50 protein-coding genes (1 of these 50 running past the window's edge) are annotated in these 57,671 nt (G+C 51.5%); 19 read left to right on the plus strand and 31 right to left on the minus strand.

Translation table 11 applies throughout. The annotated features are described in order from the left end of the window. Positions 1 to 125: 125 nt before the first annotated feature. On the minus strand, positions 126 to 863 hold the full coding sequence (locus tag AAC022_RS12810) for a class I SAM-dependent methyltransferase (RefSeq protein ID WP_339731477.1): 738 nt from the start codon (positions 861 to 863) through the stop codon (positions 126 to 128). Between the two features lie 275 nt (positions 864 to 1,138). On the opposite strand from AAC022_RS12810, the gene AAC022_RS12815 reads away from it, so the two are divergent. Next, positions 1,139 to 2,749, plus strand: a complete 1,611-nt coding sequence (locus AAC022_RS12815) for a mechanosensitive ion channel domain-containing protein (protein ID WP_339731479.1) — start codon at positions 1,139 to 1,141, stop codon at positions 2,747 to 2,749. Between the two features lie 195 nt (positions 2,750 to 2,944). Here AAC022_RS12815 and AAC022_RS12820 read toward each other — a convergent pair whose 3' ends face one another. The 4 genes from AAC022_RS12820 to AAC022_RS12835 all read right to left on the minus strand — a co-directional run bounded on the left by AAC022_RS12820 (position 2,945) and on the right by AAC022_RS12835 (position 5,606). Continuing rightward, a complete protein-coding gene (locus AAC022_RS12820) occupies positions 2,945 to 3,964 on the minus strand; it encodes a carbon-nitrogen hydrolase family protein (RefSeq protein WP_339731481.1) in 1,020 nt (339 codons plus the stop codon). A 41-nt stretch (positions 3,965 to 4,005) separates the two neighbouring features. Further along, positions 4,006 to 4,182 carry a hypothetical protein gene (locus AAC022_RS12825; protein WP_291176128.1) on the minus strand — a complete coding sequence of 59 codons (177 nt, stop codon included), beginning with the start codon at positions 4,180 to 4,182 and terminating at the stop codon, positions 4,006 to 4,008. A 72-nt stretch (positions 4,183 to 4,254) separates the two neighbouring features. After that, the gene (locus AAC022_RS12830; protein ID WP_339731483.1) at positions 4,255 to 5,019 is read right to left on the minus strand and encodes a DUF3050 domain-containing protein; all 765 of its coding nucleotides are present in this window, start codon (positions 5,017 to 5,019) and stop codon (positions 4,255 to 4,257) included. 203 nt (positions 5,020 to 5,222) lie between these two features. After that, positions 5,223 to 5,606 carry a VOC family protein gene (locus AAC022_RS12835; protein WP_339731485.1) on the minus strand — a complete coding sequence of 128 codons (384 nt, stop codon included), beginning with the start codon at positions 5,604 to 5,606 and terminating at the stop codon, positions 5,223 to 5,225. Between the two features lie 262 nt (positions 5,607 to 5,868). Here AAC022_RS12835 and gntH point away from each other — a divergent pair, with 262 nt between their 5' ends. Further along, a complete protein-coding gene (gene gntH / locus AAC022_RS12840) occupies positions 5,869 to 7,332 on the plus strand; it encodes a guanitoxin biosynthesis MBL fold metallo-hydrolase GntH (protein WP_339731487.1) in 1,464 nt (487 codons plus the stop codon). 69 nt (positions 7,333 to 7,401) lie between these two features. Further along, a complete protein-coding gene (locus tag AAC022_RS12845) occupies positions 7,402 to 8,445 on the plus strand; it encodes a GTP-binding protein (RefSeq protein ID WP_339731489.1) in 1,044 nt (347 codons plus the stop codon). Between the two features lie 238 nt (positions 8,446 to 8,683). Here the strand turns inward: AAC022_RS12845 and AAC022_RS12850 are convergent, their stop codons facing one another. The 3 genes from AAC022_RS12850 to AAC022_RS12860 all read right to left on the minus strand — a co-directional run bounded on the left by AAC022_RS12850 (position 8,684) and on the right by AAC022_RS12860 (position 13,585). Continuing rightward, positions 8,684 to 10,042, minus strand: coding sequence for a tail fiber protein (locus tag AAC022_RS12850; RefSeq protein ID WP_339731491.1), 1,359 nt, complete (start codon positions 10,040 to 10,042; stop codon positions 8,684 to 8,686). 200 nt (positions 10,043 to 10,242) lie between these two features. Further along, positions 10,243 to 11,628, minus strand: a complete 1,386-nt coding sequence (locus tag AAC022_RS12855) for a tail fiber protein (RefSeq protein WP_339731493.1) — start codon at positions 11,626 to 11,628, stop codon at positions 10,243 to 10,245. Positions 11,629 to 11,959: 331 nt separating this feature from the next. Beyond that, positions 11,960 to 13,585: a hypothetical protein gene (locus tag AAC022_RS12860; RefSeq protein ID WP_339731495.1), complete on the minus strand. Its 1,626-nt coding sequence runs from the start codon at positions 13,583 to 13,585 to the stop codon at positions 11,960 to 11,962. Between the two features lie 451 nt (positions 13,586 to 14,036). Here AAC022_RS12860 and AAC022_RS12865 point away from each other — a divergent pair, with 451 nt between their 5' ends. Next, complete coding sequence (locus AAC022_RS12865; RefSeq protein ID WP_339731497.1) at positions 14,037 to 14,165, plus strand: hypothetical protein; 129 nt, start codon at positions 14,037 to 14,039, stop codon at positions 14,163 to 14,165. On the opposite strand, the gene AAC022_RS12870 is transcribed toward AAC022_RS12865, so the two are convergent. Beyond that, the gene (locus AAC022_RS12870; RefSeq protein ID WP_339731498.1) at positions 14,162 to 15,403 is read right to left on the minus strand and encodes a hypothetical protein; all 1,242 of its coding nucleotides are present in this window, start codon (positions 15,401 to 15,403) and stop codon (positions 14,162 to 14,164) included. The genes AAC022_RS12865 and AAC022_RS12870 overlap by 4 nt on opposite strands. A gap of 222 nt (positions 15,404 to 15,625) precedes the next feature. Further along, positions 15,626 to 17,014, minus strand: a complete 1,389-nt coding sequence (locus AAC022_RS12875; RefSeq protein ID WP_339731499.1) for a carbohydrate porin — start codon at positions 17,012 to 17,014, stop codon at positions 15,626 to 15,628. 725 nt (positions 17,015 to 17,739) lie between these two features. On the opposite strand from AAC022_RS12875, the gene AAC022_RS12880 reads away from it, so the two are divergent. From AAC022_RS12880 to AAC022_RS12900, 5 genes are all read left to right on the plus strand, one after another. Then, positions 17,740 to 18,483: a type 1 glutamine amidotransferase gene (locus AAC022_RS12880; RefSeq protein ID WP_339731500.1), complete on the plus strand. Its 744-nt coding sequence runs from the start codon at positions 17,740 to 17,742 to the stop codon at positions 18,481 to 18,483. Between the two features lie 31 nt (positions 18,484 to 18,514). After that, complete coding sequence (locus AAC022_RS12885; RefSeq protein ID WP_339731501.1) at positions 18,515 to 19,864, plus strand: glycosyltransferase family 4 protein; 1,350 nt, start codon at positions 18,515 to 18,517, stop codon at positions 19,862 to 19,864. A gap of 132 nt (positions 19,865 to 19,996) precedes the next feature. Then, a complete protein-coding gene (locus AAC022_RS12890; protein ID WP_339731502.1) occupies positions 19,997 to 21,205 on the plus strand; it encodes a 2,3-bisphosphoglycerate-independent phosphoglycerate mutase in 1,209 nt (402 codons plus the stop codon). Between the two features lie 271 nt (positions 21,206 to 21,476). Continuing rightward, positions 21,477 to 22,133, plus strand: coding sequence for a MotA/TolQ/ExbB proton channel family protein (locus AAC022_RS12895; RefSeq protein WP_339731504.1), 657 nt, complete (start codon positions 21,477 to 21,479; stop codon positions 22,131 to 22,133). After that, complete coding sequence (locus AAC022_RS12900; protein ID WP_339731505.1) at positions 22,130 to 23,005, plus strand: hypothetical protein; 876 nt, start codon at positions 22,130 to 22,132, stop codon at positions 23,003 to 23,005. The genes AAC022_RS12895 and AAC022_RS12900 overlap by 4 nt, the downstream gene beginning before the upstream one ends. Positions 23,006 to 23,035: 30 nt before the next feature. Here AAC022_RS12900 and AAC022_RS12905 read toward each other — a convergent pair whose 3' ends face one another. Then, the gene (locus tag AAC022_RS12905; protein ID WP_339731506.1) at positions 23,036 to 24,220 is read right to left on the minus strand and encodes a glycine C-acetyltransferase; all 1,185 of its coding nucleotides are present in this window, start codon (positions 24,218 to 24,220) and stop codon (positions 23,036 to 23,038) included. 52 nt (positions 24,221 to 24,272) lie between these two features. Further along, on the minus strand, positions 24,273 to 25,304 hold the full coding sequence (tdh, locus tag AAC022_RS12910; RefSeq protein ID WP_339731507.1) for an L-threonine 3-dehydrogenase: 1,032 nt from the start codon (positions 25,302 to 25,304) through the stop codon (positions 24,273 to 24,275). A gap of 131 nt (positions 25,305 to 25,435) precedes the next feature. Between tdh and AAC022_RS12915 the strand changes: the two genes are divergently transcribed. Further along, the gene (locus AAC022_RS12915; protein ID WP_339731508.1) at positions 25,436 to 26,053 is read left to right on the plus strand and encodes an XRE family transcriptional regulator; all 618 of its coding nucleotides are present in this window, start codon (positions 25,436 to 25,438) and stop codon (positions 26,051 to 26,053) included. Positions 26,054 to 26,071: 18 nt separating this feature from the next. Here AAC022_RS12915 and AAC022_RS12920 read toward each other — a convergent pair whose 3' ends face one another. The 4 genes from AAC022_RS12920 to AAC022_RS12935 all read right to left on the minus strand — a co-directional run bounded on the left by AAC022_RS12920 (position 26,072) and on the right by AAC022_RS12935 (position 30,775). Beyond that, positions 26,072 to 27,112 (minus strand): bile acid:sodium symporter, encoded by a 1,041-nt coding sequence (locus tag AAC022_RS12920; protein WP_339731510.1) that lies wholly within the window; start codon positions 27,110 to 27,112, stop codon positions 26,072 to 26,074. Between the two features lie 37 nt (positions 27,113 to 27,149). After that, positions 27,150 to 28,835, minus strand: coding sequence for a hypothetical protein (locus tag AAC022_RS12925; RefSeq protein WP_339731512.1), 1,686 nt, complete (start codon positions 28,833 to 28,835; stop codon positions 27,150 to 27,152). A 132-nt stretch (positions 28,836 to 28,967) separates the two neighbouring features. Then, the gene (gene kdsA, locus AAC022_RS12930) at positions 28,968 to 29,834 is read right to left on the minus strand and encodes a 3-deoxy-8-phosphooctulonate synthase (RefSeq protein ID WP_339731514.1); all 867 of its coding nucleotides are present in this window, start codon (positions 29,832 to 29,834) and stop codon (positions 28,968 to 28,970) included. 71 nt (positions 29,835 to 29,905) lie between these two features. Continuing rightward, positions 29,906 to 30,775: a diacylglycerol kinase family protein gene (locus tag AAC022_RS12935; protein ID WP_339731516.1), complete on the minus strand. Its 870-nt coding sequence runs from the start codon at positions 30,773 to 30,775 to the stop codon at positions 29,906 to 29,908. Between the two features lie 403 nt (positions 30,776 to 31,178). Here AAC022_RS12935 and AAC022_RS12940 point away from each other — a divergent pair, with 403 nt between their 5' ends. Next, positions 31,179 to 32,903: a response regulator gene (locus tag AAC022_RS12940; RefSeq protein WP_339731518.1), complete on the plus strand. Its 1,725-nt coding sequence runs from the start codon at positions 31,179 to 31,181 to the stop codon at positions 32,901 to 32,903. A 235-nt stretch (positions 32,904 to 33,138) separates the two neighbouring features. Then, positions 33,139 to 34,446 (plus strand): Gfo/Idh/MocA family oxidoreductase, encoded by a 1,308-nt coding sequence (locus tag AAC022_RS12945; protein ID WP_339731520.1) that lies wholly within the window; start codon positions 33,139 to 33,141, stop codon positions 34,444 to 34,446. Positions 34,447 to 34,773: 327 nt separating this feature from the next. Here AAC022_RS12945 and AAC022_RS12950 read toward each other — a convergent pair whose 3' ends face one another. Together AAC022_RS12950 and AAC022_RS12955 are read right to left on the minus strand one after the other, a co-directional pair. Then, on the minus strand, positions 34,774 to 35,154 hold the full coding sequence (locus AAC022_RS12950) for a hypothetical protein (RefSeq protein ID WP_339731521.1): 381 nt from the start codon (positions 35,152 to 35,154) through the stop codon (positions 34,774 to 34,776). A gap of 290 nt (positions 35,155 to 35,444) precedes the next feature. Further along, positions 35,445 to 36,410: a mannonate dehydratase gene (locus AAC022_RS12955; protein WP_339731522.1), complete on the minus strand. Its 966-nt coding sequence runs from the start codon at positions 36,408 to 36,410 to the stop codon at positions 35,445 to 35,447. Between the two features lie 232 nt (positions 36,411 to 36,642). On the opposite strand from AAC022_RS12955, the gene AAC022_RS12960 reads away from it, so the two are divergent. Further along, positions 36,643 to 38,340 (plus strand): formate--tetrahydrofolate ligase, encoded by a 1,698-nt coding sequence (locus AAC022_RS12960; RefSeq protein WP_339731523.1) that lies wholly within the window; start codon positions 36,643 to 36,645, stop codon positions 38,338 to 38,340. Positions 38,341 to 38,353: 13 nt separating this feature from the next. Here the strand turns inward: AAC022_RS12960 and AAC022_RS12965 are convergent, their stop codons facing one another. Next, entirely contained in the window at positions 38,354 to 39,577 is a 1,224-nt protein-coding gene (locus AAC022_RS12965) for a mandelate racemase/muconate lactonizing enzyme family protein (protein WP_339731524.1), read from the minus strand. Positions 39,578 to 39,608: 31 nt separating this feature from the next. Further along, positions 39,609 to 41,081 carry a M81 family metallopeptidase gene (locus tag AAC022_RS12970; protein WP_339731526.1) on the minus strand — a complete coding sequence of 491 codons (1,473 nt, stop codon included), beginning with the start codon at positions 41,079 to 41,081 and terminating at the stop codon, positions 39,609 to 39,611. A gap of 145 nt (positions 41,082 to 41,226) precedes the next feature. Here AAC022_RS12970 and AAC022_RS12975 point away from each other — a divergent pair, with 145 nt between their 5' ends. Both AAC022_RS12975 and AAC022_RS12980 read left to right on the plus strand, forming a co-directional pair. Further along, complete coding sequence (locus AAC022_RS12975; RefSeq protein ID WP_339731527.1) at positions 41,227 to 41,973, plus strand: IclR family transcriptional regulator; 747 nt, start codon at positions 41,227 to 41,229, stop codon at positions 41,971 to 41,973. Between the two features lie 17 nt (positions 41,974 to 41,990). After that, positions 41,991 to 42,659 (plus strand): RraA family protein, encoded by a 669-nt coding sequence (locus tag AAC022_RS12980; RefSeq protein ID WP_339731528.1) that lies wholly within the window; start codon positions 41,991 to 41,993, stop codon positions 42,657 to 42,659. Positions 42,660 to 42,672: 13 nt separating this feature from the next. Here AAC022_RS12980 and AAC022_RS12985 read toward each other — a convergent pair whose 3' ends face one another. Further along, positions 42,673 to 44,148 (minus strand): sulfatase-like hydrolase/transferase, encoded by a 1,476-nt coding sequence (locus AAC022_RS12985; protein WP_339731529.1) that lies wholly within the window; start codon positions 44,146 to 44,148, stop codon positions 42,673 to 42,675. Positions 44,149 to 44,486: 338 nt separating this feature from the next. Between AAC022_RS12985 and AAC022_RS12990 the strand changes: the two genes are divergently transcribed. The 3 genes from AAC022_RS12990 to AAC022_RS13000 all read left to right on the plus strand — a co-directional run bounded on the left by AAC022_RS12990 (position 44,487) and on the right by AAC022_RS13000 (position 47,414). Further along, positions 44,487 to 45,734, plus strand: coding sequence for a hypothetical protein (locus tag AAC022_RS12990; protein WP_339731530.1), 1,248 nt, complete (start codon positions 44,487 to 44,489; stop codon positions 45,732 to 45,734). Between the two features lie 72 nt (positions 45,735 to 45,806). Then, positions 45,807 to 47,159 (plus strand): NAD(P)/FAD-dependent oxidoreductase, encoded by a 1,353-nt coding sequence (locus AAC022_RS12995; RefSeq protein WP_339731531.1) that lies wholly within the window; start codon positions 45,807 to 45,809, stop codon positions 47,157 to 47,159. Positions 47,160 to 47,207: 48 nt separating this feature from the next. Then, a complete protein-coding gene (locus tag AAC022_RS13000; protein WP_339731533.1) occupies positions 47,208 to 47,414 on the plus strand; it encodes a hypothetical protein in 207 nt (68 codons plus the stop codon). A gap of 178 nt (positions 47,415 to 47,592) precedes the next feature. Here AAC022_RS13000 and AAC022_RS13005 read toward each other — a convergent pair whose 3' ends face one another. The 10 genes from AAC022_RS13005 to AAC022_RS13050 form a co-directional block, all read right to left on the minus strand. Continuing rightward, complete coding sequence (locus tag AAC022_RS13005; RefSeq protein WP_339731534.1) at positions 47,593 to 48,423, minus strand: oxidoreductase; 831 nt, start codon at positions 48,421 to 48,423, stop codon at positions 47,593 to 47,595. A 188-nt stretch (positions 48,424 to 48,611) separates the two neighbouring features. Beyond that, positions 48,612 to 49,058, minus strand: a complete 447-nt coding sequence (locus AAC022_RS13010; RefSeq protein WP_339731535.1) for a hypothetical protein — start codon at positions 49,056 to 49,058, stop codon at positions 48,612 to 48,614. A 92-nt stretch (positions 49,059 to 49,150) separates the two neighbouring features. Then, entirely contained in the window at positions 49,151 to 50,026 is an 876-nt protein-coding gene (locus AAC022_RS13015) for a HEAT repeat domain-containing protein (RefSeq protein ID WP_339731536.1), read from the minus strand. A 159-nt stretch (positions 50,027 to 50,185) separates the two neighbouring features. Beyond that, positions 50,186 to 50,941 carry a LamG domain-containing protein gene (locus AAC022_RS13020; RefSeq protein WP_339731538.1) on the minus strand — a complete coding sequence of 252 codons (756 nt, stop codon included), beginning with the start codon at positions 50,939 to 50,941 and terminating at the stop codon, positions 50,186 to 50,188. Between the two features lie 226 nt (positions 50,942 to 51,167). Next, positions 51,168 to 51,824: a class I SAM-dependent methyltransferase gene (locus AAC022_RS13025; protein ID WP_339731540.1), complete on the minus strand. Its 657-nt coding sequence runs from the start codon at positions 51,822 to 51,824 to the stop codon at positions 51,168 to 51,170. A 173-nt stretch (positions 51,825 to 51,997) separates the two neighbouring features. Next, a complete protein-coding gene (locus AAC022_RS13030; RefSeq protein ID WP_339731542.1) occupies positions 51,998 to 53,902 on the minus strand; it encodes a pyruvate kinase in 1,905 nt (634 codons plus the stop codon). A 174-nt stretch (positions 53,903 to 54,076) separates the two neighbouring features. After that, positions 54,077 to 54,949, minus strand: a complete 873-nt coding sequence (locus AAC022_RS13035; protein ID WP_339731544.1) for an Ig-like domain-containing protein — start codon at positions 54,947 to 54,949, stop codon at positions 54,077 to 54,079. A gap of 203 nt (positions 54,950 to 55,152) precedes the next feature. Then, entirely contained in the window at positions 55,153 to 55,665 is a 513-nt protein-coding gene (locus tag AAC022_RS13040) for a hypothetical protein (protein WP_339731545.1), read from the minus strand. A gap of 212 nt (positions 55,666 to 55,877) precedes the next feature. Next, entirely contained in the window at positions 55,878 to 56,561 is a 684-nt protein-coding gene (locus AAC022_RS13045; RefSeq protein ID WP_339731546.1) for a hypothetical protein, read from the minus strand. A 54-nt stretch (positions 56,562 to 56,615) separates the two neighbouring features. Further along, positions 56,616 to 57,257: a hypothetical protein gene (locus AAC022_RS13050; protein WP_339731548.1), complete on the minus strand. Its 642-nt coding sequence runs from the start codon at positions 57,255 to 57,257 to the stop codon at positions 56,616 to 56,618. A 261-nt stretch (positions 57,258 to 57,518) separates the two neighbouring features. Between AAC022_RS13050 and AAC022_RS13055 the strand changes: the two genes are divergently transcribed. Then, positions 57,519 to 57,671: the 5' portion of a hypothetical protein gene (locus AAC022_RS13055; protein ID WP_339731550.1), read on the plus strand. The gene runs 78 nt beyond the window's last position; only the first 153 of its 231 coding nucleotides appear in the window; the start codon lies at positions 57,519 to 57,521; its stop codon lies beyond the right edge, outside the window.

Consider the following 57,671-nt stretch of genomic DNA (forward strand, 5'->3'; position numbering starts at 1 on the left):
TGTTATTCTTGGATGTTTATTTACACTATTAAAAAGGTTTTGAGATGCCCTCTAGGGTAAAGTCAGATCCAAGCGTGTCCCCAAACATCTTTGCAGGAATGAAGTTCGCCCCGCGCGAACCTGCGTTACTTCACACACTCAATAAACGCCACCGGCGAGTTTTCCATGAGTGGGGACCAGAAGTCGACGGTGTTATCCTTGAGCCCGTCTGGTGAAAGTTTTGGCGCGTGCCAGTGGACTTCCCGGAAACCAGCCTCGCGGAAGGCGGCTTCGTGCGTTTCCACGCTCAGATAATAGTTTTCAATATCGAACGGGCCGTCTTCCAAATGGAAGGTCCAGGTGATCGGTGTGCCTTCCTGCCAGTCACCAACGGCGGTTGTCTCAAAACCATACTGGCGGAAGGACGGGGCGCTGGGAAAGTGATACGCGGGACTGCTGTTGACGGTCACGAACCGTCCGCCCGGTTTGAGGGTCCGCGCAATGCCATCGCACATCGCCTGCAGTTCGTCACGTGTGCGCGCATAGTTGAGTAGATAGGCGGCGATCGCCAGATCGTACTGATCAGTAGTAGGCAGTTCCCGTGCATCCCCCACAATATATTCGACCCCCTGCTGATGTATGGCTTCCTGTTTATTCGCGAGATCAATCATCCCTTGTGAGAGATCGACGCCGGTCACACAGGCCGCGCCCCGTTCGCGAATCATGCGTGTATAAAAGCCTTCGCCACACGCGACATCGAGTACTGCCATGTCGCGCGGGTCACCGGCCAGTTTCATCAGAGTGAAACATTCAACGAAGGTCCGCCATGGTTGCTGCTTGGAACGCTGGTACTGCTCGGCGATTGGATCGTAGTCGGTGGTCATCTTCGGAATATGCTTTCAATGGGGATTTAGAAAACTGTTGCCGTAAAAATGTTACGACTGCTGGAATATAACGTAAGCTTAAGCTGAAAACTGACAGGTTTATGCAGTTTTTATCAAGAAATTAGCCCAAAAAATTGCTCAGAACACAAGTTAGTGGCCCTCTGATGCCATCTGGTACGTCTGGGAAATCGTGTAACACGAGTCCTGGCTAACGTGCGTACGGCGCCATAGGCGGGCCTCCAACGAAAAATATATCAAATTCCCCGGAGTGTATTGTGAGATTTACCAAGCTGTATTTATTACTCATGACTTTCTGTTTTGTGCCCGGCCTGTCGGCATTGGCTCAAGATACGAAAAAGACAGAAGAGACAAAACAGGAACAACCATCCCAGCCTGCAAAAGACTTAAAACCGATCACCACGTTTAATACATCGATTCCCCTGGATCAGTTGAAGATCATGGTCAGGCCGCTCACAAAGGAAGAATTGCAGGGCGAAGCCAAGGCGTGGTTTGAGCTATTACGGAATAAAGCCCGTCAGATCGCAGCTGCCCGATTGGGGGTCAAGAAAACCAACGAAGCAATCTCTACCTCCGATGAGCAGGAAGCGGTCGATTCACTGCGCAAAGCAGAAATGGTGCAACAGACCGTGGATAAAATCGCGAAGAAGACGGAAGCACAACTGACAAAACAGGCACAGGAGAATCTGGGTGTCGACTTTACAGATAATGCAACAAAATCGGACGAGTCTCTTATTGCGCAAAAGCCAGTGTCTTTGGAATCAAAGTCAAATGAGAAAACGAAAACGGCAGACGTAGTGACAGATGAAACCACGGCGCAGTCTGCGGAAGTCATGAAGCAGCAGTTTTTGGATAACCTCATGAAGTTGCAGGATGAGCGCACGGCTTTGAGTGATCGATTGGGAGTCGTGCTGACTTCGTTGGCGCTGAAAGGGGGAGACGTAGAGACTTATCAGAAGTACATTACGGCTGTCTCGGGAATCGAACTCGATACGTCTGATGCCAGCACCAGTTGGGCAGGCATCAAAGGCTGGGTTGTCTCCAAAGAAGGAGGCCAGCGCTGGCTCTGGAATGTATTCCGGTTTGTATTCATTCTGCTAATGACCTGGTTGACGGCTAAAATTGGTTCGGCTGTGGTGAGCTGGCTATTGGAACGAAAAGTCAGACTGACACAGCTGGCTGAAAATTTAATCAGTGGTACCATCAAAAATGTGATCTTTCTGATTGGGTTTGCAGTTGCATTGGCGGCTTTGGAAGTTGATATGACCCCGGTTCTGGCGGCCATCGGAGCCACCGGCCTGGTGGTTGGTCTGGCATTACAGGGAACGCTGAGTAATTTAGCCAGTGGCCTGATGATTCTGATCAACCGTCCCTTTGATGTGGGCGATGTCGTGACGGCGGGCGGTGTCACCGGAACAGTCAGGCAGATGAATCTCGTCTCAACCACGTTTCGTACGTTTGATAACCAGACGATTCATGTTCCCAATAATTCGATCTGGAATAATGTGATCACGAACATCACGGCGAATAAAGTCAGGCGTGTTGATCTGGAATTCGGCATCGGCTATGCAGATGATTTTGAACAAGCCGAAAATATTATCAAAGAGATTCTGGAAGACCACGAGCTGGTTCTGAAAGATCCCGCAGCTGTGGTAGTCGTGCATGCGTTGACCGATTCCTCTGTGAATATCGTCTGCCGTCCGTGGGCGAAGACGACCGACTGGTGGGAAGTCAAAACAACGGTCACACGGGAAGTCAAACGCCGCTTCGATCTCGCTGGCATTTCGATCCCCTTCCCGCAACAGGATATTCATGTCTATTCTGTTGATGGAACAAATGGAACCAGTTCAGCGCTAACAGGTAGGTAAGCTGGCTCTTAACTGAATGAAGATCTCTATCGTGCCTCTGAATGGCTTCGAACGTTCAGAGGCACTTTTCTTTGGATCCGCCTGGTGCCCATTATTAGCCGCAGGGCGTTAGCCCCGGTTCCGTCCAGCCACTTTTGTGAATCTATATTTTGAGTGTTATTTTCGCAAAGAGGAATGCGAATTAAGCAACACGACCTAGGACTGAAACGTCGGTTGATGCGGCTCCGTGGTATCATCGTCGCGGTATTTAAAACGGATGGGGCGCTGGGCTGTTCGGTCTACGGTCAACTGGAAAATATCAAACCGATTATAACCGCCGGCAAGATCGTGTAGCTGTTTCGGTTCAACGCAGGAAGAGAGATCGATGTCAGCGTAGAGGATGCCTTCTTCCTCCTGCATGATCTCGCTGATGGGGGCACCGTGGGGGCCGATGGCGACGGAAATGCCACGAGGACTCGCGTCCAGAATCCGTCCTGCTTCTGGATCTCGTTTCGCTAAGAGGTCTCGCGCCGCCTGATCCAGATAGCCGGCCGCCACGAGATTAAACAGCTTGCCTTCAAAGGAGTGCGCCCCTGCACGAATCAAGATCGCATTTTTGAGATCGTAATTTTCATGGACCGCAGGATCATGCGACGGCCAGACCGGCGGATAAGTCGAGAGATGCACCTGCTCCCCTTGCGCAAGCAACGTGAACCGGGCCAGCGGATTGGTGTTTTCGCCGCAGATCAGCATGCCCACGCGTCCCAGCCGCGTCGGGCAGACTTCCAGCCCCGCGCCGTCGCCGGGCGCCCAGACCAGTTTTTCGTAGAACGTGGGCACGATCTTGCGGTGATGACAGAGAATGTTCCCCGTATCGTCAATCAAAACATTAGAATTCCAGATGCAGCCATCGCTGACGTTGGTCCCTTCATTGAAGCCCATCGAAACGAACATTTCGCATTCGCGGGCGGTCTCAGTGATTTTCGCCAGTTCGGGGCCGTCGATCTGAATCGAATTCTCGGCCAGTTCGCAGAACAGATCGTGGTTGTGAATCGGCGCCTGCAAGGCACACCAGACGGGGAACGCGGGAATATACGTTTCCGGAAACACAATCAACTGCGATCCGTTCCGCGCGGCTTCGCGAATCAGCGAACAGGCTTTATCGACCGTCGCGTCTTTATCCAGGAAAACCGGAGCCACATGGGCCAAGGCCGCTTTGAAATTTGGGTGAGTCATTGTTGAATACCGAATGAAAGAAAAGTGAATAAGACTCTTGTTTACGCTGACTTGTTTTCCAGGTCTGAGACCCGCTGTTCCAATTTCAGTTCCGCCAGTTTTTCTTCTAATCGGTTGATTTTCTTCAAAGCATTACCTCCGTAAATGAACCCACACACTGCAAATATGAAGGTCACAAAGGCAGCGGAATTTCCGAATTCAAATAAACCCAAGTCCATAATGATACTTCCTGTTGTTCAAAGTTGAATATAACGAACCAGGTCTCTTTGTTGTCTATGCGAAATCTGTTTTCAAACCTTCGCCTGAATACTCTCCAACACGCCATCCCACAATTGCAGCCGCGCCTGGACGGCGGCTTGGGCTGCTGCAATCGCTTCCTGGATTTTCGTTTCATCGCCCGCACACAGACCGTTGAGCAGTCGTAGTGAAAGCGGGGCGTGGAAATCGCCGTCGAGATCGATGTGTCGATTCAGATAGAAATGAAACACGGGGGCCTCGGCTTCGGAAACGCCGGTTCGTTTGAGGATCGCGCGAAACATGTCGGGAATAATATGCTCGCGGCCCAGTGCGAAGGCGGCGGCGATTTTGTGCGGTGCCCCTTCTTCAATGCAGGCAAACGTGTTTGTGGTGAACTCTCTTGAAGCCGGCGGCACAACAGGAAGTGCCAGTGCGGCATGGATTCCCTGCTGTTTGACGGCTTCGATGAATTCCAATAATGGTTCGGTGTGCGCGCCGACTTCAGTCATCGCCGTCTGATACAGTTCGAAATGGCTGGAATATTCGCCGTCGGCGGTTTCGTCGCATTCTTCTTCCAAGACGATTTCATTGATAAACCGTCGAACACTGGCATCGCCGTGAGGCACCCACGGCGCGCCGGTCGGTGCAACAACCCCTTGCAGATACTTCACCAGCGACATGAAATCCCAGACCGAGTAGACATGGTGCTGCATAAAACGTTGCAAGTCTTCAGTCGTGGCAATCGCCTCATAGATCGGATGATCTTCTAACTGGTTTTTGAACGATTCAATAATTTCAGATGTGATCTGTTGAGACATTAGTTTCCATTCCCTGGAATAATACTGAGCGGTACGGCGCCAGCCGCCGTTTTTAAAACGAGTGAGTTTCACAAACGGTGGCTGGCGCCATGCCGCTCAATTTAATGTGTGATTGAGCGCACATAGGATATGATTTAACTCAGGCGATTATAGTCTGCCCCGGCGTTTCTGGTAGAGGTTTCGGAAAAAATCTATGAAACCGTTCACACATCACCATAGTGCCCGGCAAGGACGACCACAAAACCGTCGGGATCACGAATCCAGATCTCGCGATGCTTGGCATTCGGGTTAACTAGGGGGCCGTCCAGAATTTCAGCGGACATCGTCTGTGCGCGAGAAACGGCGTCATCGAAATCATCGACCCGAAACCAGAGCAGAACTCCGTTCCCTTTGGGTTGTTCGAGATGGCCCAGGTGAGGATGCTCATGTACGTCCCAATGATGAAGCTGCAGGATCAATTCATCATCGTTGCCGATTAGTTGTTCATATTCATTACCACCATGGCCGCTACGGCAGTGAAGCAAACTTTGATACCAGGCACTGCTGGCTTCCACGTCTTTGACGGCGATCATCGGCTGTGGTTGCATATTTTGCGTTCCCCTTAAAACATAGTCCGCATACTGCGATATCACATTGTCTGTTCGTATAAATGATATAATCGTATCAATTCGAAAACTCAGAGATTGCATTAGACTGGAATTGATTTGGACGATACTATAACAGTACGTTCCTGAGATCAAATTATTTTCATTCTGGTGCCATGATCCCAATCTACCGTTTGTCTGCACCTCTACCGAATTCAAGCTTCGATTTACAACTAAAACACACTCTGATGTTGAGGAGACTCTCTTGACGAAAGAAGATCAACAACCAAACGAATCATCCAGCAATACATCCAGCAATAATAGTCAAGGTCGGCGCAATTTCCTCAAAGGGAGTGCGGCTGCCGTCGGCGCTGGTCTGGCTGCTTCTGTTCCCGGTGTCGCTTCTGCAGCAGACAGCGATTGTGTAGAGAAAAATCCTTATGGCGCCCGTCCCGGCGGTGGAATCAGTCTGCCCGACTATTACAAGCCCTGGCCCGCGATCAAAAATCGCAACGTCTTTATGCCGGGCACCGAGATTCTGCCGAAAAATGAAATGCGAATTTCGTTTCTGGGAAGTACTCCCTGGCCACCAACGCGGTTGCAGTCGGGAACATCGATTCTCGTTGAACTCGGCAATGGTGAATCTCAGCCGCGGCGGTTCTTCTTCGACCTGGGAAATGGCAGTATTTCAAATGCCATCGCCATGCAGGTTCCGGCGCCGCTGATCAATGATATCTTCATCAGCCATCTGCATTCAGACCACTTCGCGGACCTGCCTTATATGTATCCCTTCCGGGCTTTCTCGGGTGGTTTTACGCCGTTGCGTGTCTACGGTCCTTCGGGCAGAACGCCTGAGCTGGGCATTAATCATATGGTCAAACATATGAAAGAGATGAATCGCTGGCACGAAGAAAATTTCAACGCCTGTCCGATCGGCGATGGCATGGATATTGAAGTGACCGAGTTCGACTGGAAAGAAGAAAACGGCATCTGTTACAACAAAGATGGCGTGACCGTGCGCCACTGGCCACGCTCACACGTGAAAGATGGTGCGTCCGCCTATCGTCTCGACTGGGAAGACGCGGGCCTGTCGTTCGTCTGGACCGGCGATGGTCGTCCTGACGAACTGTCCGCCAAGTACGGCAAGGGTGTCGACGTGTTTGTCTCGGAAGGAACCATCGATGCACCGAGCCTGTCATCAATGAAACTGGGCGCACCGGCGGAACTCTGGGAATACACGATCGATATCTTTCACACGATGTATTACGCCGCCGGTTATCTGTTTAAACAGACGCAGCCCCGCATGGCGGCGATCTGCCATTACGAATATGCGGGACCCGCGCTCGAAGCCGAGTCGGTGGCGGAAGTCCGATCTAACTGGGACGGCCTGTTCATGTTCGGCGGCCCGGATGTGCAAGTCATCAACGTGACGAAAGACGCCATCTGGTCCCGCGAAGCCCTCATGCCTGATGGCGCGGCGCCTGCTTCGATGGACCCACGCTGGTTCCTCAAACCGGGAGAAAAGCTGCCGAAAGAAATCAAACTCCCCACTCCCACGATGCCGCGAGAAATGCAGCAGGAACAGTTCCTGCGTGATCTGGAAATTGATCCGAAGAAATATTATCCACCCGATGCCTATCGCAAGCCGGTTCAGAAATGGCCCGGCGTGACATTGAATCCACGTGAAATGCTCGAATCGCGTGGCATTAAAGTTGACGACGATAAGTAACACCAAAAGATCAGCTTTCAGGCACGTCATTGAAATCGATGACGTGCCTTTCTTTGCGAGAGAAACACTATGACTGAAGAAGACGACCGTCCCATCCTCGCCCCCGCGCCGCGCATTGAACCGATTGTGATCCCCGGCCGCGATCCCGTTCCGGTCACACTGTTAACCGGTTTTCTGGGAGCCGGGAAAACGACTCTCCTGAATCGGATTCTCAACGGCGATCACGGCCTGCGCGTCGGCGTACTGGTGAATGACTTCGGGGCGATCAACATCGATGCGGAACTCGTCGAAGGCGTTGAAGAGAATACGATCAATCTCACCAACGGCTGTGTCTGTTGTGAAATTCGTGACGATCTCGTGAACTCACTGGAGCAACTGCTGACGCGCGAAGATGTGATTGACTACGTGATTCTGGAAGCGAGCGGCGTGGCGGACCCGGAAGGCATCGTGATGACCTTCCTGAATGCACGCTATGAAAAACTGCTGCGGCTGGACAGCATCACTTGTATCGTCGATGCCGAAGCGATCTTTACGCACGCCGATAATGATGATCTGTCGGCACTCAAACTGCGACAGATTGGTTTTGCCGATATGGTGGTCTTGAACAAGGTCGATCTCGTCGGCCCCGATCATATCGAGGTGATCGGCGAATGGATCGGCCAGCATTTGAACCGGATTCGCATCGTCAACGCCGTCCGTTGTGAAGTCCCTCTGGAAGTCTTACTGGCGGTCGGACGATTTGATCCTGCGCATATAGAATCACAAAAGCAGAGCATCAGTGCCAGCAGTGAACCGCAGAAGCACGAAGCGGCCCACCAGATGTTCGAAACCTGGAGTTATGAAACCGATGAGCCTTTCTCGCGTGAAGCGCTGAGCGAGATGGTGCGACGTAAGTTGCCGGCTGCCGTCTATCGCTGCAAAGGCATTGTCTATTGTGCCGATGCGCCCGAGAAACGGCATGCGTTACAGGCCGTCGGCCGCCGTACCGAACTGACAGAACTCGATGACTGGGGCACGCGTCAGCCACGCACCCGGATTGTCGCCATCGGTTCCGCCCTCGACTCCGATCAGTTGACCGCACTATTTGATGCCTGTCTTCAGCAGGAAAAGTAGCGGCAAACTAAATTAAACCAGTACGCCCTTCGAAAGAAGTTCGCCCCGCCGAAGGTGCTGTTTATGCGTCTTAACAGCGCGGGGGATGCGAATTCAGTGATTGGTCCCTGTTCCAGACAGGGAGCGGCTGCCGTTCCCTTAAACCAGAGAAAGGGACCAATCATACGTGATTCGGTAAACACGCGTCGTAAATCAAACCCGGCGCTACCTGTGCCGCTACAGTCAACCGAGACACCGGCTATGGGCGGGGGGGAAAGATTCCCTTTGTGGCAATGATAAAATTGACCGTGAGGGATGGCGGCATGTTGGGTTGATCGCTGAACATTTTTTGAACAAAAACAACCTCTTCCGGTGTATCAATGGATGACTTCCGTTCGACGGCGACCGTTGTCGCAGTGGAAGCCACGTGGTGCGCCCCCCCTTTCTCTCCCAGTCTACGCTGTGTTAGACCGGGCCCACGTCCAGCATGCATCGGAAAACGAGTGCGCAAATCGGGTAAACCAAAGGTCCTGCGACCGTTTCCGCCATAGATTGTTCCCAGTAGCGAGAACAACGCCGTGTTTTCGCTAATCGGCAATATTTGGCCGCCACATTGCATCCAGCCAGCAGGGATATCAGAGCCGGCGAGCATGCGTATTTCGCCGTAATAAGGTTTCGCTGGTACTTCCTCCAGGGACTTGGCGGGAGCCCCCTTTAATGCAATGAAGAACGTGATCGCCTGAGAGGGGGGCATGTTTGAGTCCGCATGCATCGTTTCCGGAACGCTGACACTCGCTTCAGGTTGATCATCGGCTGCCCGCCTCCTGACGACGACGGTTGACGCGGTGGGAGTCACTTCTTCTGTCCCCTGCTTTTCTCCCCGGTTACTATGGTGACGGGGAATCCGACCACGCAAATCAGGCAAACCAAAGGTCGTGGCATCATAGTCTCTGGCATAAGTTGATGACAGGACGTTTGCCAACGCGGGGTAATCATCACTCGCCAATAACTGGCCGTTACATTGAGCCCAGCCCCCAGGTGCAAAATTCCCGGCAAACATCCGAATTTCACCCAGATAAGGTTTGATTCCTGATTGGGATGAATTATTAAGGATATCGTAGGCTGGAAAGGTTCCGACTAAAGCAATGATGAAATGCACTGCCTGATACGGTGGCATGTTTGTCTGGGCACGCAACGTTTCTATCACCGAGACGCCCGGGAGTGAGGCATCGCCTGCCCGCTTCTTGACAGCGACGGTTGCCGCCGTGAATGTCACCTTTTCCTGCCCCAGCTTCTGTCCCAGCTTGCGGTTCGTCAGACCAGGTCCCTGCCCGACATGCATGGGAAAACGGCCACGCAAATCGGGTAAACCAAAGGTCGTGAGACCGTCTCCGCCAAAATTGATACCCAGTAGCGCGAACAATGCATCGTGTTGGCTGATCGGCAATATTTGGCCGTCACAGAAAGCCCAGCCACGAGGTGCATAATTCCCGGCAAACATCCGAATTTCACCCAGGTAGGCATCGGTATCGTTGGCCGCCGCATCGTTTTGCAGCCCCAGAAAACAACCAGCCCCCAGTACAATTAGTGTCAGCTTTTGATAGATAAATCCCATCATTTTTCCTTTGGTGTTAAATAACAGAGTGAAATCCTCTGCAGGCTGGCCTGTGTCCCGATTGACTGTAGCGTCTCCAAAGCCATTTGAAACGAGTAAAAGTAATGCGATCTAGACTGTATCCAGTTTGACTATAGCGTCTCCAGGGGAATTTGGACCGAGTATAATAGACTGAGAGACGCTATGGTTAAAAGTAATGCGATCTAGTTGTCGTTGTAGCTTGGATAGAGTCCCTCTGTGGCAATGATGAAAGTGACCGCGAGGGATGGTGGCAGGTTTGGCTGATAAACGAACGTTTCTAAAACAGTAACGCCTGGGAGTGAGTCGTCGTCAGGCCGCTTCGTAACGACGACGGTTGTCGCTGTGGATGTGGCATTTTCCACTCCCCCTTTCTCTCCTAGAACACGCTGTGTTAGACCGGGGCTCGCTCCAGCATGCATGGGAAAACGGCTACGCAAATCGGGCAAATTAAAAAAGGAGTTGGAACCGTTTTCACTATAGGTTGCTCCCAGTAACTTATGCAATGCACTGTGTTCGCGAGCCGACAATAATTGGCCGTCACATTTCATCCAGCCAGCAGGGATATCAGAACCGGCGAGCATGCGAATTTCGCCTAAATAGGGTTGCGCTAGAGATTGCTTTAGTTCTTTGGCAAGCGTCCCCTTTAATGCAACGATAAAGTGGATCGCCTGGGAGGGTGGCAGGTTTGACTCTGCATGCATCGCTACCGGAATGCTAACGCTCTCTTCAGGTTTGTTATCGGCGGTCTGCTTCTTGACGACGACGGTTGACGCGGTGGGAGTCACTTTTTCCGTCCCCAGCTTCGCCCCCCTGGCAAACTCCCCCCTGGCAAAATAGTGCTGGGGAATACGACCACGGAAATCAGGCAAACCAAAGGTCGTGTTATCATCGTTGCTGGCATAAATTGAGTTCAGGGTAATAAACAACCCACTGTTGTTTTGATCTAAAGTCAATAATTGGCCGTCACAGAAAGCCCAGCCCGAAGGAGCAAATTCGCCTGCGAGCATGCGAATTTCACCTAGGCAGGGATTAATTTTGAAATTCATTGCATTGTTAGAGCCAGGGTCAGGGCGGGACGGAAAAACCCCGTCTATGGCTATGATGAAATTTAATACCTGGAACGGTGGCAGATTTGTCTGGGCACGCAAGGTTTCTAAAACAGTGACGCCTGGGAGTGAGTCAGCGTCTGTCTGCTGCGTGACGTTGACCGTTGTTGCGGTCGGGGTTACATTTTCCGCCCCCAGTTTCTGTCCCAGCTTGCGTTTCGTCAGACCGGGCCCTTGTCCGGCATGCATGGGAAAACGGCCCCGCAAATCGGGGACACCAAAGGTCGTGCGACCGTCTCCGCCATAATTGGTACCCAGCGCAGCGTACAATGACTGGTGTCGGTCAATCGATAACAATTGGCCGTCACAGAAAGCCCAGCCACGAGGTGCAAAGTTCCCGGCGAACATCCGAATTTCACCCAGGTAGGCATCGGTATCGTTGGCAGACGCATTGTTTTGCAGTCCCAGCAAACAACCAGCCCCCAGCACAATCAGTGTCAGCTTTTGAGAGACAAATCCCATCACAGTTCCTTTGGTTAAACAACAGAGCGAACGACACACCGAAAAACCAACACTCCTGCGACATCTCAGTTGACTTCGCATTGCATTTCGCGGTAGTTAAAAACAGGTGCCGGTATCAAAAACGAAGTCTCGCTTTTGATACCGACTGATGAAGCAGTCAAACCTGAAATACAGGCTTCAAATACAGGCCTCAACGACAATCCATTCCTTTGTGGCTCACATATGACACAGGTTTGGCGCTAGAGCGCATCACATTGGAGTATAGCGTCTCTCGTGCTATTATACTCGGTCCAAATACCCCTGGAGACGCTACAGTAAACCTGGACACAGGCTAGGGAAAGTTAATCGTCACGGGCCGCAATCCAGTGGGAGGCGGGTTCTTCGAATGGGCATAGCGGTACTTGATCGTCCAGACCTCATGTGGATCTCGATCGAAACGTAGCTTGATGGGGAAGACGGGGTTCTTCAGCTTTTTGCCGATCCCCACGCCTGCTTGAGCAGCCGCTGCCACATTTTTGGGAAGAGGAAGATCTTCACCGTAGATGTAGACCTTAATCTCACCGACATCAGCCACACTGCCTGCCAGATTCGCTAACGACTCGCCTCCGGTCTTGAATACGAAGGCATCAGCAGATTTAGCGCCGTCCTGAAAACCACGCACATCGGCAATCGAATGTCCGGGGCCATTCACCTGCTGAAAACGACCGTTTCTCATCCGCTCATGATCGTCTAGTTTCAGCGACTTGTGCCGCGGATCAGCTCTGGGAGTACTCGGCCCATTTCCCACAGGAGGGGCATCCCACGCATACGGAGCCGGGTAAGACAGGACCACGTTCGGGGCCGGTACAATCTGGAAGCCGGGAGGCGTCAGTACCCATTTATGAGCATCGTGTGGATGCACATACTTGGCCCGGAGGGTTGGTTTTCCTCTCTTGCCTTTCACCTGATGATAGAAGCTGTCGAGTCCATCAATCGTGAGGGCTGCGGCATAAATACGTTCTCGTGCCAATGGATCTTTGAGACCAGGCCGCGGTCCTCTATAATTCATACGGACTTTAAATCTCTGATTACGATGCTTGGCTTCGTCAAGCTCAAGGAAAAATGTGCCGTAGCCCGCTGAATTGGGGTTGGTGGAAATTTTTAATGGCATCGGTTCCCAGACACTCGGGTCTGAATCGTCCTTGTTGCCCGGGTTGACTCTCAGGAAGAATTCGACGTCGAATAGCCTGCGCCCTCCCTGTTTGTTGGGGGTGAATGTATTTGGGGGGATCCCAGCGACACCACCGGTTCCTTTACCGGGTCCTTTGCCAGTTCCACTGCCTTTGCCGCCGCTACTGGGGGGCAGAGGTCCTAACGAAGCATTGAGCAGCACATCTTTCGACGGGATTGACATCGAGAACGAATCCTCAGCGCCGGGAAAGATCACTGCGGCTTCGACATGAACATCGTTTTGAGGATTCTTCTGCACATCCTTGACGTCGTCGAACAGAAACCGGGACAGCACAACCACATCGATTCCAACGCCTTGACAAATTTTTCTCGCGTTGCCATTTTTTTTTGTGAACACTCCCAGTTTGGGCGTGCTTGTGGCACTGAAAAGCAGGTCGACCGTCGATTGATCAAGTACTTCGTATTTTCCGGCTGTCGCGCCTTTGCCCAGTTCTACTTTCAGTTTGTCCTGCACCAGAGAGGCTGCGACGTTTCCCAGATTGCCCATGGTGTTCGCATCGTATTTGAAGTTTTTGTCAGCGAACTTGAAGACAGCGATGCGATGCTTCTTGCCGGCAGCAGGCAGGTTGGCAGCGCAGTCCTGCTGAATCCTGCTCGCCATGGCGTCCGCAAGTTGTTCGAGATCCTTAAGTTGAGCCTGACACTCTTGCATTCCCGTCAATGCAAAACCGGCCAGCAGTAGAATTGCTGGCATAACACGCGTTAGTGAGCTACTTTTTTTCGTCATCAAAGTTTCTATTCACAAAAAAGACAATTGATAGTGACATAGAATGCAGTTCCTCAACGGGCCCTTACCTTTCGAATGAATGTCGAAGGTAGAGTACCTGCAGTCTGATCCGCCCTTTCCCAGCTGGGCTGAGCCTGGAACCAATCCAAACCCGGATTCCGTGTCACTCTAACAGTACGCCCTCCTTCCTGTATCTAATCTGGCTCGTATTATTAACCATTTCTTTTTCTTTGACGCGATCCGCATGCCTTGACTCCTATGATTGGAATTTGGTCCTGAACTGGTGTCGCAGGTGGCCTGAACATGGTCACTGCATAGACAGATAAAAGCCAATCCGATTCAGAGACCGGGAGAGGGTCATTTTATCGTCTTCGGTATCCGAAACGGTTATGGTTTCACCTGGCATCACAAAAGCAGAGCAGCAGTGCCAACAGCGAACAGCAGCAGCACGATGCCGCCCACCAGATCTTCGAAATCGGGAGTTATGAAACCGACCAGCCTTTCTCGCGCAGCGCTGCGCGAGAAAGGCCGCCGCAAGCTGCGTGCTGCTGTCTATCGCTATAAAGGCATTACTTCTTAGTTAAACCAGAACGCCATACGGAAGAAGTTCGCGCCACCAAAGGTGCCGTTGATCCGGCCCAGCATTTCGGGGGACGCGAAGTCGGTGATTGGTCCCTGTTCCAGATACGGGGCGGCTGCCGTTCCTTGCGCCCAGAGAAACGGATCAATTATGCGTGGCTCAGTAAACACACGCCGTAAATTCACGCCCTGTGTACCCGGTTTGCCGCGCCAGAAGGGTATCAGTTTTTTACCCTGTAATACCAATCCGGTCTCATCCAGAACGGCCAGCCACGTATTGACCATTTCCTGACTGACTTTAATTTGTAGTACGCCTGTCTGTTTCGGATTGGGAATCCATTCGTTTTCATCGTCCGTTTCAGCAAGGTAATATTTCCACATCGATTTGGCGTGTAACTGCATGTCTTCCAGATGCACCAAAGCTGCCTGCATGCGTTTTGGTTCTTTGAGTTCAAACCGCCAGAGATGAATAAACGCCAGGATGTCCGAAATCAACGGGCGATTAAACCTTCGTAGAGAATCAAAGTTACGTGGCCCTTCCAGCAGGAATGGATAAGGTGTCTCTACCTTTTCAAAAAACAGATGGGCCGTGCAGTTGAAGATTTCCTGTCCATCAATGGCCAACATCACTTCGCCCCAGGCACACAGAAAGTTGCAATATCCCGCCAGCCAGTCGGCATCGCCACGGTCAAAACCGATCACGAATTTTTCAGCGGCCTGTTGTTGCTCCGGCCCTCCGAACCTGCCCATCAGGAACGCCGCATTCATTGGTTTGCCTATGCCAAACAGATCGACTTTGATCAACCCCACATGCAACGGAAGTTTCACGTTCGGATCTTTGACGGCGGACAGGGTTTTCTCGGCTTGCTTTAGATCATCAACCCAGGTCTGCAACATCCGGCGGACATCGTCATAGGATATCGTTTCCGGTTTCGGGTTCTGCGGGAGCAGTTCTCGAATCGGCGCCGGCCCCCCTCGAAAGGCCCCTTCCGTTCGCAGGCCGAACTTGTACAGACTCCCTCCCAGATGTTCGAACGACAGAAAAAATTGAACCACCCCCAACCCAAACCGGGCTTCGTCATCCTCAGGTGATTTCGCGAGCTGTGCCTTCAGCGCCGTTTCCCCTGCCGCTAACTGGCCTGATGTCAAATACTGCTCCGCCAGCGGCGCAGCACTAACCCACTGCACAGAAAGCAGTAACGTACCTAAGATTGTTGTGAACATAGTCGTGCGACGCATGAGCGGGCTCCCGTTTGGATGTTGAGTCACTGCACTGAATGGTCCTTCAGTTACCAGATTGGAGAGGCTTGCGAAGGACCGTACTCATAATAAGGCGGATTACCGCGGCAAAGATCACGGAAATAATAGAAAGAATCTGAAAATATGATGAAATATTTTATGCTGAACCAATCGGGGAGATCTTTGCCTGTTCGTATTGGCTCTGTTTGAGACAATATCAAATCAGAACATGATCAGAGCCTGGAGTGTGAGTGCGAAGACATCTCCCGCGCTGGGGTTGGCAGCCGGGCCGTTGATGTAGGTCAGGTTCTTCTGCAGATAAACGTTTTTGCAGATTTTCATTTGATAGTACCAGGTGAAGATCGATTCCTGGCCGCGCAGCCCTAGAGCCGGGTTGTCGTTCATCTTGCCATAAGCAAACGCGAAGCCGAGCGAGTCTTCATCGCGCGAGGGAAGCGGGCCGAAATAGGTCAGCCCCATTCCGACGTAGCGATGCGTACTGACCAGTTCGGAATTGGTCGCGGCGAGTTGCAGGTAGGCGGTCAAGCCATTCGAACTCTCGCCGGGCCGCTCATAAAAGAGTCGTTGTGAGGCGAAAAAATAGGCTCCCTTGGCACCTTCGACATTGCCGTTTATGCTTTCCAGCGTTCCCGTTTGATACCAGCCACCAATGCCAATTTTTCCGGGCTTGTCATCCAGGCCGAGGGTCCAGTTTACGCCCGTTTCGGCAAGATGGATGTAGTGGCCGTCGAATCGCGGTCCCGATAGTCCCGTCTTGCGGCCGGTGGCCAGGCTGCCGTCGAAAAAACCATATTGCGCATAAAATTTCTGATTGGGGATCACCGTTGCCACAACTCCGGTGGCCGAATCGGTATATCCAGGCATGATTCCGATCTGAGTGGGGCTGTAGTACAAGGGAGTCAGGAGCGCCCCTGAGATGCCGGGAATGTTGAGCTGCTCTTCGGTGTAAGGGATTGAGCGCGCGACGTTGTTGAAATCGTACGTTGGTACGGACTTTCCAAATCGGAATACGAGTTTGTTATCAAACAGTGCCTGCCTATACCAAAGCTGATAGATCTCGACGCGCGAGTCGGGCGGGGCGCTGTCCAGTGAGTTGTAGCCCATGACACTGGCGGCATTGTTATTCACCGGGTCACCGAAGTAAAACAGAAACTCGGTTCCGAATAAGCCGCCTTTCCAGTTGAAGGCCTCTTCCGTGTCCAGTGAGAAATCGAGGATCGTCAGCGAGTCTCCCGCCCATTGTCCGGGAGTATTGCCGCCGGTGGGTTGTGCGTTGACATCGGTGATGTGCAGGCCGCCCATCCGAAAGCCGTTCTGGTTGATCCCCAGCCAGTCTCCTAACATACCGGAACCAGTCGTGATGTTGATCGCTGCGGGGTTACCGCTGATCGCATCCGGCGAGGTTCTCTCTGGGGAGACCGCCGATCGATCAATACCCGATTCCGCTATGAACTCAGGAAGCACATTGCTTTCACTGGAATCGAGAGAAGGTGTTTGAGAGTGAGCTAGACCGATCAATGCCAGCCAGATCAGCAGAGTAGCCGGGAATAGACATCGGGACCCCTGCGTTCCTGCTTGTATTCCTTGCATTCTGCATCCCCTTCTCGAACAAATCACAAGGAAATCAAAGCTTCCTCCAGTAAGTCTGATATCGTCCGCAGGGAATCTTTAACCAAAGTGGCACTGGTAAGTTACCTCAAATCAGTCCAAATCCGTCAGATCGGATACTAGTAACCAGCAATAATTGCCGTTGTGAGTTCACTCTAGAGTGGATCAGGGAATTTGCTGACGGGACTTGCAAGCGACAGAAGCACAAAAAAAACGCCAGTCAAGACGAGTTGACTGGCGCGGATAATTCATGCATCGAAGAGGTGAAAAAAAGGAAAACTGATAATCCTCTCGGGAGATGACACATGTTATAAAAACAATCTCAGTAAATCCTACTATCATTTTTATGAGTCAAAATGTCAACCCATATATAAATACTAAATGAAATCTTGGTAAATTTTCTAATTGAATTTATGTCCATTTCGGCTGATAGGGATAGTGAACTGTTTTCTACGGTATCAGATCACTTTCAACTTTATTAGTGTAATTTAAGCACGTCGATTGTTCGCTCATAGGACACAGATCACGCGATAATGACTCCAAAACCAGGCTAAACTTTGGATTCATGAGAGTATGACTACAATTCCAGAGTGGGATTTGTACTATAAATGAATCATGCACTATATTAATCCGCATCTTTGCATCGTGTTTGTGCGGGTGAATAGTAAGGCTGCACATCAGCCTTGTGGGAAATAAACGGGCTCTTCATGTTTCAACAAATTCGCTATCTATTATTACAGGTTCGTAATTCCGATGATCCCATGCGTGGTCAGGAAGTGAACTGCTTTGCCAAAGCACTGGCGGCGAATGTCAGCCAGATCGCAGTATTTGATCTCCTGGGAGACCAAATTCAGGAAACGGATCTGGTCAACTCAGATGTGATTCTGATCGGAGGCAGCGGCCACTATTCTGCTGCCGGCGAGGGACGCTGGCTGGATGTCGCTCTGGAAAGCCTGCGGGTCGTGCATGACTCGCGCAAGCCGACGTTCGCTTCCTGCTGGGGATTTCAGGCGATGGCACGGGCGATGGGCGGACAGGTCGTCCACGATCTCAATCGGGCGGAAATCGGCATTCACCATGTTTCCCTGACCGAGTCTGGCAAAACAGATCCGGTATTTGGTCCTTTGGGAACCGTGTTGCAAGGTCTGATGGGGCATGAAGATACCGTCGTCGAACTGCCGCCGGGCACGGAACTGCTGGCATCGACCGATCGGGTGGAAAATCAGGCGTATCGATTTCTGGATCGTCCCATTTATTGTACCCAGTTTCACCCAGAACTGGATCGCGATTCGTTCCTTGGGCGGCTGAATACCTATCCGGAATATGTCGAAAAAATCGCCGGAATTTCGCTGGAAGAATTCCGCCATTCGATTCATGATACCCCGGAAACCACGGCTTTATTAAAACGCTTTGTGCAACAGATTGCGCCTTTAAATTTGAATCAAACCTGACCCTCCCGCACGCTACCAGCAGGCACACATTATGCCAGAATCATCAAGCAAAAAACTGCACGTCGCCATTATCACCTCGGGGGGAGCCGGGATGTTCTGTGGTGCCTGCATGCATGACAACACCTGGACCCGCGCGATGATCAACCAGGGAGCAGAAGCGACTCTGATTCCCACCTACACCCCGATCCGCGTCGATGAAGAGAACATGACAGGCTCGCCCGTTTTTCTAGGCGGCATCAATGTCTATTTGAATTATCGATCCCGGCTCTGGCGGCGGTTGCCTCGGTTTATGAAACATTGGTTGAATACTCCCTGGATTATCAATCTGGCGACCAGCTTTGGTGTCAGCAATGACGCCCATGAACTGGGCGCGTTGACGGTCACCCTGCTCGAAGGAGAACAGGGCCCGGAACTCATGGAAATTGAAGAGCTGGCTCGGTTTGTCGGAGAACAACTGAAGCCGGATGTCGTGTGCTTGAGCAATGCCCTGCTGTCAGGCACGATCAAAACCATCAAACAACATTTCCACGGCCCCCTGTATTGCGTGTTGCAAGGCGATGACGTCTTTCTGGAAGAGCTGGGCGAGCCGTATCGCGCCCGCTCATTGGAACTGATTCGTCAGAACGTCCAACAACTGGACGGCGTATTGGTTCACAGTGATTACTACCGCGATTTTATGTCGAAGTATCTTGATTTACCCATCGATCATTTTCAAAAAATGTTACTGGGCATCGACCTCAAAGGGCACGACGGTACACCGGAGGAAAGTCCGGACGAACCCTTTACGATTGGATTCTTCGCCCGGATTTGTAAAGAAAAAGGGCTGCACAATGTGGTACAGGCGTTTGAGCTCTTTCACAAAAAATATCCCGACAGCCGATTGTGTGTCGGCGGGTTCTTAGGGAAAGAGAGCGAAGCCTATTTTCACGAAACCACAGACCATCTCGCCGCGTTGAATGACTCCTATCAATACTGGGGCAGTCCTGATTCGCGGGAAGAGAAAGTCGCCTTTTATAAAAGCCTGTCAGTACTCTCCGTTCCCACCGACTACCAGGAACCTAAGGGCCTGTTTGTGTTGGAAGCGATGGCCAATGGCGTGCCCGTTGTCCAACCCGCACATGGTGCGTTTCCGGAACTCATCGAAAAGACCGAAGGCGGCTTGCTGGTTCCCCCCGGCGATCCTCAGGCACTCGCCGATGCGTGGGAGCGGTTGTATCAGGACAAAGACTATCGCAGAAAACTGGCGCGGCAGGGCTACGAACGTGTTCGTCAGTTCTATAGCGCGGAATTGATGGCTGAGCAAAGCCTGCAGTTTTTCCAGAAGGTGGTCGATGCCTCCCGTTTTGTGAAGAACGAACCGCAATTGACGCCCGACCCTTGAATGTCGCGTCATTCTGCTTAACAATGTGGCCTGATTGCGGTATTGTATACCGTCACTAGACAGACATGGTTCATAAGTTGTGAACCGAATTAATCAATAAAAAACGTTATAGTATAAGGTGTTAAGACTTCGATGGCAGACCTGCACGCGTTAATGAAAAAACTTCAAAAGAAGAATGATTCCAAAATTGTTCTGTTAGTCTCTGATGGACTGGGCGGTCTGCCTCAGGAACCGGGCGGCAAAACCGAGCTCGAAACCGCCAATACACCCAACTTGGATGCACTCGCTAAAAAGGGAACATTAGGACGCACCATCCCCGTGCTGCCCGGTATTACTCCCGGCAGTGGTCCTGGCCATTTGGGTCTCTTCGGCTATGATCCGCTGGAATTCAACATTGGTCGTGGCGTGCTGGAAGCGCTGGGGATCGATTTCGAATTAGGCCCCGATGACGTTGCCATTCGCGGAAACTACTGTTCGCTGGATGAGCAGGGAAATATCTCCGACCGTCGCGCTGGCCGTATCGCCAGCGAAATTGGCGAAGCGCTGTGTAAAAAACTCGACAAGATCGAAATTCCCGGCGTCGAAGTATTTGTGCGTCACGTTAAAGAATATCGTCTGGTCATCGTGCTGCGTGCCAAAGGACTCGGCGGAAACATCAACGATACCGATCCACAGAAAACCGGCGTACCTCCACTAGAACCGGTTGGCGAAAATGAAGCTTCGCAAAAGACAGCCGAACTCTGTAAAGAGTTTCTGAAACAGGCAGCCGTCATCTTGAAAGATGACCATCCTGCCAACCTGTTGACAATGCGTGGCATTGCCAAGATGCCGGAAATTCCGACGTTCGAAGAAGTCTATGGCACCCGCGCCGCTGCGATCGCCGTCTATCCCATGTATCGTGGTCTCGCCCGATTGGTCAGCATGGACGTGCAGGACGCCGGTCAAACTCTGGAATCACAGATGGACTGTCTGGAAAAGATCTGGGACGATTACGATTTCTTTTTCGTGCATTACAAGTATACCGACTCCACAGGCGAAGACGGCAACTTCGCTGCGAAAGTCGCCAAGACAGAAGAAGTCGACACGTGTATTCCTCGCATCAATGCGTTGAAGCCTGACGTACTGGTCGTCACCGGCGATCACAGCACTCCTGCCAAAATGAAAGCACACAGCTGGCATCCGGTGCCACTATTACTGTCGGCTGAAAATGCCCGCTTTGATGGCTGCCAGAGTTTTGGTGAAGCAGAGTGTATTCAAGGTGGCTTAGGTCAGTTCGAAGCCAAATATCTGATGTCGATGATCATGGCGCATGCCGGCCGTCTGGAAAAATACGGCGCGTAATGCTGCTTAAAAACTGATTCTAATCAATCAGGGATGCAAGACTTCAATGCAAGTCTTGCATCCTTTTTCGTTATATTCGTTGTGACTGGACTAACCGGGGGGCCGCTTTTTTTTCTCTGCAGGAAACATCAAGGAATCCACGTGAATGTGATCGATCTTTCTATTAAAGCCGTTCATCTGATCGGAACTTTCCTCTCTCGTTTTGCGTTGTGGATCAAAACGAGCTAAAATTCTGGAACACAGGAACGATTCACCAGTCTGGAACCAATTGATGTCGCAGTATTTAAGCCAACTATCAGGACTCTCCACATTTGTGATCATCGCCGCGTGTGGGGCGCATCTGTTTTCTTTCTTTGTGCTCTGGGTCTGGTCCCGCCGCGATTTAAAAGGCATTGCCTCTTCGCTCGATGATTTCACCCGCGGCCTCAAACATCGCAGCCTACTCGATTCCACGGGGCATCTTTCGGATCAGATCGAAGCCTTTCTGGCGGACGTCAATGAAACGCTCGACCCCAAAGCCAACCCGGCTGACCGGAAGATTCTTTCAGAGCGGGTACACATTCTCGACGAGAAACGTCGCTACCTGAATTCGCATTTCTTTGAAACCTGCTACAACATCTGTCGCACGATGATCGAAGCCTACCCATTGGCCGGCGTCCTGGGAACGATTCTAGCAATGGGCGCCGCGCTGCAGTTGAACACGGGGTCTGAGACCGCCAGTACTATCAATTCTATCGTCAGTCATTTTGGCGATGCGATCTGGTCCACGTTTGCCGGGCTGGCTGCCGCCATTCTACTGATGTTTATCAACAGTATTCTGGAAACCTCATTTCTAGGGCTCGTGGAAAACCGGCAGCATGTCCGCGACACCGTCGTGCGGGCAAAACGTGAGTTGGCTCTGGCAGCCGGAGGTAGCAAACCAGAATGATCAGTCGCCGCCGCCTTACTTTTCAACTCACGCCCCTGCTCGATCTATTGTTGATCGTGATCTTCGCGCAATTCATGGATACGCAGGAAACCACGGCCCGCATCGAACAGCGTGCAGAACAACAGGTGCAGCAGGCCGATCAGAAAGTAGAGCAGCTCTCCGCCATCAGCGAGTCAGCACTACAGAAGATCAGGGATTTATCAGAGCTCAATCTGCAGACACGCCGCGATGCGGTGAAAGCAGAAGAGACGGCGATTGAGATGGAAAAACGGACGCGCGCTCTGCAGCAGATATCAGAAAAAAAGAATCAGGAGTTAACTGAGCAACTCAAAGGCGCGCAGGCACAGCGAGACCTGGTCGCCGAACTGGTACAACAACTGTTTCAGTTACCGGACCAGATCATTGATCCGCTGTTAAAATCGAAAGCCGAGCCTGATTCCGAGAAAACCAAGGCCGAGATTGAGCGGATCAAACAGCAACTACAGGAACTGGCGGGCGGCAAAGCCGAGGATGTGGTCAAGCATTTCCTGACCTACGACGAACTCACCAAACGCAGTGACATCTGGGAACTGTATCTGACGGAGAACGGCGTCTTTCGTTTGAAAGTGGGGAAACAGTCAACCGATTTTCGTGCTGATTCGACAGAGTCGTTTGTCGATCGATTTTATACGATTTACAAAACGGTCCCGCAACCCAAGAGTCTGGTGATTATTCTGTTCTCGTATGGAGACGCCAAAGCGTCCGTTCGTTTCGCCGCGACCCAAGGCTTACCTCTGGTTGCAGAACGGATGCGGGCCGACAGTAGCGGCCGAACCCGTTACGAATACGCGGTGATGGGTTTTGCGCCCGAGAAACCCGAAGTGACGAAATAAACCGACAAAGGGGAGTCTCCCCGATCAGAACTAGATCCCCAGTTCCTGTTTGACCTCTTTGAACTTCTCAATTGCAAAGTCCAGGTCTTCGATCGAATGGGCGGCGGAAATCTGCGTTCGAATCCGGGCTTTCCCTTTGGGAACGACGGGGAACGAAAAGCCGATGACGTAAATTCCTTTTTGCAAAAGAGCGTCTGCGACCTTCGCCGCAAGAGCCGCATCGCCCAGCATGATCGGCACGATGGGATGCTCGCCCGGCAGCACATCGAAGCCCACCTGGGAAATCTTCGCGCGGAAATGTTTCGTGTTCGCTTCCAGTTTATCACGCAATTCAGTCGATGCAGTCAGCAAATCAATGGCGGCGATCGACGCCGTCACAATCGCCGGTGCGACAGAGTTTGAGAACAGGTAAGGTCGCGAACGTTGTCGCAAGAGTTCCACAATTTCCTTGCGACCACTGGTATAGCCGCCGCTGGCACCGCCGAGTGCTTTGCCCAGTGTGCCCGTCAGAATGTCGATGCGTTCGATGACGTCGTGAAATTCATGCGTCCCTTTTCCCTGTTCGCCCATAAAGCCGACCGCATGGGAATCATCGACCATCACCAGCGCATCATATTTGTCAGCGAGATCGCAGATGGCCGGGAGATTGGCAATATAGCCATCCATGGAAAACACGCCATCGGTTGCGATCATCCGGAATCGGGCCGACGCGGCCGCTTTGAGCTGTTCTTCCAGGTCCTGCATGTTGTTGTTTTTATAGCGAAACCGCTGTGCTTTACATAACCGCACGCCATCGATAATGCTTGCATGGTTCAGTTCGTCCGAAATAATCGCGTCTTCCGCGGTCAGCAGCGTTTCAAACAGCCCCCCGTTGGCATCAAAGCAGGATGTATACAGAATTGTATCTTCTGTTCCCAGAAACGAGCTCAGTTTGCTTTCGAGTTCTTTGTGAATCGACTGGGTACCGCAAATAAACCGGACGGAAGAGAGCCCGTAACCCCACTGATCCAGTCCGGCGTGTGCGGCGGCAATCACAGCAGGATGTTCTGCCAGGCCGAGATAATTATTCGCACACATATTCAGAACGGGTTCCCCCTCTGCAACGCGAATATGCGCATCCTGCGGCGTGGTGATGATGCGTTCGGACTTATACAGTCCCTCTTCGCGGATTGAAGAGAGCGTTTTTTCCAGTTCCTGTTTGAACGATCCATACATGTGAGACAAGTCCTGTTCAGTTTGGTTGAGCCGTGTTTGAGTTGTGCGCTTGTTAAATGTTCTTCCAGTCCAGAATCACTTTCCCCGATTGGCCAGTCATCATGACTTCAAATCCCTTTTCAAAATCGCTGGCGTGAAATCGGTGGGTAATGATCGGACTGATATCGAGGCCGCTCTGTAGCATCACCGTCATTTTATACCAGGTTTCATACATTTCTCGACCGTAGATCCCCTTGATCGTCAGCATGTTGAATACCACGATATTCCAGTCGATGGCAATTTCTTTTTCCGGGATACCGAGCATAGCGATCTTGCCGCCATGACACATGTTGTCCAGCATAGAACGAAAGGCCTGCGGGTTCCCCGACATTTCCAGACCGACATCAAAGCCTTCCGTCATTCCCAACTCTTGTTGTGCGTCGGCAATCGATTTCTCACGAACATCGAGTGCAACGGTCGCCCCCATCTTTAGTGCAAGGTCCAGTCGATATGGATTCACATCGGTGACCACCACATGTCGCGCCCCTGCATGCCGGACGACGGCTGCCGCCATGACACCAATCGGACCAGCGCCGGTGATCAAGACGTCTTCTCCAAGAACCGGAAATGAAAGCGCCGTATGGACGGCGTTGCCAAACGGATCGAAAATGGAAGCGATATCGCGGTCAATCGAATCGTCGTGATGCCAGATATTCGTCATCGGCAGCGAGATATATTCGGCAAAGGCACCGGGGCGATTCACGCCGACTCCTTTGGTATGTGCACACAGATGCCGTCGTCCTGCAAAGCAGTTACGACAACGGCCACAGACGACGTGCCCTTCACCACTCACGATTTCGCCGGGCGTGTAATCGGCGACGTTCGAACCGACTTCCACGATCTCACCCACAAATTCGTGGCCCACCACCATCGGCACCGGGATCGTTTTCTGTGCCCAGTCGTCCCATTTATAAATATGGACATCAGTGCCGCAAATCCCCGTTCGGTCCACTTTAATCAGCACATCGTTGATGCCGATCGTCGGAACAGGGACCTCTTCCAGCCAAAGCCCCGGCTTTGACTCCTTTTTGACCAATGCTTTCATGATGCGATCCATTCCCCGAATATTTTTGAAGGGATAGTAACTAAGAATCCTTTATATCGGCTCATTATCCATTATAATAGAAAATGGTTTCCGTTTTGCAAGAGAAATGATCCATTATACCGGATTTTATTATGTCGACAGATCCCCCCAGAAAACAAAGCGTCTCAAGTACTGCCTCTGAGCTTTCACCCGATGAAATCAGTGGCCAGCTTTCGCAGCGTGTCCGCGCGTTACGTAAAGAGCGTGGCTGGTCACTCGATTCCCTGTCGGCCGCCTGTGGCGTCAGCCGTTCGATGCTGAGTCAGATCGAGCGAGGCGAGGCAAATCCAACGCTGGCGGTTACAGTCCGAATTTCACAGGCATTCGGGATCGCGCTGGGAGAATTGGTGGAAGCGCCGATTTCTACTTCTTCGATCGAAGTGATTCGCGCCGATGATCGCACCTTTCATTACCGTTCCGATGCCGAGTGCCGTATTCGCACGCTGTCGCCCCTGCATCTGGAAAAGGATGTCGAATTTTATGAAGTCCTGTTGCACTCCGGAGGGAAATTGAACAGCGCGCCGCACTTTAAAGGCACGCGTGAATTCCTCACGGTCGAAAAAGGAAAGATCGAACTGCAGTCAGGCGACGACAGCACACAGCTCAGCCCGGGAGATTCGGCCAGTTATCGCGTCGATGTGCCTCACACCATCAGTAACACCGGACGCGGCGAAGCCGTTCTGTTTCTGGTTGTGATTTATCAGAACTAAAAACAGATGTCAGGCACGCTACTGTCCACAGGCAGAAACAGGCTGCTCTTCCACCGGCAACGACACTGATTCTTCGGTAGCACCATACTTTTCCCGATGCCGGTCGGCCAGGATTGTGTCGATGAAGAACTGCGACGTGTGAAACATCAGTAGCGGAAAAACTGCCGAGGGAATGCCCGCGTCTCCGAACATCGAGGCATCGGTGGCCACGAAGACCGCAATCGGCAGGGTTTTCTGACTGCCGGCGATGGCACTGGCAATCTGATCGCGCGGATGAAACTGAAACGCTTTGCCCAATAGCATATTGGAAAAGAAACCGCTGACATGGACCACGATACAACTGATCCAGACAATCGCGACGGCCGTAAATGAAATTCCGATTTCGGAGGTTCGAATGCCATGTCCCGTCTGGACTGCTGCGAGCAGAACCATGAATAATACGAAGACCAGTGCGATGGTTCCCAGCTTCGAAGTAATCCCGTCGGCAAACTGTTTGATCCGGGGATTGAGTCGGAGGATTTGTCCGATGACCACAGGCAGCATGGCGGCGTAGAACAGTTTCGTCACCATTGTCACACGATCAAATTCAATTTCATGTGAAGTGATCAATAAAATCCAGAACGGTACCGTTAAAAAACAGGCACCATTGGTGATCATCGTGACCATTAAGGAAATTCCGTCATTTCCACCCGCACGTCGCGTCCAGACCGAGGCACCGCATAACGTACAGGGAACACACGCCATGATGATCAGGCCTACCTGGAAATCGGGCGTCATTTGTAAAGGCAGCAGTGCCCAGGCGACTAACGGAAGCAGAATGATATTTGTCGCCAGGGACAAAACCAGCGGCGCCGGCTTGCGAATGGATGTCAGCAGATGCTCTGAGTTGAGGCTGAGCGACATCAGGAATAATACAATCGCCGTCAGCCAAGAGGGACGAATGAACTGTTTCACCTCAGACAGCACATCCTCTGATCCCTGATGGCCGGCATAAACGCCTGCCACGATGACCAGTGTGATACACAATAAAAACCAGCGACGACGTAGGAAGGAAAGCATGTCTCGGATTTCGGTTGAAGTAGTGCCGCGAAGGCGTTTATTTCTCAGCGGCTTTCTCTCGAATGGCGCGCCAGCGTTTTTCCAGATAAGGGAAAGCCGGTTTGAGCGCTTCCGGAGGTTTGTTCTCGGCGACAGATAAAATCGCACTGGAGAGCTTTCCGGCTTTGGCGTCACTGAGTGCCATTAGATAGGTGGCAGCTAATGTGCGGCCCGGGTCGACGCGTGCATAAATTCGCAAGTAATCGTTAAAGGAACGGGATGCTGACGCATCTTCTCCTTGAATGTATTGTCCGACTGCCAGGAAATAAGCGGCCTGCTGCGCCGCCATCAGGTGCATCAGCCGGGTCTCCTGAGGAACGATTAAGTCTCCAGGAAAACCTGCTTCCAGACGAGTCGTCACATAACTTGAAATTGCCGCCTGTTGATCTCCCATCAGTTGGGTCGTTCTGGTTTTCAATAATTTCTTGGTCGGGGCGCCCCATTTGACTTCAAATAAGCCACCTGGTTTTTCCACTTTGGTATTAACGTCAAAGGGAACCGGGGCGCGAAATGGCAACTTCATTCCCGATATTTTCTTGGCCAGTTCACCTGTGACCGCTTCACTGGCGTTCAATTGGGAATCGGGATATTCAGAGACTTGAATCGTCGCATCTTTCAGAATCCCTTTGCCGATGGTTTGAATGTGACTAATAAAGCCCGGGTCCCCTTCAAATTCATCCAGATTACGAAACAGCACAAAGCTTTGTTTGCGTGACAGAGAATCTTCGAGCCGTCGCATCCGGGCCGACCATTCACTGCTTCTGCCCATGATCACGACTTCCGCCGATTTCAATTCCTCGGCTGAAAAACGGTTCTTCGCTTCCTCGCCGTAAAAGTCTGTGAGGATTTCTGGATTTTGATACACGTCAGCCAGCGATGCCGCGTTTTGAATCAAAATCGCATCGGCGGGTTGCGCTTTGGCAGGAATCGGCAATCCCAGAACCGGATCAAACAGATAAACGCCTTCGTCAAGGAGCACTCCTACCAGCAGCTTAAACGGAGCCGGCTTGGCGGGACGAAGAAGTACCGCATCAATGCGTAACTGGCGCATCACATCGATATAAACCCAGCCACGTTGCTCTGGAGAACCGATTCCCAGAATACAGAGTTCGTAAGGCGACAGTGGCAGAACGTTTTGCTCATACGGGACCAGAGCGAGATTATCCATGCAATAATAGAAGGCAGCCGTTGCACGTTCCCGATCATTTTTCTGCCCTTCGATCGCGGCATTCATCATTCCGTTAAAAAGCTGTGAATCTCGGATGAATTTTCCATCGAGTTTCGTAAAACGCGTCAGGTCCATCTTTGCCAGCTGTGCTTCACTCAGATATTTTTTGAAAAAGGGCTTTTGAGAATCTGTCAGAACAGGAGGCTTGCTGTCAAAATTGCCGCAGTTAAAGGTCCATTCGTTCAACAGCCCCACGGCACTTTCCAGAGTAGAACTGATTCCCAGGCGTCCCGGTTCCAGCATGCTCATCGCATTATCAATGTAGCTATTGCAGTCCGGGTTCCCCGACTCTGATTCCGATTTCTGTGAACCCTCTTCCGAATTCGCATTTTGAGCGGGCGGAGCAGCCGTTTTAGTACAAGCGGGAATGGCTAATAGCAGTCCCAACAAACAGACGCCCAGCAAAATAGACAGGCGAAATTTCAGGGTACGATGTGGTAGATTGGCTAAAGTCATATCAATCGTGGCTTCGTGATACTATACATTTCCACCGGAGTTGGATGGCAATGTGCATTGAATAATCGGGTCAGACTCTCTGAAGAACTTCAGATAAAACAATAAGAAAACGTTCCTGCTCTCTACTATAACCTATTTTGAATCAGATGGAATGTCTGTCGACTGTCCGATTTCATTAACCAGCGTGCGGAATTTCTGTAATTGAACCGCAAATTGGGCAAATTCACTTAGTGGCAGCATATTCGGGCCATCGCTGAGCGCTTGAGACGGATCAGGATGGGTTTCCGCAAAAATTCCATCACAACCACAGGCGACAGCTGCTCGCGCAAGAAACGGAATCATCTCCCGTTGTCCGCCCGTCGATTTCCCACCGGGAGTCTGCACACTGTGCGTGGCATCAAAAATTACGGGGGTTCCCATATTTTGCATGATGGGAATACATCGCATGTCATTGACCAGTCGTCCGTAACCGAAGGTGGTTCCTCGCTCCGTCAGCATCAACTGGTCCAAGCCGAATGCTTCACATTTCCTGATGGCATGAATGCAATCTTCCGGTGCCACAAATTGCGGCTTTTTAATATTCACCACTCCCTGGTATTTCAACGCGGCTTTGGAAGCTTCTTCCAGCAGATCGGTCTGACGCGCCAGAAACGCGGGGATCTGCAGAATCCGACAGACTTCCGCAGCGGGAGCCGCCTGACATGGTTCATGAATATCAGTGGTGACTTCCAGGCCCGTTTCCTCTTTGACTTTCGCCAGGATCGCCAGACCTTTGTCGAGCCCTGGCCCACGGTAACTGTCAACGCTGGTTCGGTTCGCTTTGTCGAAGCTGCATTTGAAAATTAGAGGCAGGTTTTCTTTTGCCGCTATTTCCGCCAGTTGCTTCGCAGTGGTCAGGACCAGTTCTTCACTTTCGATCACACACGGGCCGGCAATAAAGACGAGAGGGAGATTGGTACCACATTGAACGTTACCAATCGTGACGGGATTTTGAGGCACGGGTGAATCCTTTCCTGCTATATTAAGAGATGATCATCAGGGATGAATTATTGATCATTCGACAGTCTTGATCAAGGGACAATGAAACGGGCCGCCGCTGGAATGACTTTGATCTCAGCCGGCGTTGCTCCGCTGGCATCACCGTCTGTCTGAATGGGAACTGGTTTAGCCGACTGAATTCGAATCTGTTTTGCCTGTAGCTTGTGCACGCTTCTGGAACCCAGGTGCGTACCTCGAATGATACGAAATACGTATTTGAGCATACTCCAGATTCCTTTTTTCCGGAGCACGATCAGATCGAGCAGCCCATCATGGTCTTTAGCCGCTGGTGCAAAATTCAAGTTCAATCCATACGCGGGGATGTTCACCACAATCGCATGGTAGGCTGTGATTTCCTCCCCGCCGTCAGCAGCAATCTGCAGTGGTTCAAATGGATAAGCGCACAGGGTTTTCCAGATCGGTTTCAGATAACTTAAGTGGGAAATATTGCCTGTCCGGTGGAGGGTCAGCGTTTCTACAACCGCCGCATCAAAGCCGATGCTGGCCATCAGAATGAACTTCCGTTGATTCAACTCGCACAGATCGATCTCCCGCGTGTTTCCTGCGGCGATCATCTCTGCGACAAACTGGCCTGATTTTTCAACGCCGAAATAACGGGCCAGCAGATTTTCTGTTCCCAGCGGGAGAATGGCGATTTTGTGGTCAGGGTAACGATTTACCACATCCTGAACAGTTCCGTCTCCGCCGGCTGCCACAACACAGACTGGCTGATCTTCGACTGAACGTGCTGACAGAATCTTCTGCATGCGATCCCGGTTGGAAAACAGACGCGGGCGAATCCCATTCTGCTTCAAATGGAAGATTAATTCCATCAGCAGTGAGGCCCGATTTCCGGTCCCAGAAATCGGGTTCCGTTGAATGGCGACCCAGGGAGTAGGCATTTTGCTGTATTCGCTTGTGTTGAAGATTGCAGGAATCGGCGTCGTGCCAACCTTGGGAATAGACAGGGAACTTGAGAAAAAGTATTTAAATTGGATCAGAAATCTGAAAAAATTGAAGATTCCACGCGTTGGATCTTAATTTTGACTGACAGAAAGCCGATTTCATAGGTACGATATCGTTACAGTTTTCATGTTGTGTAATATTTTAAATAAAAAGCGCAAAAAGCTGAGTGGGTATTCTATCATTCGCACGTTGAAATACGTAATAAAAGATTGATACGACTTGTTTCTCAACTAATTTCATTGTCATCGTATAATTAGCGGAAACAACGGGTATCTTTACCTGATGATACCTTTTTAAGTCAAGCATCAACTGTCCTGGTGGACAAAGGCTGATTTTGTAGTGACCAATCCGCAAAAAATTCTCTTCTGTGGGCTCGCTGACGACCAGACATCTGAGTTGAGAGAACAATTTTCAACAGACGACTATCTGGTCGTGACCCCAGAAACGCTGGCGGAAGGGATTGCCGAATTTGATCAGGGAAATGTATCTGCTCTGATCGTGCCAGCCTCTCCTGGAATCTTACCCCTGGCGTTGATTCAGTCCGGGACCCTGCTTGAGTTTTTACCTCACGCTGTTGTTGTACTGGATGCCGACTTGCGGATTGTCTGGTCGAATCATCAGCTCGCCACTCTTTGTGGTCAGGAAGCGCCTCTGGTTGGTTCTTCATTCTATGACGCATTTGGGGCACCCGAAATTTTAGGCCCTGACTTCAGTCCCTTCCATACCGCGTTTTCCACACGTTCGATTGCCAAAAGCGGATTACGCGTCGGCGATAAAAGTTACTACGATGTAGAGGTAATGCCGGTTTTAGCCAAAGGTGAAGAAGAACAGCAACCAACCTACCTCGTCGCCAGTGTCAGAGATATCTCCGATGAAGTGCTGCAGCGGCAAAAACTGAATGCCATTTATCAGGCTGGTCTGGAACTGGGAGATCTTTCTCCCGAAGAAATCTTCGAAATGACGGTCGATGATCGGGTCGAATTATTAAAAGCCAAAATCCTGCACTATACTCAGGACCTGCTGGAATTTGAAACGGTTGAAATTCGTATTCTCGATAAAACCACGAATCGTCTGGATGTGCTCCTGGCGGTCGGGATGGAGCAGGTGGCGGCTGACCGGACTCTCTTCGCTGAGCCTGAAGGAAACGGTGTGACCGGCTTTGTAGCAGCCACCGGAAAAAGTTATCTGTGTGAAGACACCGCACACGACCCGCTGTATATGACGGGGGCACCGAATGCCCATAGTTCTCTGACAGTTCCCCTCAATCTACATGATGAAGTCCTCGGCACATTTAATGTGGAAAGCCCGCATGCCGGAGCCTTTGATGAAAATGATCTGCATTTCCTGGAATTATTCAGTCGTGAAGTCGCGATTGCATTAAATACGCTTGAATTACTGGTCGTCGAAAAATTAACCACGGCGTCTGCCAGTACGGAATTAATTATGCGTGGGGTCGTCGATCCCGTCGATGAGATCCTCAACGATACAGCCTGGATTCTGGAGCGGTATATTGGTCACGAGCCAAATGTGTGCGAGCGATTGCAGCGTATCCTTAAAGACACTCGCCATATTAAGCAACTGATTCAACAGGTGGGAGACGAAATTGCTCCCCAGACGCCCCATCATCATAACGTGCCCACGATGAGACAGGTGAATCCCAAGTTGCTCAACAAGCGGATTCTGGTCGTTGACAGTGATGCCTCCGTCAGACGGGCCGCTCACGAACTCCTCGGTCGACTTGGGTGTGAAGTGGAAACCGCCCATGATGGGGAAGAAGCATTTCTGATGGTCCGTAGTTTTCACTACGATGTGGTCATCGCCGATATCCGCCTGCCCGATATGAACGGGTATGATTGCTTCGCCCAGATCCGAGAAATTCATGAGCATCTGCCTGTCATTCTGATGACAGGCTTTGGCTATGACCCCACGCACTCGATTGTGAAAGCACGCCAACTCGGCCTCAAATGCGTGCTCTACAAACCATTCCGCCTTGATCAGTTGATTTCTGGCGTCGAAAAAGCAGTCAGTATTTCGGAAGACCTGACTTCGGAAACCTCGAACTGATTGTCCCATTCCAGTGCGTCACACACTGAAAATTCCCGCGTTTTAGCATAATAGGCTCGATTTCCGTTTTCTCATGCGATATATTAAAGACATTAATATATTATCACTGACAGCCTGCCTTTACCTGCAGTGAAACGGGAGACATCTGAATAAGAGGTGTTTTTTGTTGCTGGTCAGGTGAGTTCATGATTGATTCCACACGCACCCTGGATTACCCACCACAAGGAGAATTTCCATGCCAAATTCTGTCGACCGCCGTGAGTTTCTCAAGAAAGCGTTGATCGCAGGAACCGCCGTTCCTGCATTCACCAATGCCCTGCCGCTGGAATCGCTCGAAGCCGCGACCAAAAGTAAAAGCCCCAATGAAAAATTGAATCTGGCAACCATTGGTGTCGCCGCCCGTGCGTACTCCAATATCACCGGCACGAAATCAGAAAACTTCGTAGCACTTTGTGACATTGATGCAAAGCGTCTGGATATAGCCTCCAAAGAATTCCCCAAAGCAGACACCTACGATGATTATCGCAAAGCCCTGGACCGCGAGGATCTGGATGGTGTGCTCGTCAGTACGCCCGATCATATGCATGCCCCCGCAACCGCGATGGCACTGCGAAAAGGTTTGCCCGTTTACTGTGAAAAACCGTTAACGCATTCCGTCTACGAAGCACGTGTGCTGACCGACCTGGCAGCCAAAGCCGACGTCCCCACACAGATGGGCAATCAGATTCACGCGACCGATAACTATCGTAAAGTCGTGGAAATGGTTCAGTCCGGCGTGATTGGTCCCGTCAAACGTGTGCATGTCTGGGTCGGCGGTGGCGTGCGGACGGAAGGTAAGCGGTCCAAGGAAAATAATCCACCCGCCTACGTCAACTACGATCAGTGGATCGGCCCCGCGCCGTTTCGCCCTTATAATGAAACGAGTTTCCATTTCAACTGGCGCTACTGGTGGGATTTTGGGAACGGACAGTTAGGCGACTTCGGCTGTCATTACATGGACCTTCCCTTCTGGGCTCTGAAGCTGAAATACCCCAAAACCGTTGTCGGTGTCGGCGAAAAAGGGCATGGAGGCGAGAACGATTGTCCCAGCCAGATGCGCGTCGATTACGAGTTCGGAGCACGCGAAGAATTGCCCCCCGTGCACATGACCTGGTATCATGGCGGCTGGAAGCCTAAAGGCGCAGAAATCTACGAAAAGAATAGTGCTGTGCTGTTTGAAGGCGAAGACGGTCGCTTGCTCGCCGACTATGGCTCGAACAAGGTCTTCATGGAAGCTGGCAAAGAAGCCAAACCAGTGGAACCGTATCTGACCCGTCCCAAGTCGCATCACATCGAATGGCTGGACGCGATCCGCAACGGTACACCTACAGGCAGTAACTTCGGTTACGCCGGTCCTTTGACCGAAACCGTGCTGCTGGGCAATGTCTCGTATCGCGCCGGTCAGAAGAAGCTCGAATGGGACGCAGAAAACCTCAAAGTAACCAACGTCCCTGAAGCCGCCCAGTACATCCAACGCGAATACCGCAAAGGTTGGACGCTGTAAACTGATCACAATTCGAACCAAAAGAGCCTGCCGGAAACATCTCGGCAGGTTCTAAATGCATGGAAACTGATAACGTGTGGCACTGTTAGTGAGATTCAACAAGAACAGCACTTAAAAAAGAAAGGGTAAGATTTCTTGAAAATAGAAATCTTACCCTTTTTCTGTGCCTGAAACGTAGGGGCGGATCCATGTGTCCGCCCGCCTATTAAAACTCGATGAGGACTCCCTCATTCGAGGGAACCATTAAGGCTATTTAAACCACGATAAAAGTGGAACGTCGACCGTGCGGGGCGACACATGGGTCGCCCCCTACCTGTCGTAGATTGCTTATTTGTATCTCACAACCGATTTATAATTCGGTGCAAATAGTCTTGGTCCGCGTGTTTTATACACGACTTTACGGGGAGAGTAATACGGGACTGGCGGTGCATAGTAGGTTGTCACTGGCTGCACAACCACAGGAGCGGGTCGATAATAAACCGGAGCCATAACAGGCGCTGGCACTAACGCAGGTGCGTAATAGGCGGTCATCGCAGGTACGTAGTAAGCAGTATTGACAGGAGCCGGCATGGCATAAACAGGCGCAGGCCCCACATAAGCAAACGGCGCACGGTAATAAGATACCCGTCTACCCGCTTCGGAATCTTGGGGCATCATTGTGAAACAAGCGACAACAGCGGCCGCGGCTAACATCATTCGGATACGCATGAGACTGACTCCAGATCAGAGAAAATTCGTGTTCGAGAAAAGAACGCAGACACGTGCAACACACCCATCAGTTCGTGCCTCCTGCCCGATTGTCAGTAAATACTAACGCTTCCCCTCACATCCTGTGAGTCTTCAATTTGAATCTACAACAACTGGGTTAGTTGTTCTGCTTTTAATGATTATACACGGAATCACCCCTGCAGCTACCAGTCAGTTCAAATTTATGGGATTCTAGACAAATCAACGGCCTGTGATGTGACGTAGTTTCGAACTCCTGTCATCGATTGATGTTATGCTTCCTGATCATTTCGGCCTGCTTCAATCAGGCCTTGCAGATACCCAAACGCATGCAGACGACCGAGCATCGTATAGCCAGGTTCCCCCGATTCTTCTCCCACCAGTTGAGGCACATGGTCGGGCCGGATCGGGCCCGTAAAACCAATTTGTTGATACGCTTTGATCGCGGCGTACATGTCGGTCGGTCCATTATCGTGAAATGTTTCCACAAATTGTTCGCGGGTGCCTTTGATATCACGGAAATGCACATACTTGATATGCGGCCCCAATTGCCGAATCGTATCGGGAATATCCACGCCCATTTCCGCAAACGTTCCCTGGCAGAAACAGATCGCATTCGCCGGACTTGGCACGAGCTGCATCAGTTTTTCAAAACCCGCCACCGAATTCATAATCCGTGCTTTGCCCATAAAGGAATCGAGGGGGGGATCATCAGGGTGCATCGCCAGAGTCACGCCGCACGCTTCGGCAATGGGAGTCATCGCTGTCAGGAAGCGTTCTAGATTACTCCACAGTTCTTCAGCAGTTATCGTACTCTCATTTTTCTCTCGTGTGGTTTCAGATAATGAAACTGCCTGCTCTGCCTGTTCCACATCAAAGCCCGTCACCAGAGCGCCACCCCGTTCGCGCACATCGAGCTTCGTCCGCACCCAGTCTGTCCCCGCCATAAAATTGTAACAGACAAATGGAATGCCAACCTGTTGCATATTCTGCAACAGTTCCGTCATCTCCTCGATCTCAGCATCAAAGCGCTCATTGCCCAGCTTGATATTTTCGATGGGCAAATAACCTTCGATGGCGGCAATCTTCAGGCCACACGAATTAACTTGCGTTTTGATCGTTTCCAGACATTCTCGTCCCCTGCCGGGATACCGAATCGTAACATGTGTCACGCCGATCTGAGCGAGTAACCGCAGATTATCATCCGTAAATGGTGTTACCACAGAAGTCAGTTGCATGGCTGGTTTCTTTCAATCGCTTCGAACCGTTGTAACGCATTCGCGCCTGCGTTGAGTCCAATTCCTGCTACGCTCTGGAAGAAAGCGTCGTTATCCTTAGATTCTTGACATTTATGTTTAATTCCACAATGACTGACAGAAAGAATTCGAAGTTGAATCGTTTGAAAAGTCGATTCCCCTATTACGACAGTGATTTTAATCGGCCAGAATTTAAACTCCCAGGAAGCAGCGCATGAGTCAACCAAGTCATTCCAGCTCTCATGATCAGAGCCTGCAGGAAATCGATTCGATCGCCGCAGGATTGGGGTTGAGTCGTAACGATTATGAGCCTTACGGACGCTATAAAGCCAAACTTGCCCACGGGCTCTCGCAGAGACTCAACGATCGACCGCTTGCCAAATATATCGGCGTGACTGCGATCAACCCGACTCCGTTAGGCGAAGGCAAAACCGTCACCGCGATCGGGCTGGCAATGGCACTATCCCAATTGGGCCACTCCACCATCGGCACACTGCGTGAACCCTCATTAGCGCCGGTATTCGGCATCAAAGGGGGCGGTGCCGGCGGAGGAAAGTGTACTCTGGAACCGCAGGCCGACATCAACCTGCATTTTACCGGTGACATGCACGCGGTAACGTCGGCGACCAATCTGCTGGCCAGTATCATCGACAATCATCTGAAGCGAAAAAAAACACCGCAAATCAATCCCGCCACGATCACCTGGAAACGCGTGCTGGATTTATGCGATCGCGGTTTGGCGCATATCATCACCGGCCTGGATCAAGTTCCCCAGGCACCTCTGCGCGAGACCGGCTTCGAACTGTCGGCGGCTTCCGAAGTCATGGCGATTCTCGCGTTGGCAACCGATCTTGCAGATCTCAGATTAAGGTTGGGACGCATCGTCGTCGGTATGACTTATGAAAAGCAGCCTGTCACAGTAGAAACGTTAGGCTGTGCCGGTGCGATGGCGGCGCTGTTAGTCGATGCCTTACAACCAAACCTGGTGCAAAGTTGTGAGCAGACACCTTTTCTCGTGCATGCGGGCCCCTTCGGAAATATTGCACACGGCAACAGTTCCATTGTGGCCGATCTCATCGCCGTTCGTCTGGCCGATTATGTCGTCACCGAAAGCGGCTTCGGTGCCGATTGCGGTGCGGAAAAGTTTTTCGATATCAAATGTCGTACCAGCGGTCTCAAGCCAGACGCCGAAGTCCTGGTCTGCACGGCCCGCGCGTTGAAGCTACAGAGCGGACTGTTTGAAGTCCGTCCGGGCAGACCGTTGCCGGCAGAGCTTCTGGAAGAAAATCTGGATGCAATTCGTGCTGGCGCTGTCAATTTAAAAGCGCACCTCGACATTATTCAACAATATGGGCTTCCCGTGGTGGTCGCGATCAACGCGTTTCCTAACGACAGTGAACCGGAGCTTGCGGAAATCCAACGAATTGCATTGGAACAAGGGGCGGTGGCCGCCGTGATCACTGACGCATTTGCGCGGGGCGGACAAGGTTCGATCGCACTGGCCGAAGCCGTCGTTAACGCCGCCAGTCAGCCAAATCAGTTTCAATATCTGTATCCCCTTGAAATGTCGATCGAAGACAAAATTGAAATGATCGCCACCAAAATTTACGGGGCTGCATCTGTGGAATATGAACCAAAGGCCCGACGTCGGATTCAGCAATATGAACAACTCGGATATGGCAATCTGCCGGTTTGCATCGCGAAAACCCAATATTCGCTTTCGCACGATCCGAGCCTGTTGGGACGACCTCAGGGATTCACGTTCCCGGTGCGCGATATGAAACTCTCTGCTGGTGCCGGTTTTCTGTATGCCTTATGCGGCGAAATTCGTACGATGCCCGGCCTGCCTTCCGAGCCGGCTGCCTTGCGAATCGATATCGACGAACAAGGAAACATTATCGGACTGCAATAACATACTCGATAGACTATTTCGAGATTTCCGTGATGCGATACTGATTTTCCCCAGGCACGAATAATTCCGGCAACCAGGCCACCCCCAGGCCCGGCGTTTGAGGGATCAGAATCCGCCCATCATCCACCTGGATTTGCTTGTCAATCAATTGCGGATACAGGATTCGCAAATGCGCCCTTAAACTTTCCTGCCAGGCGACATTATTTGAACTGGCGGCGACATGCACGCCCGATAGCAGCGTCAGTGGTCCGGTACAATCATGCATTACAACAGGCACATTATAAAACTGTGCCAGCCGCGTGATGTTTCTGGTCTGCGAGATCCCGCCGACCCACGTTGGATCAATCATCACAAAATCGGCGGCCCGCTTTTCGAGTGCCAGCCGATAATCATCAGGGCCGTTAAACATTTCGCTCACCGCTACGGGGATCTCCGCTTTATCACGAAAATCACTCAACGTATCCACGCAATCGACCCGCAGCAGATCTTCCGCCCAGAGAATGTCGTATTCCCGCAGTCGCTTGGCAATCCGTAATGCCGGGGCGAGTTGAAAAAATCCGTGACCATCGATAATCAGTTCGATGTTGTTTCCCAACGTCTCCCGAATTTTCCGAAACGGTTCCAGTGCCTGTGTAATATCTTTATGAGTGATATGTAACGGCCCGTTGGTTTTGTGGGCGGCGAAATCAAGCGTCCAGACCTTGAGTGCCTGATAGCCTTCCGCCAGCAGAGATTCTGCCAACGCCACCGGCGCATTCACTGCGGACCAGTAATCATTCAACGGTCCCTGATTTCCCACCGAACCATAGCCGGGCCAGGTGTGAACCACGTTTTTGGTATCGCTTGTGCCACCATACGAAGGGCCGCCGCAACTGTTATAGGTGCGGATCGATTCCTGCACGCAGCCCCCCAGTAATTGCCACACCGGTTGAGCAGTCACCTGACCGAAGATATCCCACAATGCCAAGTCAATGGCGGAAATCGCCCGCAGTTCGGTTCCCCGTGAACCAAAGTTCGTGGCACGTTCATACAGAAACCGCCAGTGCGCTTCGATATCGAGGGGGTTCTTCCCCATCAGGTAATGCGACATCCAGTCGTGAATCATCGCGGCGACAGCATGTGGCGCATAATAGGTCTCGCCACAACCGACGATTCCCTCGCTGGTATGAATCCGCACCAGCAGCAGACCGGGCATGATCGATTCCGCAATCGATGTTTCGATTTTTGTGATCTGCATGGGACTTCCTTTAAGGTGAAAGAGACTCGAATTAGTCGATGGATTCAAAGGGAAACAGAGGTCGTCTGCGATACTGATATTTAAACTGTTTCATGTCGGCTGAAGTGACGCCCGGCGTATTCACACGGATCAAATTCGGGCAGACCGGTTTATAAGCCGCCAGCGGTGCCTGCACTCCTTTCGCGACCAGAATATGATAATCGGCGGGTTTAATTCCGCAAGACGTTAATTGTCCCAGACTGAAGGGAGGCGTGCGATGACTGTTGAGCATGATCGTCAATCCGAAATCGGTTTGCACCACCGCCGTCGGACCCATCTGATATTCTGTTTTGCCGCCATGACGTACCTGCGATTCGGTGAAATGACCATCATGCAGACTGACGACAGTAACATCAGTAATCAGTGGTGCCCCATGCTGGTTGTCCGTTTTTCCCCCCATCGCCAGTCCGGATAACGTTGCTCCTACTCCGGCTGCAATCGCCGTTTGCGCTGCCTCGGGATCATACAGGCAGGCAAAGCTCTTCGGCCCCTGACGTTGTTGAATCGCGTGTAAAATGGTCGTGCCATCCGCGGGAGAACCGCCGCCGATATTGTCCCCCATATCCAGAAAACAGATCGGGCCTTCCAGTACTTCCGCTTGGTCAAGGGCCACTTCAATGCCGACCAGGTGCGCCACAAATTCCTCGCGTCGTACGATCAGGGATTCTCCCAATTGATTCGCTAACTCTTGCGCACGACTCGGGTCGTTATCCGTCACCACAATAAACCCGGACCCCATCTCCTCCACATCGGCGTAAGGGAATCCTAGAATCACGCTGTTCGACAGCACGCCCGACTCATCCAGCATCTGATCCGCTTGTCGATATAACGATGCGCACGGCTCAGAAGATGTATGTTGCCGTTCAATATTAATCGCCACCGGCACAAAGCAGGCGGCTTGTGTTGGTTTGACGTCCCCGTTCAGAATCCGCTGCATGAGTCGAGCCGCTTCAATGCCCCGGTCCTTCTGATCGATGTGCGGGTTGGTCCGATACACAATCGTCGCAACACAGGCATCAATCATCGTTTGAGAAACATTCGCATGTGCATCCAGCGTACAAACGATGGGCAGTTCAGGTCCTACCTGCTCACGAACCAGTGTCAGCCAATAACCGTCCAGGTCCCGCTCGTTTTCGCTGACACCTGCACCATGTGGCGCGACGAGTAATCCGTCCAGCGGCCCCGCCTGCTGTAGTTCGTGCAGCATGTTCTGGATCAGCGTCTCCACGGTCTCCGCAGTGATCGTCCCCCCCGGCAGCGCACGAGCGACGAAAATCGGAACCGCTTCGAGCTCCGTTTCTGCCAGGCCGGCGAAGAACCCACCAATTTCATGCGCCGAGGTTTTAAAGATCGGATAAATCTCATCACCGGTCGCCAGCACGTCATATTCGAAATCGGATAGCGTCGTTGCCGATTGGATGAACGTATTGGATTCGTGTTGCAGTGCGATTATTCCGACACGCATCACAGGCCCCTCAATAAAAAACGTGGAAAACTTCAGTTGTATATCTTATGATGGAACGGTGTATTCACTATAATGAAACGTCTGGAAGGTTGCAAGCAGCGGCCTGCATCTCATTTTTCACTCTTTCCAGCGGATCAAATTCGGAATGCCCTTGACGACGGAAGCAACATCTCTCGGCAAAGCTCTGCACGTACTTGAAGTGCTGGCAACCTCGGACGGTGCGCAAACATTGCTGGAAATCGTTCAGGAACTGGGCCTGCATAAGCCCACCGTGCATCGCATTCTCGGAGAGCTGGTCGAACTGGGATACGTGAGCCGCGTCGAAAAAGGGGTCTATCAGATTACGCCGAAGTTGCGACGTCTGGCTTTGGGAAAGATGGAAGACCGGCTGACAGAAATCGCCGATCCTGCGTTGCGTGCCCTGCATCAAGAGACAGGGGAAACCGTCAATCTCGGCGTTCTGCGCGGAACCAGCGTCCGTTATTTACGCGTGATCGAGAGCACGCATCCCTTACGACGCATTGTAGAATCGAATAGCACCGATCCGTTTTATTCAACCTCTCTGGGTCGTGCGATCACAGCAGAGTTGCGTGATGAAGCATGGGACTCACTCATCGCTCGTACTCGACTCATTGCGCGAACGACAGAAACTGTGATCGATAAGAAACAGCTCTGTAAAATCCATCAGCGTGCCCAGAAAGATGGCTACGCGGTCGAACAGGATCAGAACGATGTCGGCGTCACCTGCATTGGAGCCCCTGTTTCTGAGGACGGAGAAATCATCGCGGCCATCAGCCTGAGTGTGCCAACGGCTCGCGCGGATGCAAAAGCGTTACCACGATTTATCAAAGCAGTGGTCAAAACAGCCAAACAAATTTCAAGCCAAATTTAGCAGAATACGAGCAAACCATGAATGAATCGCAACCGGAAACAATCACCCTGGAGCTGATGCGTCAATTCCTGCATTCCGCCATCATCTGTGATGCGCTGGATTCCATCGGCCTGACGAATCAGTCGCCGCGCAAAGAATTATTGCCGATGACGGTCGAGGAAGTCGTCGTGGGACGCTGTAAAACCAGTCTCTGGGCCGATATGTACCACAGTGATCCCAGCCCTTATGAACTGGAGCTGAAAGCCGTCGATTCGATCAACGCCGACGAAGTCTTCATCGCCGCCGCCAGTGGTTCGATGCGTTCGGGCATCTGGGGGGAATTGCTTTCAACGGTTGTCAAACACCGTGGTTGTACGGGCGCGATCATCGATGGTGCCGTTCGCGATGTCCGGCAGATGCGGGCCATGCCCTTCCCGGTCTGGGCCGTGGGAACCTCACCCTATGATAGTAAAGATCGCCAGCGGATTATCGACATCGATGTGCCCGTGGAAATCGGCGGCGTCCTCTTCTCTCCCGGCGATCTCGTATTTGCAGACGTCGATGGCATCGCCGTCGTCCCCCAGGAAGTGGAAGCCGAAGTCATTCAGCTCGCCTGGAAAAAAGTGCACGAAGAAAACACGTTCCGCGACAGTATCAAAGCAGGCATGTCAGCCACGGAAGCCTTTGCGAAGTATGGCATTCTTTAAAGAGAGACGCTGTTTAATCAGCGGTTGCGGGATTCCACCACGTGTCCAGTAGTCTTCTCATTTCTGCCAGAGATGCGGCAGTGTCGGCGTTGTTGATGAGGTTCTGCGTCTCACCCGGATCTTGCGATAGATCAAACAAGACATCGCCGTGCGTATAATTATTCCACGTTTTCCCTTGCGCGTTTGTATTATGTACGGTAATCAGCTTGAGGTTCCCTTTGCGAATCCAGCGATGCGCCACATCCCGCTCTGGATGCCCCAGCGAACTGGCATCTCCCGGATAGATGGCACCATACACGGCGCGATCCGTGGGTAACTTTGTTTCGCCTTTCGCGGACGGCATTAGATTCACGCCCGGTAGCTTCTGTGCTGCGGCCCCCTGCCCGGCTGCCTGCAGCAACGTCGGCACAACATCGATACTGCTGACGAGTGCGGTGTGTGTTGCTGGTTTCGTTACGCCGTCCCAGCGAATCAATATTGGCGAACGCAGCCCGTCTTCAAACGGCGAACGTTTACTGGCTTTGGTGTGATGGAAATTCTCGCGATATTTCATCGGCTTCGTTCCCGGCGTCCAGCCGTTATCGATCACGAATAAGAATAGCGTGTTCCTGGCGTCGGATTCCCGCTCGACAAACTGAATCAGCGCGCCAACGGTCTCATCGAACTGGGAACAACTCGCGTAGTAGGCAATTTCCTCTTTGGAAACGCGCGGGTTATTACGGTACAAGTTGAAATACTTTTTCGGTGAATCATGCGGCTGGTGCGGCAGATACGGCGCGTACCAGACCAACCAGGGTGTGGACTTTTGTTCGCAGTCGCGCACGAATTTATAAATCGGCTGCATCGTTTCGCGGCCGATTTTGAGTCCCCAGTCTCCGTTTCCATGCGCGGCGAGTTCTCCGTTCGCCAACTTGCGGTTCCCACCAAAGGTCTGTCCCGGTACCGGTTTGAAGACTGTCATGCCTTCCGTAAAACCAGCATTGCGATAATGGCCTTCCCAGAATTTGCCCGTTTGCAGACAGCGATAACCGTGAGCCGCCAGAATGCGGGGCAGTGTCTCCACGTTCTGAATCAGGCGAAACGCGTTACCACGACTGGTTTCGTACTCTTTCCGAGACGTCATTTTATTAAACGCACTATTACCCGGCGGCGGATGATTATAGTGAATTCCGCTCTGATGCGGATACAGGCCCGTCAGCAGAGTCGCCAGCGAAGGGCTGCAGACACTCGTCGGCAGATAGCCATTCACATAACGGGCCGACTGCTGAGCCAGCCGGTCGATATGCGGCGTCTGAATTTCTTTGTTGCCCATGAATCCGAAATCGCGGAAGGTCTGATCGTCTGAGATGATCAGCACGATATTCGGCGTTAGTACGGATTCTGCCCCAGCAAGCGAAGTCGGAAAACCAGCATCGCTTGACAGCAGGCACCAGATCACGGTCAACACAGACAGCCAGTTCAATTTTTGCGAGTCTGAAATGCCTTTCATTCGTCTTCCAATCCCCTCTACACATCAAAGCCCTGAATTGATACAGTATGTCCAGCATAACCCGCAAGGCGCGGTAAGTCATTCAGAATTTGCGTCAACCATTTCTGCTTTTCCAGAAGGAAGCCTGTTTTGTTAAGTTTTGGATTGGAAATTGGTCCACGAAAAATAGGAAAAGGAAATGGAACCAACATTACAAATATTCATCGATGCAGTAACATAAGCATGCAGTAAGATAAGCATAGAGAGGCGGCCTGACGGAGATTCAGGCCCGTCTGTATTTCCTTTCATACGATTCGAATCAGACATAACCAGGCATACTAAGTTAAAAGGAGTTTTCAGTGAGTATCAATCCAGTAGAATATCAACCGGGTGGCGACAAAAAGAATTCCGATTTTTTTAACGAATACCGGGTGAAAATTTGCGAACGTCGCCAGAGCAGCGGGATTGATGATCTACTGGAAACCATGCGCGGAATCGTAATCCAGGTCGAACAGGGAGACGCCCTGCCTTACCTGCACGAACTCTATCTGATGGGCCCCTATCGATTCACAGCCGCCTTCAAGAATACCACACATAATGTGTATGTTCTCACTTCACAGCCCGAATACCCACGGCTGTTTATTCTGGAACCGCTGGCAAAAGATTATGCAGATGAAATCACGATGTATAATCGGCTGTATCCGCTCTCCAGCCAGAAGCCGAACGCACGCTATATTGGCGAGATTTTCAGCACTAAAGATGTCGCTGAAACACAAAAAACGCTCGAGTCGCATAACATTCGCTTCAATTACCATCACGAAACCAAAAACCCGTTCTTTACGGAATCCCATTTCGCGTTTACCTTCCCTTCAGACTTTACTTGCAATCGCGTCGGTTACACGCAGGTCGAGATCGATGATTTCGACGCCCTGAATTTGGGAACCCGATTCGAACTGGATACGTCGGTTGCGGATTCACTGAATCAAGTCGTGCAGTTTGCCGAAGCAGAAAAACTCAATTCGCTGGTTCTGGGAGTCGATCACCTGGCGACCCGCATTCTGGCCGGCGAACGCGAAGATGCCATTCTCGAGTTTTTGACGATGTCCAATCACTATTTCTGGGGTGCTTATAATATCGCCGCCATGAATTCTTCGACGAATGTAACCCGCAACGGTTATGTCGATGACGATAAAAAATCGCCCGCGAAAGTGTTTACCGCTAACAATACACCTTCCTTCGTAAATTCCTTTGATAATCTGCCCATGCCGACAGAAGACTTCGTCCGCAACTATGGTCGCCGTCTGCATCACATCGCTTATGAAGTCATTGACGGCAATCACCGGGCTGGCGAAAAGAATGTCGATTATGTGGTGAATACGCTGAAAGAGAAAGGCATCCCCTTCCTGGCGAATGTGGTCGGCGAATGCCTGGATGAGCCGAATCTGAAACAGATCTTCTCGAAACACTCCGCTTACTCCATTTTAATTACGGAATACGTGGAGCGTTGTCACGGCTACGAAGGTTTCTTCACAAAATCCAATGTCGCCGCACTCACCGCAGCGGCTGGTATAGACGAACGCTACGAACATGGCCACGTCTTTGATTAAAGGCGGATTCCCGTTCGAACCGACATTCAAAGTAAACAGCGCTTCCGTACTCAAACCAGGGATTTGCAAACTATGCGTCGTTCTTCGAATTTGCCAAGGATTGTCATCATCGGAGGGGGCTTTGCCGGCATCAATGTCGCCAAGTCCTTGAAGGACGCCCCTGTCGAGATCGATCTGGTTGACAAACACAATTATCACCTGTTCCAGCCGCTATTGTATCAGGTTGCGACGGGAGAGCTCGATCCGGCGAATATCGCTGCTCCAATTCGCAAGATCCTGTGGAAGCAGAAAAACGTGCATGTCGCGCTGGGCGAAGTCACTGCCATCGATTTCGACAAAAAACTGGTGCAATTTGACGGCGGCGAATTAGACTATGACTATCTGGTGATCGCGTCCGGCGCACAGCAGTCGTATTTCGGCCATGACGAATTTCGGGCGCATGCTCCCGGCTTGAAGTCACTCGATGACGCGCTCGAAATCCGCAGACGCTTGTTCCTGGCATTTGAAGAAGCAGAGTGGGAAGCCGACGAAGAGGCCCGTCGCAATAAACTCACGTTCGTCATCGTCGGCGGCGGTCCGACCGGCGTCGAACTGGCAGGAGCCGTCAAAGAAGTCGCCACGGAAACACTACCCCGGGAATTTCGCAATATCCATAGCGGTATGGCACGGGTCATCTTAGTGGATGGCGGAAAGCGACTCGTAGGCCCCATGCCCGAGGATCTTGGTGTGCGGGCACAACAGGTGCTCGAAAAGATGGGGGTCGAAATTCATCTGAATGTGCATGTGACGGATGTGACCGCCGAAGGGGTCGTAATCGGCGATGAGACGATTCAGGCCGAAAATGTCTTCTGGGCGGCCGGCGTACAGGGTCAGGAACTCGCCAAAACATTAGACACGGAAGTGGATCGAGGCAGCCGGATCGTCGTCGGCCCTGATCTCTCGATTCCCAATCATCCGGAAGTCTTCGTCGTGGGAGACGCCGCCCACGCGACCGATGCCACAACAGGAACCCCGGTTCCCGGCCTCGCACAGGGCGCCATTCAAACCGGCCGTTTCGTCGCGGAAATCATCAAAGCCGAAGTCGCCGGCAACGCGCCGCAAGAACGCCCCCAGTTCAGCTATCACGATAAAGGTTCGATGGCGATGATCGGCCGCGGCAACGCGATCGCCGCAATCGGCAAGATCCATTACGGCGGCATTCTGGGCTGGATTTCCTGGAACGTATTACACGTGATGTTCCTGGTTGGCTTCCGCAACCGTTTCAAAGTCATGCTCGACTGGTGCTGGAACTACATCTGGAAAACAAGACGCTCCCGCCTGATTACAGGCGACCCCGAAGTCCACATCAAACAACTCTACTCCGAACACCAGCAGCCCGAATTGAAACCGGGTAAGCGGAAACATAATAAAACAGATGAAAAGTGAAACCACCCATATACTGGAATTCAAGAAATACACTTAAGGAGCCCTGTTATGAGCGAAGATGATCACAAAGCAGAAAAACAGAGAGGCTCTGCAGAAGCGGGGCTGGTTTATGTTTGTTCGATTCTGACTGGCTTTGCCGGGATTTTCGGTGCTGGTGTCTCAGTGGGGTCGAATAGCTTCACCGGTGGAGGCCTGTTTCTATTGGCCTCTGCTTTTGCATTTGGCTTACTGGCAAATGCTATGTTTCGAAATTAGTTCCCTGCACAAAATTCAGAACATTTCAAGCTTATGAGTCTGTCTGCCGCTGTCTATTTCATCGATCTCATTGAAATACCATAAAAAAAAGGGTGTTATAGCCACCACAAGCATGGAGCAACGCATTCAGCGATCAATCCCCGTCTGATATTCAAGGCTTCTTTCTTTTCAAGAAACACTACTTCATCTGACTAAGCACGATTTTATCAAACAGTTTATCTGAAAAGAGCCGTTTCACGCGGGGCAGGAATTTGGAGTCCATCGTGGTGGCGTAGCGGGTTTTTGGGTGTTTAGCTTCAATGGCTTTGACCACCGCGTTCGCTGTGCTTTCGGGACCGGGGCTCTTGGAGTACAGCTTGCTGGTGAATTTTCGAAAGGCGGCGACCAGCGGCTGGTAATCTTCTGCATGATCCAGACTGTCCAGTTTGGCAAAGGCGACTTCGTCGAATTCGGTTTTGACGGCTCCCGGCTCGATCAGCACGACATCGATACCAAACTGTTTGACTTCCATCCGCAGCGCGTCCGAAAAACCTTCGACTGCAAATTTCGTCGAAGCATACCAGCCTAGGACTGCGGTCGAGACATGCCCCACGACCGACGCCGTATTGATGATGCGGCCGCTACGCTGCTTCCGCATCTGAGGCAGTACCGCTTGAACCAGCCGTGCCAGTCCGAAGACGTTCACATCGTATTGATACTGAATTTCCTCAAGCGGCACACATTCGATCGTGCCGTACGAACCATAGCCGGCGTTGTTGAACAGCACATCAATTCGTCCCTGTTCGGTAATGATCTGGTCGACGCCTGCTTTGACTGACTCGGTATCCGTGACATCCATCTGCAGGATGTGGGCACCTTTCGCTTCGATGTCTCGCATCTTCTCCACACGCCGGGCCGCCGCGTACACGGTGTAACCTTTCGCCAGCAGTTTTTCCGCGACCAGCTTGCCAAATCCGGCCGAGGCGCCGGTGACTAAGACACATTGCTTCTTTTCTGGTTGAGTACTCATGAACCGATCCCTGGAATGATATCGAGTGCTGGAAGGTAAAGACGTTGTTTCCGCGATGCAGGAATCCGAATCCTACTAAGCTGATGCAGGCTGTCAACAGGAGATTTTAAATCATGAGAATGCTGGTGGAGAGAAGATCAATCTCAAAGAGGAACGAGAAGCAATGCGGCTGTTTCTTCGATTGGTTTCTACTTCTGTTTCTTAATCAATTCCGCCACAGAGATCGGATAATAAAACCAGGCCAACAGTGCCGGTTTTCCAGTTCGAGGATTGGTCCCGGTCTTGAGTTGAAGCTGTGCCCGTTCAGCCAGTTCCTTTTTCATATGCGCTCGCACGCGCAATTTTCCATCTTCCTTTCTGGTCGCCAGGGAAACCGAAAGATCCGGACGGGTGGTCCCGTCTTCGGAGGAAATCACTAAATCGACGGAATCGAGTGGCTTCAACTTTCCCTCGTCGGCGATGACCAGATTGACGGTTACCCGGCCGGTGCCATGATCCACTACGGAGATCTCATATTTGAGTTCCAGTTCTTCTTTCGACTGACCAATTTCAAATCCAATTGCCCAGGCGACAGTCACCGATAGCAGAAGACCGAAAAATGTCAGTGACGACAAGGCCCGTTTTCGTGCAGACATGAGAAGGTTCCTTGTGAACGGGGAAGGTTTGTTCTGTTTGATTCTTGCGTCGCTCATGATTTATGATCAATGACAAAAGTACGAAGCCCGTCTCACTTTTTTAGCGACTTACAAAACTGACTGATCTTCCCGAGGGTTTCCTGGTGTTGTTTTTTCTCTGCGGATCTATCAGGTGCCTGTTCGATAGTCTGTATCGTATTTTCAATTTGCGTTTTCAACTGTTTGTCATCGGTCTTGAGTGCGTCACGCAATGCGGGCAGTGTCGGCGCGGCCTGTTTGCCGAAGGTCGCCAGTGCCCCCACGGCATTTCGGCGGACCCACTTTTCTTTACTCGATAATAATTTCGCAATCGTTTCCATGCTGGGTTTGCTATAAGGATCCAGCCTCGCCAGTTGCCCTGCGCTCCAGCCGCGCACCGTAATGTCGGTACTCGTCAGTCCCTTGGTATAACGTTGTTCCAGGTCGGCCAGTTGAAGCAGAGTGACGTCCTTGGGGATCTTGATTTTGTCCAGCTCTATCGTACCGGCCACATAAACCGTCAAGATCGGGTACTTGCTCCAGATTTGGGCCCCCTGATCTTTTTGTGACATAGCTCGCGCAATCCCGCCGACCAGATGCAGACTCCAGTTATAGTCCATGGTTTGCGATGCGTTGAACGAACTGACTGTAGCCGGCCCCGGTCGTAAGACCACTTCGTGCACTTTTTCTTCCGTGGCCGCGAACTTCTGTAGCGCGTCGTTGAGTGCTTCGGCATCCCCGCGATAGAAACAGTGTTCGTTGCCATTGATCCAGCGGTGGTAAACGCGGCTTTGATGATTGACCACCGGCATAATGCCCGGCCAGTCCCGAAAATTCTCCGCATGTAACGGTTTGTTGCCGAAATCCTCTATGCCTAACGCCCACGCGAAAGAGGGGATACTGGCTAAAGTCAGCAGAGTGCTCATTGAAATCAAGAATAACTGCCGCATGAGGAGATGTCCTTAATTGAGAAACGAGTTCGTATTGTTTTAGAGACGACAGCTGCAGCCGTTTTGTTTCCGAAATTCATTCACAACCTTTGATAATGAGTCAATTTATTTAGAGAACGAACTTTTTAGGACAGTTGAAAACGAATCTCATGCGTTGCGTTATTTCTCATCCGTAATTTGTTTGACCCAGTTTGCTCCCTGAATCGCGCCATGATGTTTATTGCCCGATGCATCATGAGCAATTTTGCCAGTCCCTTCATCGAAGTGATAAAGTACCAGCGTTTCTTTATCTGGTTTAAACCGTTTAGCAGGTTTGAAATCTTTCGTATAGCGGGCTACTTTCGAAATGCGAACTTCGTCAATCACACCTTTAAAAAACTGATGGGGCTTGCCTTTGCCGTTGGGATCGGCACCGACCATGAAGTCATAAGGCGAGGGAACGTGCGGCAGTGTTGTTTGGCCAACGTAGTCCTGCTGCTTGCCATTCACAAACAATTTGAAAGACAGGCCATCATAAACCGCAGCAACATGAACTGGTTGATCGATATCTGCTTCTGCGTTCGAAGCAGTCGACACATAACCGGCATTCGAAGCGCGGCCTTCGTTGAAGTGCGCCATCCAGCGTTCTCCCGAGTAGTGAATACCCACTCCAGCCAACTGCAGATTGGCAACCACAGACGCACGAATATTGTCGGCATCGTGTGCGTAAGGCTTCACCCAGGCCTCAAGTGTGATAGGCTCTACGCCGTCGTAACGCAGTTTCGGGATGATCACCTGAGATTTGCCGGTGAATTCCAGACTGAATTTCTTAGGTGCGTCCGCTTGCTGCGGCTGGTCTTCAGATCTTGCTGACGAGTCTGCAAACAGAATCAGCATTAAAGTGCACACGAATAACAACGCGGGACGAAAATACATGGTAACTTCTCCAGATGGATTTCTTGATTTACATTGCTTTGAATGAGGGGATTTTACCCAACCTGGTTTTTTCAAATCACACGATAGAGACGCGTGTGTATCAATGCTCCAAAAAAAAACAGGGACATATGATCATGTCGCAATAGGGTGGTCTGTCAACAACGAGAATCGAACATTCGTAGTTCCGCTGGTGGCGCAAGTTGCTAAGACGATCCATCAGAATGCATTAGGCCTGGGCTTTCCTGAAGATCACGACGTCGTTTTCGGGAACGGTTAATGTGGCTCGCCAATATTCCGCCAGCCATTGAAAAGTCTCAATCGAATAGAAGCAGACGTGTGTGGGATCGTTTTTGTAATGCCAGTTCGAAAAGGCTTTCAGATCGGTTACCCGTTTCGTCATGATGCCCAGCAAACCATTGGGTCTGAGACAAGACCAGAGCTTGTCCAGCTCCCGGCGAGGATGATGCAGATGTTCTACGACTTCGGTGGTCGTTATAAAGTCGTACTGTTGTTGTAACGGACTGGTATCGGGCGCATAGAACGGATCATAAATTGCCATGGCATGCCCCGCCTCTTCAAACATGACCGAAAGTGTCGGCCCCGGTCCTGATCCAAAATCGAGTCCGCGGCTGTTGGGAGATAAACTTTGTGACAACGGATCGAACAGGCGTCCCAGAAAACGACGATAGCCCGGATCGTCTGCCGAATTTTCGTGATGATCGTATTGCGATTTTTCCTCTTCCGGAGACAAAAACTGATCTGGCAGCACAAATACCAGCTGACAAGTCGGACAACGAAAATATGCGCGACGGTCTTGATAAAACGCATTCCCGTCCACAGTCTGACATAAGGGACAGTTTCGAGCATCGAGTCCTTGATTCACGGGAGTTCTCTTGTCAGGTGGTGAATGATCGTTTGCAATACTGCACTATTCTATCGGCTGGTTGGAATGAGGCGTAGTGGATCTTCCCTTTAATCTTCCGTGTTCCAGTCAAGTTTCAGCAAGCGGAATACGAAATAGGAGAGAAACCAGCAACAGCCTGTCAGATCGTTGGATCAGGTATTGGGATCCACTTTGGCTGATGGCGTGTGTGTTGCCAGCCGTAATTCGCGGAGCATGGCGCGTTTCTTGGTCTGGTGAGACTGCATCCGCCGCAAGATATCGTCCAGGGTCTGCACGGCGTGGAGCACGTGCGGACCTTTGTTGAGCATGACACACTCGGCCCGGTGTCCCATCGCCGCATCCGTGATTTCGGCACGGGATGGCATTCCTTCCTTGGCCAGTGTCTCCAGGACTTGCGTGGCCCAAATAACGGGGACGTGGGCGGCTTCACAAATCCAGAGGATCTCTTCCTGAACTTCCGCCAGACGTTCAAAGCCGCTTTCGACGGCCAGATCGCCGCGGGCAATCATCACGCCGCAGCAGGGGGATCGCATGGCGGTGAGTAACATATCCGGCAGATTCTCGAAGCCGCGTCGCGTCTCAATTTTTAAGACGATTGCGGGTTCGTGACCCCCCAGGCGCTTCAGATGCTGCTGAAGCATTTCGACATCTTCCGCACGATTGGCGAACGACATCTCGACGACGTCGGCGTGCTGCGCGACAAAGATCAGGTCTTCGAGGTCTTTGTCGGTCAACGCATTCAAACTCAGATTACTCTCGGGTAGATTGATGCCTTTGTCAGATCGTAACTTTGCGCCACTTAATCGCGTCTGTGTGATCCGAACGAGAATGCGCGTACTTTCTACCTTTTCAATGACGCCGCCGATCTTTCCATCATCGAACCAGATCGACTGCCCTGCGCGAACATCGTTAAACACGTCGGGAATCGTGCAGCCAATCTGTGAGGGAGTGAGTACCTGTCCCGCACTGTCGTGGGTGGCAGGGCGACCCAATTCCAGGTTCCGGGTTACAATGAGCTGATCGCCCTGATACAACGTGAGATAGTTTTCAGTCGCCGGTATTTCATCGACCGCAGCCTCGCGGTGCTTCGTCTTCGCGACACCGTGTTCGTGTTTCAGGACGGTGCCGGAAATGACGTATGTGGTTTGGTTCGCCTCTGCCCAGCAGCCCTCGTCAGTGAGATCAACAATGGTCAAGGTGCGACTGGATCCGCGTGCATCGGTGAGTTGGATTTCTTCGCCTTGCTGAAGCCGGGACAGCCAGGACTCGGAAACAGGCAGGCAGGCATTAGAGGGTGAAGGCGATGGTTGGGGCTTTGTAGCGGCAAATAACCAGACGCGTGCGGGTGCAGTCACCCGTCCATAGACATCGCGGTGCGGGCGAATCTTAATTACCGCTGGTCCCGGCTCCAGAGGTCCGGTGCGCAGCTTGGGTCCCCCGAGATCCATAATGACCCGACACGTTTTTCCCAGTGACCGCTCCGCCCGCCTTAAATTTTCAATCATGCGCGTCCAGGTTGCCGCATCGTCATGGGCGCAATTGATCCGCATACATTCCATGCCTTGTTGCAGCAGGTCGTGCACGAGTCGGTAATCATCGGCCGCCTCACTCGGCATGGTGACCATAATTCGTACCCAGCGTCCGGGAGACGCGGGCCCGAGTAATGTTTCGGTGTGTTCAACCAGCAGGCGTTCCCCGGTCGCAAAATCAATTGACCCGGATTCCGATAAGGCTGGTTCTGCAGAGTGCCCCGCCAGGCGGTGCAACACATCCAAGACCGCATCGACGGTCGCCATGACGTGCGACTCTGCGCGCCCGAGCGAGGACAAGCCGAGCGCAGCCAGCCGCAGTTGTAATGGTCGCAGGTCGTGATGTCGCAGAGCGAGGTAATGCAGGAGATTACGGGCACTCTCCTGATTGCAGGGGTGAATCTGATCCAGCAGGGACCGGGACCGATCTGCTTCGATGACCATCTCCGCACGGAGGGTGGCGAGTTCCCGGAGGACTAGCTCATAATCCTCGCAGGTGGGGCTTGAATTGGTGACGCTGTGTTCCACAGTAAACAGGCTTCCTCTCCGGAGGCCGAACTTTTGATAATACGGAATTGTGCCACACGTGAAATCACGATGGTTTCATATGCTGCGAGATACAAAAAATCGTATCAGACTGAAGTTTTCTGTCAACGGCGAGACGCGAACCAGTGTTGTTCTTAACGAGCATTTCATCAAGATTCATTTTAATTTTGTCTTGAACACCAGCTGATAGGGGACGGCGGGATTATTCTCGGTATCACGAAAACTGTTATAGCGGCCGCGATTGAACCACAACACGTAGGTTTTACCCGGCTCAAGATCAACGGGAATCACACAGGTGCGTTTATCTTTCAGATAGTGAATCCCTTTTCTTGTTTTGGGAAACATTTCTTTCGAGATCTGGACGACAGCCCACATGCGTTCTGTGAGCATGTCTTTGCTGAAAGTGACCGAAATTTCCTTGAGCGCGGGATCGACGTCAGTGCTGCCGGCCTGTGGAAACGTCTTAATCACCGAAGGCGGCAGCGTTTCCCAAGTGATCTCCCGTTTTGCATTTCTGGTGGCGTAGGTACTGCTGGCCGAAGCCTTCGTGGCCCATTGTTTGCTGTCGTCGCTGCCAACCAGCTGGACAGCGTCGATTTCGTTCCAGCCTTTAACGCGTGTGGTGTCGAGATAGACTTTGATCGATTGTGAGACCAGTTTGGAATCTGACTGCACTTCAAAAATATTCGGCGCTTTCTTAAGAGGCTCTTTCCCCTCCCAAACCAGAACTTCCGTTCCCTCTTTGTCGAACCCCGTGACTTTACTGATCGCGCCGGGGTTAAAGTTTTCATAAATGCGAACCGCGTGCACTTCAACGGGTGTCTTGTACTCCAGCTTGATCCATTCCGCGCCCTTGTCCTGAGCCAGCGAAGCCCAGGCGGTCTTCTGATCTCCGACTTTCGGTGAATTGGGCGCGCCCGTGGCTTGATCGGGCGACCAGGGAATATTTTCGGCGGCAGCGGAATAGACGGGGGAAGCCAGGATCAGAAAACTCAGGATCAGCAAGTGGGTTTTATGGATTCTTAACATGAGGAGGCATCCTTTTAACTTGTTGAACGAACGCTTGAAGTCTGTCTCGATCTGTTTTACACGATGCTCTGAAACGTATGTTTACTGTACTATGTCTGACAAGTATTACAACTATTTATTGAGCAAAAATGATGACAGGCCTTCACAGGTACAATTGCAGCGCCAATAAATCAAACTTTGAACAACTCCAGCGCGCTCTTGATTCAGGCGTCTCTGGTAAATGTGATCCCGGCTTGATGCAGTGATGCGTCAATCTGGGGAAGTACAACCGGATCGTGTTTCAAGCCGAGTAAACCAACGGAGAGTGTGACGCGATCGTTTGCGGGAGTCATTGTAAGCAGGTAAGTCGTCAATTCGTCTTTAAACTCAAGTGCGCCGGCAGTCAGGTTGTCAATTGATGCCGGGAGAAAGGTCACCGCAGAGTTGCCGAATCGAAGATGGCCAGAGCCGTCCGGTGTGAATAACTGCGACGTGAGAGTGGAAAGAGTGCTGGCGGGGAAATGATACTGGATCATTTCGTTCGTGTGCGCTTCAAACCAAAGTTCGCTGCCTGCTGGTAAATCTGCTTTCGTGAGATCTTCCCCCAGCAGGAGCGGCATGCAGGCCCGTTCTGGTGCTGCCCCCAAGATCATTTCGATACTACGCACATGAGTGTTGAGGACCGTTCCATCAGGCTGTTTCAGCTCCAATGGATTTCCGACTGTGACACGAATCATCGAACCGCTTCGAACCCCAGGGCAGATACTACAACCTCGGCCCACAATTTCAAACACATCTTCAATACGTGACAGGAGCGTATGCAATTGAGGGGTCTTATTAACTAGATTCCCAAAATATTCACGGATGATAAGGCGGGAAGTTCATAGTAGCAGTGTTTTATTCGTAATCACTTCATACTAATGAAATGTCTTTTTCGAAGCAGGAATGCTTATCTGGCAATTCCAAGTTTCAGTTCAATCATGGTTTGCTGTTTTTTTGTGAATGGGGGAGGTGACACCGGAATCGGCGGGATACCTCCCCAGGTGGAGACTCCCTGGTCCTTGTCCGGTATCCGCTCAAAAAAAGTGGAAGGAACGCCCGCCCATTCGCCTGTCATACTCACAACGTTGCCGCCAGTCGCTAATTTGCCTTTAGGCAAAAACCAGGAGCCCTGCATGAGAACAGCAGCTGGATAGGGAACTGTTCCACCTGAAGGCATAGGACGTAGTGCGCCCCACTCTTGATCCCAGCGTCCGTGAAAGATCCAAAGTCGCTGATAGCGGTCGACGGAGACGAACCAGTCCCGTTCCGCTTCAAAAGAGATAGGCTGGTCTGCAGCTAACCTTGAGTAAATCGGGATTGAGAAAAGCGAGAATTCCACAAACCGCCGATGGAAGATGATTTGCACGTTATTGGCCGCTGTTTTTTTGATTTCGACTCGTTGGCCCCCCGTAGGAAATCGATAAACGCCATACTGGTCGATCACCTGCCCTGCCTTGAGCTTTGGTGGAAGACTCAAGAGGACAACAACGAATAACGCCAGCAGCAGGAAGCCCGCTCCTAAGAGTAAGCGAACACGAAAACTGAGGAGCGGCCGTTGTTGAACGATCAGAGTTTGGTCTTCGGCTATCACGTTACCACCTTGAATCAGCCAGCAGCATTGAATGAACTTGAGATGAATTCAACATCATTCTGCATTATCTTCCAATACCACTTTCACTTTGACTGGCGGCGTTGTCACGTTAAATTTCTTTGGTTTGCCTTTGGGTTTTGTGTTGTCAGGAAGCGGAAAAGGAGGCAGACCCGTGTAAACCGTGTATGTAGCGGTAATCGTGTATTCTCCCGGCTCGCACCAGAAAAACCAGGGAGTGCCGCCGTTCGGGTTGAGTGAGTTGATTGAGAGACGATACGTCTTACCCGGTTGAATCGTCGGCTGAATGCTGCTGCTTGAAGACTCTCCTGAAGCGGTTCGCAGATTTTCAGGCTGCACGACCCCCTGCCCCTTCACGGTTAAGTCTGGATAAATAAGGGCCCCGCGCGGAAAGATCATCACGTCCTCTTTGCTGATGTTCTTCAGCTCCAGAACCAGATCCACTTTCGGTGCCGCTGGCAGTTTGTCGTCGTCGGTTTCGGCTTCGATCCGTTTGCGAAATGCTTTTCCGTAGCGCGACTTCGGCAGAACATATTTCGCTTGCTTCACAATCAGCCGGGATTCCACCGGTGAAACCGGGGGGCTCTCTTTCTTAGCGGAATTTTCTGCCAGAAGAGGCGCGACAGACGACGAAAAGCAGAGAACAAAAAACAAAGCGAGGAAGCGGTTTAAATTCACGATCATGTTCCTTGTTTCACAGAGCACAGAAAGCGGAAATGAGTCTGAAATGAAAGGTCAGTCCACCCTCATTCCATTCACGCTATCTGATCGTGTATCAGGCGTCAAGAAATATTTATTCACAAACATAGGGATGGAAGTTCCCCTTAGACTGAATGATGATTTATTTTAATTCTTGAACATACCTCGGAACCGGGCTACGATAGAGTATTGATTCTAAGCCAATTCTCTCGATTTCAATGATTTTCAAGAGTTCGTAACATGAGTATCCGACCCCCGGTGGTAGAAGTGATTGATCAGGCACTGGTAGATGTTCTGCGGAAACAGACACCTCAGGAACGCCTTCAAATCGCGGCCGACATGTGGGAGACGGCCCGAGTGATGCTCCGGGGGGCGATTGCACAAGAACACCCG

It is taken from the genome of uncultured Gimesia sp. (assembly GCF_963976445.1).
GTDB lineage: Bacteria > Planctomycetota > Planctomycetia > Planctomycetales > Planctomycetaceae > Gimesia.

Excerpts from the sequence above, each read along its gene's own strand:
- AAC022_RS12810 (WP_339731477.1), bottom strand. The coding sequence starts at position 863 with ATGACCACCGACTACGATCCAATCGCCGAGCAGTACCAGCGTTCCAAG.
- AAC022_RS12820 (WP_339731481.1), bottom strand. The coding sequence starts at position 3,964 with ATGACTCACCCAAATTTCAAAGCGGCCTTGGCCCATGTGGCTCCGGTT.
- AAC022_RS12825 (WP_291176128.1), bottom strand. The coding sequence starts at position 4,182 with ATGGACTTGGGTTTATTTGAATTCGGAAATTCCGCTGCCTTTGTGACC.
- AAC022_RS12830 (WP_339731483.1), bottom strand. The coding sequence starts at position 5,019 with ATGTCTCAACAGATCACATCTGAAATTATTGAATCGTTCAAAAACCAG.
- AAC022_RS12835 (WP_339731485.1), bottom strand. The coding sequence starts at position 5,606 with ATGCAACCACAGCCGATGATCGCCGTCAAAGACGTGGAAGCCAGCAGT.
- AAC022_RS12845 (WP_339731489.1), top strand. The coding sequence starts at position 7,402 with ATGACTGAAGAAGACGACCGTCCCATCCTCGCCCCCGCGCCGCGCATT.
- AAC022_RS12850 (WP_339731491.1), bottom strand. The coding sequence starts at position 10,042 with ATGATGGGATTTATCTATCAAAAGCTGACACTAATTGTACTGGGGGCT.
- AAC022_RS12855 (WP_339731493.1), bottom strand. The coding sequence starts at position 11,628 with ATGGGATTTGTCTCTCAAAAGCTGACACTGATTGTGCTGGGGGCTGGT.
- AAC022_RS12860 (WP_339731495.1), bottom strand. The coding sequence starts at position 13,585 with ATGACGAAAAAAAGTAGCTCACTAACGCGTGTTATGCCAGCAATTCTA.
- AAC022_RS12865 (WP_339731497.1), top strand. The coding sequence starts at position 14,037 with ATGCCGCCCACCAGATCTTCGAAATCGGGAGTTATGAAACCGACCAGC.
- AAC022_RS12870 (WP_339731498.1), bottom strand. The coding sequence starts at position 15,403 with ATGCGTCGCACGACTATGTTCACAACAATCTTAGGTACGTTACTGCTT.
- AAC022_RS12875 (WP_339731499.1), bottom strand. The coding sequence starts at position 17,014 with ATGCAAGGAATACAAGCAGGAACGCAGGGGTCCCGATGTCTATTCCCG.
- AAC022_RS12880 (WP_339731500.1), top strand. The coding sequence starts at position 17,740 with ATGTTTCAACAAATTCGCTATCTATTATTACAGGTTCGTAATTCCGAT.
- AAC022_RS12885 (WP_339731501.1), top strand. The coding sequence starts at position 18,515 with ATGCCAGAATCATCAAGCAAAAAACTGCACGTCGCCATTATCACCTCG.
- AAC022_RS12890 (WP_339731502.1), top strand. The coding sequence starts at position 19,997 with ATGGCAGACCTGCACGCGTTAATGAAAAAACTTCAAAAGAAGAATGAT.
- AAC022_RS12895 (WP_339731504.1), top strand. The coding sequence starts at position 21,477 with ATGTCGCAGTATTTAAGCCAACTATCAGGACTCTCCACATTTGTGATC.
- AAC022_RS12900 (WP_339731505.1), top strand. The coding sequence starts at position 22,130 with ATGATCAGTCGCCGCCGCCTTACTTTTCAACTCACGCCCCTGCTCGAT.
- AAC022_RS12905 (WP_339731506.1), bottom strand. The coding sequence starts at position 24,220 with ATGTATGGATCGTTCAAACAGGAACTGGAAAAAACGCTCTCTTCAATC.
- tdh (WP_339731507.1), bottom strand. The coding sequence starts at position 25,304 with ATGAAAGCATTGGTCAAAAAGGAGTCAAAGCCGGGGCTTTGGCTGGAA.
- AAC022_RS12915 (WP_339731508.1), top strand. The coding sequence starts at position 25,436 with ATGTCGACAGATCCCCCCAGAAAACAAAGCGTCTCAAGTACTGCCTCT.
- AAC022_RS12920 (WP_339731510.1), bottom strand. The coding sequence starts at position 27,112 with ATGCTTTCCTTCCTACGTCGTCGCTGGTTTTTATTGTGTATCACACTG.
- AAC022_RS12925 (WP_339731512.1), bottom strand. The coding sequence starts at position 28,835 with ATGACTTTAGCCAATCTACCACATCGTACCCTGAAATTTCGCCTGTCT.
- AAC022_RS12935 (WP_339731516.1), bottom strand. The coding sequence starts at position 30,775 with ATGCCTACTCCCTGGGTCGCCATTCAACGGAACCCGATTTCTGGGACC.
- AAC022_RS12945 (WP_339731520.1), top strand. The coding sequence starts at position 33,139 with ATGCCAAATTCTGTCGACCGCCGTGAGTTTCTCAAGAAAGCGTTGATC.
- AAC022_RS12950 (WP_339731521.1), bottom strand. The coding sequence starts at position 35,154 with ATGCGTATCCGAATGATGTTAGCCGCGGCCGCTGTTGTCGCTTGTTTC.
- AAC022_RS12955 (WP_339731522.1), bottom strand. The coding sequence starts at position 36,410 with ATGCAACTGACTTCTGTGGTAACACCATTTACGGATGATAATCTGCGG.
- AAC022_RS12960 (WP_339731523.1), top strand. The coding sequence starts at position 36,643 with ATGAGTCAACCAAGTCATTCCAGCTCTCATGATCAGAGCCTGCAGGAA.
- AAC022_RS12965 (WP_339731524.1), bottom strand. The coding sequence starts at position 39,577 with ATGCAGATCACAAAAATCGAAACATCGATTGCGGAATCGATCATGCCC.
- AAC022_RS12970 (WP_339731526.1), bottom strand. The coding sequence starts at position 41,081 with ATGCGTGTCGGAATAATCGCACTGCAACACGAATCCAATACGTTCATC.
- AAC022_RS12975 (WP_339731527.1), top strand. The coding sequence starts at position 41,227 with ATGCCCTTGACGACGGAAGCAACATCTCTCGGCAAAGCTCTGCACGTA.
- AAC022_RS12980 (WP_339731528.1), top strand. The coding sequence starts at position 41,991 with ATGAATGAATCGCAACCGGAAACAATCACCCTGGAGCTGATGCGTCAA.
- AAC022_RS12985 (WP_339731529.1), bottom strand. The coding sequence starts at position 44,148 with ATGAAAGGCATTTCAGACTCGCAAAAATTGAACTGGCTGTCTGTGTTG.
- AAC022_RS12995 (WP_339731531.1), top strand. The coding sequence starts at position 45,807 with ATGCGTCGTTCTTCGAATTTGCCAAGGATTGTCATCATCGGAGGGGGC.
- AAC022_RS13000 (WP_339731533.1), top strand. The coding sequence starts at position 47,208 with ATGAGCGAAGATGATCACAAAGCAGAAAAACAGAGAGGCTCTGCAGAA.
- AAC022_RS13005 (WP_339731534.1), bottom strand. The coding sequence starts at position 48,423 with ATGAGTACTCAACCAGAAAAGAAGCAATGTGTCTTAGTCACCGGCGCC.
- AAC022_RS13010 (WP_339731535.1), bottom strand. The coding sequence starts at position 49,058 with ATGTCTGCACGAAAACGGGCCTTGTCGTCACTGACATTTTTCGGTCTT.
- AAC022_RS13015 (WP_339731536.1), bottom strand. The coding sequence starts at position 50,026 with ATGCGGCAGTTATTCTTGATTTCAATGAGCACTCTGCTGACTTTAGCC.
- AAC022_RS13020 (WP_339731538.1), bottom strand. The coding sequence starts at position 50,941 with ATGTATTTTCGTCCCGCGTTGTTATTCGTGTGCACTTTAATGCTGATT.
- AAC022_RS13035 (WP_339731544.1), bottom strand. The coding sequence starts at position 54,949 with ATGTTAAGAATCCATAAAACCCACTTGCTGATCCTGAGTTTTCTGATC.
- AAC022_RS13040 (WP_339731545.1), bottom strand. The coding sequence starts at position 55,665 with ATGATTCGTGTCACAGTCGGAAATCCATTGGAGCTGAAACAGCCTGAT.